At 40.3% G+C, this 57,671-nt stretch carries 57 protein-coding genes and 2 pseudogenes (2 of these 59 running past the window's edge); 27 read left to right on the top strand and 32 right to left on the bottom strand.

Going from position 1 to position 57,671, the window contains the following annotated elements; all coding sequences use genetic code 11:
* The 3 genes in view from FNT16_RS17535 to FNT16_RS17525 are tightly spaced (each overlapping or abutting the next) and all read left to right on the top strand, a layout consistent with a single transcriptional unit that may run on beyond the window.
* On the top strand, nucleotides 1-66 hold the 3' end of the coding sequence (locus FNT16_RS17535; RefSeq protein WP_143872804.1) for a biopolymer transporter ExbD. It extends 438 nt beyond the left edge of the window; the window shows 66 of its 504 coding nt (coding positions 439-504); its start codon lies beyond the left edge, outside the window; the stop codon is at nucleotides 64-66.
* A complete protein-coding gene (locus tag FNT16_RS17530) occupies nucleotides 63-566 on the top strand; it encodes an ExbD/TolR family protein (protein ID WP_143872803.1) in 504 nt (167 codons plus the stop codon). Before FNT16_RS17535 ends, FNT16_RS17530 begins: the two co-directional genes overlap by 4 nt.
* Nucleotides 566-1,531, top strand: coding sequence for an AgmX/PglI C-terminal domain-containing protein (locus FNT16_RS17525; protein WP_143872802.1), 966 nt, complete (start codon nucleotides 566-568; stop codon nucleotides 1,529-1,531). Before FNT16_RS17530 ends, FNT16_RS17525 begins: the two co-directional genes overlap by 1 nt.
* A 108-nt stretch (nucleotides 1,532-1,639) precedes the next feature.
* Here FNT16_RS17525 and FNT16_RS17520 read toward each other — a convergent pair whose 3' ends face one another.
* The gene (locus tag FNT16_RS17520; RefSeq protein WP_143872801.1) at nucleotides 1,640-1,984 is read right to left on the bottom strand and encodes a hypothetical protein; all 345 of its coding nucleotides are present in this window, start codon (nucleotides 1,982-1,984) and stop codon (nucleotides 1,640-1,642) included.
* 192 nt (nucleotides 1,985-2,176) lie between these two features.
* On the opposite strand from FNT16_RS17520, the pseudogene FNT16_RS20445 reads away from it, so the two are divergent.
* The 3 genes and pseudogenes from FNT16_RS20445 to FNT16_RS20440 form a co-directional block, all read left to right on the top strand.
* A pseudogene (locus tag FNT16_RS20445) lies at nucleotides 2,177-2,392 on the top strand (IS91 family transposase); the annotation flags it as partial.
* Between the two features lie 323 nt (nucleotides 2,393-2,715).
* Nucleotides 2,716-3,441, top strand: coding sequence for a hypothetical protein (locus tag FNT16_RS17515; protein WP_143872800.1), 726 nt, complete (start codon nucleotides 2,716-2,718; stop codon nucleotides 3,439-3,441).
* A 123-nt stretch (nucleotides 3,442-3,564) separates the two neighbouring features.
* Complete coding sequence (locus FNT16_RS20440) at nucleotides 3,565-3,978, top strand: hypothetical protein (protein ID WP_185976640.1); 414 nt, start codon at nucleotides 3,565-3,567, stop codon at nucleotides 3,976-3,978.
* 60 nt (nucleotides 3,979-4,038) lie between these two features.
* On the opposite strand, the pseudogene FNT16_RS17510 reads toward FNT16_RS20440, so the two are convergent.
* Nucleotides 4,039-4,395: pseudogene (locus FNT16_RS17510) on the bottom strand (group II intron maturase-specific domain-containing protein); the annotation flags it as partial.
* Between FNT16_RS17510 and FNT16_RS17505 the strand changes: the two are divergent.
* The 9 genes from FNT16_RS17505 (at nucleotide 4,396) to FNT16_RS17450 (ending at nucleotide 10,851) form a co-directional block, all read left to right on the top strand.
* On the top strand, nucleotides 4,396-5,040 hold the full coding sequence (locus FNT16_RS17505) for a reverse transcriptase domain-containing protein (protein ID WP_143872798.1): 645 nt from the start codon (nucleotides 4,396-4,398) through the stop codon (nucleotides 5,038-5,040).
* Nucleotides 5,041-6,060: 1,020 nt separating this feature from the next.
* On the top strand, nucleotides 6,061-6,714 hold the full coding sequence (locus tag FNT16_RS17495; RefSeq protein ID WP_143872797.1) for a hypothetical protein: 654 nt from the start codon (nucleotides 6,061-6,063) through the stop codon (nucleotides 6,712-6,714).
* Nucleotides 6,715-7,155: 441 nt separating this feature from the next.
* Nucleotides 7,156-7,509 (top strand): hypothetical protein, encoded by a 354-nt coding sequence (locus FNT16_RS17485; RefSeq protein ID WP_185976639.1) that lies wholly within the window; start codon nucleotides 7,156-7,158, stop codon nucleotides 7,507-7,509.
* Between the two features lie 103 nt (nucleotides 7,510-7,612).
* Nucleotides 7,613-8,308: an HNH endonuclease gene (locus FNT16_RS17480; protein WP_143872795.1), complete on the top strand. Its 696-nt coding sequence runs from the start codon at nucleotides 7,613-7,615 to the stop codon at nucleotides 8,306-8,308.
* A gap of 407 nt (nucleotides 8,309-8,715) precedes the next feature.
* Nucleotides 8,716-9,123 (top strand): DUF6794 domain-containing protein, encoded by a 408-nt coding sequence (locus tag FNT16_RS17470; RefSeq protein ID WP_143872794.1) that lies wholly within the window; start codon nucleotides 8,716-8,718, stop codon nucleotides 9,121-9,123.
* 274 nt (nucleotides 9,124-9,397) lie between these two features.
* Complete coding sequence (locus FNT16_RS17465) at nucleotides 9,398-9,676, top strand: type II toxin-antitoxin system RelE/ParE family toxin (RefSeq protein WP_143872793.1); 279 nt, start codon at nucleotides 9,398-9,400, stop codon at nucleotides 9,674-9,676.
* Nucleotides 9,676-9,990 carry a HigA family addiction module antitoxin gene (locus FNT16_RS17460; protein WP_143872792.1) on the top strand — a complete coding sequence of 105 codons (315 nt, stop codon included), beginning with the start codon at nucleotides 9,676-9,678 and terminating at the stop codon, nucleotides 9,988-9,990. The genes FNT16_RS17465 and FNT16_RS17460 overlap by 1 nt, the downstream gene beginning before the upstream one ends.
* Before the next feature lie 144 nt (nucleotides 9,991-10,134).
* Complete coding sequence (locus FNT16_RS17455; protein WP_185976638.1) at nucleotides 10,135-10,284, top strand: hypothetical protein; 150 nt, start codon at nucleotides 10,135-10,137, stop codon at nucleotides 10,282-10,284.
* Nucleotides 10,285-10,419: 135 nt separating this feature from the next.
* Entirely contained in the window at nucleotides 10,420-10,851 is a 432-nt protein-coding gene (locus FNT16_RS17450) for an NUDIX hydrolase (protein WP_143872791.1), read from the top strand.
* Between the two features lie 231 nt (nucleotides 10,852-11,082).
* On the opposite strand, the gene FNT16_RS17445 is transcribed toward FNT16_RS17450, so the two are convergent.
* The 4 genes from FNT16_RS17445 to FNT16_RS20435 form a co-directional block, all read right to left on the bottom strand.
* Entirely contained in the window at nucleotides 11,083-11,424 is a 342-nt protein-coding gene (locus FNT16_RS17445) for a DoxX-like family protein (RefSeq protein ID WP_342779173.1), read from the bottom strand.
* A gap of 355 nt (nucleotides 11,425-11,779) precedes the next feature.
* Nucleotides 11,780-12,868: an IS91 family transposase gene (locus tag FNT16_RS17440; RefSeq protein ID WP_425456708.1), complete on the bottom strand. Its 1,089-nt coding sequence runs from the start codon at nucleotides 12,866-12,868 to the stop codon at nucleotides 11,780-11,782.
* The gene (locus FNT16_RS17435; protein WP_143872788.1) at nucleotides 12,869-13,699 is read right to left on the bottom strand and encodes a tyrosine-type recombinase/integrase; all 831 of its coding nucleotides are present in this window, start codon (nucleotides 13,697-13,699) and stop codon (nucleotides 12,869-12,871) included.
* Nucleotides 13,700-13,884: 185 nt separating this feature from the next.
* Nucleotides 13,885-14,115, bottom strand: coding sequence for a helix-turn-helix domain-containing protein (locus FNT16_RS20435; protein WP_185976764.1), 231 nt, complete (start codon nucleotides 14,113-14,115; stop codon nucleotides 13,885-13,887).
* Between the two features lie 22 nt (nucleotides 14,116-14,137).
* Between FNT16_RS20435 and FNT16_RS17430 the strand changes: the two genes are divergently transcribed.
* Together FNT16_RS17430 and FNT16_RS17425 are read left to right on the top strand one after the other, a co-directional pair.
* Nucleotides 14,138-14,284: an SIP domain-containing protein gene (locus FNT16_RS17430; RefSeq protein ID WP_246072275.1), complete on the top strand. Its 147-nt coding sequence runs from the start codon at nucleotides 14,138-14,140 to the stop codon at nucleotides 14,282-14,284.
* A 99-nt stretch (nucleotides 14,285-14,383) separates the two neighbouring features.
* Complete coding sequence (locus FNT16_RS17425) at nucleotides 14,384-14,779, top strand: hypothetical protein (RefSeq protein ID WP_221935039.1); 396 nt, start codon at nucleotides 14,384-14,386, stop codon at nucleotides 14,777-14,779.
* Nucleotides 14,780-14,781: 2 nt separating this feature from the next.
* Here FNT16_RS17425 and FNT16_RS17420 read toward each other — a convergent pair whose 3' ends face one another.
* From FNT16_RS17420 to pheA, 4 genes are all read right to left on the bottom strand, one after another.
* Nucleotides 14,782-15,831, bottom strand: a complete 1,050-nt coding sequence (locus tag FNT16_RS17420; protein WP_185976637.1) for a porin — start codon at nucleotides 15,829-15,831, stop codon at nucleotides 14,782-14,784.
* A gap of 144 nt (nucleotides 15,832-15,975) precedes the next feature.
* Complete coding sequence (locus FNT16_RS17415) at nucleotides 15,976-19,032, bottom strand: efflux RND transporter permease subunit (protein ID WP_143872785.1); 3,057 nt, start codon at nucleotides 19,030-19,032, stop codon at nucleotides 15,976-15,978.
* Between the two features lie 15 nt (nucleotides 19,033-19,047).
* Nucleotides 19,048-20,160: an efflux RND transporter periplasmic adaptor subunit gene (locus FNT16_RS17410; RefSeq protein ID WP_143872784.1), complete on the bottom strand. Its 1,113-nt coding sequence runs from the start codon at nucleotides 20,158-20,160 to the stop codon at nucleotides 19,048-19,050.
* Between the two features lie 14 nt (nucleotides 20,161-20,174).
* Nucleotides 20,175-21,335: a prephenate dehydratase gene (gene pheA, locus FNT16_RS17405; RefSeq protein WP_143872783.1), complete on the bottom strand. Its 1,161-nt coding sequence runs from the start codon at nucleotides 21,333-21,335 to the stop codon at nucleotides 20,175-20,177.
* Nucleotides 21,336-21,690: 355 nt separating this feature from the next.
* Between pheA and FNT16_RS17400 the strand changes: the two genes are divergently transcribed.
* Nucleotides 21,691-24,321, top strand: coding sequence for an EAL domain-containing protein (locus FNT16_RS17400; protein ID WP_143872782.1), 2,631 nt, complete (start codon nucleotides 21,691-21,693; stop codon nucleotides 24,319-24,321).
* Nucleotides 24,322-24,347: 26 nt separating this feature from the next.
* Here the strand turns inward: FNT16_RS17400 and FNT16_RS21045 are convergent, their stop codons facing one another.
* On the bottom strand, nucleotides 24,348-25,718 hold the full coding sequence (locus FNT16_RS21045; protein ID WP_281281914.1) for a GGDEF domain-containing protein: 1,371 nt from the start codon (nucleotides 25,716-25,718) through the stop codon (nucleotides 24,348-24,350).
* A 53-nt stretch (nucleotides 25,719-25,771) separates the two neighbouring features.
* On the bottom strand, nucleotides 25,772-25,993 hold the full coding sequence (locus tag FNT16_RS21040; RefSeq protein WP_143872780.1) for an ABC transporter substrate-binding protein: 222 nt from the start codon (nucleotides 25,991-25,993) through the stop codon (nucleotides 25,772-25,774).
* Nucleotides 25,994-26,483: 490 nt separating this feature from the next.
* On the opposite strand from FNT16_RS21040, the gene FNT16_RS17385 reads away from it, so the two are divergent.
* From FNT16_RS17385 to FNT16_RS17370, 4 genes are read left to right on the top strand one after another with little or no spacing between them, the layout of a single operon-like run.
* Nucleotides 26,484-28,139 (top strand): alanine/glycine:cation symporter family protein, encoded by a 1,656-nt coding sequence (locus tag FNT16_RS17385; RefSeq protein WP_143872779.1) that lies wholly within the window; start codon nucleotides 26,484-26,486, stop codon nucleotides 28,137-28,139.
* Nucleotides 28,140-28,152: 13 nt separating this feature from the next.
* A complete protein-coding gene (locus tag FNT16_RS17380) occupies nucleotides 28,153-28,482 on the top strand; it encodes a zinc ribbon domain-containing protein (RefSeq protein WP_143872778.1) in 330 nt (109 codons plus the stop codon).
* The gene (locus FNT16_RS17375) at nucleotides 28,479-28,757 is read left to right on the top strand and encodes a YeaC family protein (protein WP_143872777.1); all 279 of its coding nucleotides are present in this window, start codon (nucleotides 28,479-28,481) and stop codon (nucleotides 28,755-28,757) included. Before FNT16_RS17380 ends, FNT16_RS17375 begins: the two co-directional genes overlap by 4 nt.
* Nucleotides 28,747-31,518, top strand: a complete 2,772-nt coding sequence (locus FNT16_RS17370) for a DUF349 domain-containing protein (protein WP_143872776.1) — start codon at nucleotides 28,747-28,749, stop codon at nucleotides 31,516-31,518. The genes FNT16_RS17375 and FNT16_RS17370 overlap by 11 nt, the downstream gene beginning before the upstream one ends.
* A gap of 207 nt (nucleotides 31,519-31,725) precedes the next feature.
* On the opposite strand, the gene nadK is transcribed toward FNT16_RS17370, so the two are convergent.
* Nucleotides 31,726-32,607 carry an NAD(+) kinase gene (gene nadK, locus FNT16_RS17365; protein ID WP_143872775.1) on the bottom strand — a complete coding sequence of 294 codons (882 nt, stop codon included), beginning with the start codon at nucleotides 32,605-32,607 and terminating at the stop codon, nucleotides 31,726-31,728.
* A 214-nt stretch (nucleotides 32,608-32,821) separates the two neighbouring features.
* Between nadK and hrcA the strand changes: the two genes are divergently transcribed.
* Together hrcA and grpE are read left to right on the top strand one after the other, a co-directional pair.
* Nucleotides 32,822-33,853, top strand: coding sequence for a heat-inducible transcriptional repressor HrcA (hrcA, locus tag FNT16_RS17360; protein WP_143872774.1), 1,032 nt, complete (start codon nucleotides 32,822-32,824; stop codon nucleotides 33,851-33,853).
* 55 nt (nucleotides 33,854-33,908) lie between these two features.
* Nucleotides 33,909-34,565 (top strand): nucleotide exchange factor GrpE, encoded by a 657-nt coding sequence (gene grpE / locus FNT16_RS17355; RefSeq protein WP_143872773.1) that lies wholly within the window; start codon nucleotides 33,909-33,911, stop codon nucleotides 34,563-34,565.
* Between the two features lie 46 nt (nucleotides 34,566-34,611).
* On the opposite strand, the gene FNT16_RS17350 is transcribed toward grpE, so the two are convergent.
* Nucleotides 34,612-34,983 (bottom strand): PilZ domain-containing protein, encoded by a 372-nt coding sequence (locus tag FNT16_RS17350; protein ID WP_143872772.1) that lies wholly within the window; start codon nucleotides 34,981-34,983, stop codon nucleotides 34,612-34,614.
* Between the two features lie 119 nt (nucleotides 34,984-35,102).
* Entirely contained in the window at nucleotides 35,103-36,770 is a 1,668-nt protein-coding gene (gene ettA, locus FNT16_RS17345) for an energy-dependent translational throttle protein EttA (protein WP_143872771.1), read from the bottom strand.
* Between the two features lie 257 nt (nucleotides 36,771-37,027).
* On the opposite strand from ettA, the gene FNT16_RS17340 reads away from it, so the two are divergent.
* Nucleotides 37,028-40,048 carry a bifunctional diguanylate cyclase/phosphodiesterase gene (locus FNT16_RS17340; protein WP_185976636.1) on the top strand — a complete coding sequence of 1,007 codons (3,021 nt, stop codon included), beginning with the start codon at nucleotides 37,028-37,030 and terminating at the stop codon, nucleotides 40,046-40,048.
* A gap of 2 nt (nucleotides 40,049-40,050) precedes the next feature.
* Here the strand turns inward: FNT16_RS17340 and FNT16_RS17335 are convergent, their stop codons facing one another.
* From FNT16_RS17335 to doeB2, 10 genes are all read right to left on the bottom strand, one after another.
* Nucleotides 40,051-40,476, bottom strand: coding sequence for an FKBP-type peptidyl-prolyl cis-trans isomerase (locus FNT16_RS17335; RefSeq protein ID WP_143872769.1), 426 nt, complete (start codon nucleotides 40,474-40,476; stop codon nucleotides 40,051-40,053).
* A gap of 81 nt (nucleotides 40,477-40,557) precedes the next feature.
* A complete protein-coding gene (locus FNT16_RS17330; protein ID WP_143872768.1) occupies nucleotides 40,558-41,385 on the bottom strand; it encodes an SDR family NAD(P)-dependent oxidoreductase in 828 nt (275 codons plus the stop codon).
* 37 nt (nucleotides 41,386-41,422) lie between these two features.
* Nucleotides 41,423-41,836: a hypothetical protein gene (locus FNT16_RS17325; protein ID WP_143872767.1), complete on the bottom strand. Its 414-nt coding sequence runs from the start codon at nucleotides 41,834-41,836 to the stop codon at nucleotides 41,423-41,425.
* A 51-nt stretch (nucleotides 41,837-41,887) separates the two neighbouring features.
* Nucleotides 41,888-42,493: a protein-methionine-sulfoxide reductase heme-binding subunit MsrQ gene (gene msrQ / locus FNT16_RS17320; protein ID WP_185976635.1), complete on the bottom strand. Its 606-nt coding sequence runs from the start codon at nucleotides 42,491-42,493 to the stop codon at nucleotides 41,888-41,890.
* Between the two features lie 14 nt (nucleotides 42,494-42,507).
* A complete protein-coding gene (gene msrP / locus FNT16_RS17315) occupies nucleotides 42,508-43,518 on the bottom strand; it encodes a protein-methionine-sulfoxide reductase catalytic subunit MsrP (RefSeq protein WP_143872765.1) in 1,011 nt (336 codons plus the stop codon).
* A gap of 74 nt (nucleotides 43,519-43,592) precedes the next feature.
* On the bottom strand, nucleotides 43,593-44,411 hold the full coding sequence (locus FNT16_RS17310; protein ID WP_143872764.1) for a mechanosensitive ion channel family protein: 819 nt from the start codon (nucleotides 44,409-44,411) through the stop codon (nucleotides 43,593-43,595).
* A gap of 157 nt (nucleotides 44,412-44,568) precedes the next feature.
* Nucleotides 44,569-45,930 carry an NAD-dependent succinate-semialdehyde dehydrogenase gene (locus FNT16_RS17305; protein WP_143872763.1) on the bottom strand — a complete coding sequence of 454 codons (1,362 nt, stop codon included), beginning with the start codon at nucleotides 45,928-45,930 and terminating at the stop codon, nucleotides 44,569-44,571.
* A gap of 9 nt (nucleotides 45,931-45,939) precedes the next feature.
* A complete protein-coding gene (doeA, locus tag FNT16_RS17300) occupies nucleotides 45,940-47,214 on the bottom strand; it encodes an ectoine hydrolase (RefSeq protein ID WP_143872762.1) in 1,275 nt (424 codons plus the stop codon).
* A complete protein-coding gene (locus tag FNT16_RS17295; RefSeq protein ID WP_143872761.1) occupies nucleotides 47,211-48,482 on the bottom strand; it encodes an aspartate aminotransferase family protein in 1,272 nt (423 codons plus the stop codon). Before FNT16_RS17295 ends, doeA begins: the two co-directional genes overlap by 4 nt.
* A gap of 84 nt (nucleotides 48,483-48,566) precedes the next feature.
* Nucleotides 48,567-49,739, bottom strand: coding sequence for a N(2)-acetyl-L-2,4-diaminobutanoate deacetylase DoeB2 (gene doeB2 / locus FNT16_RS17290; protein ID WP_143872760.1), 1,173 nt, complete (start codon nucleotides 49,737-49,739; stop codon nucleotides 48,567-48,569).
* A 219-nt stretch (nucleotides 49,740-49,958) separates the two neighbouring features.
* Between doeB2 and FNT16_RS17285 the strand changes: the two genes are divergently transcribed.
* Complete coding sequence (locus tag FNT16_RS17285) at nucleotides 49,959-50,471, top strand: WbuC family cupin fold metalloprotein (protein ID WP_185976634.1); 513 nt, start codon at nucleotides 49,959-49,961, stop codon at nucleotides 50,469-50,471.
* Here the strand turns inward: FNT16_RS17285 and FNT16_RS17280 are convergent.
* From FNT16_RS17280 to FNT16_RS17270, 3 genes are all read right to left on the bottom strand, one after another.
* Nucleotides 50,464-51,147: a ceramidase domain-containing protein gene (locus tag FNT16_RS17280; RefSeq protein WP_143872758.1), complete on the bottom strand. Its 684-nt coding sequence runs from the start codon at nucleotides 51,145-51,147 to the stop codon at nucleotides 50,464-50,466. The genes FNT16_RS17285 and FNT16_RS17280 overlap by 8 nt on opposite strands.
* 60 nt (nucleotides 51,148-51,207) lie before the next feature.
* Nucleotides 51,208-52,077 carry a type 2 periplasmic-binding domain-containing protein gene (locus FNT16_RS17275; protein ID WP_143872757.1) on the bottom strand — a complete coding sequence of 290 codons (870 nt, stop codon included), beginning with the start codon at nucleotides 52,075-52,077 and terminating at the stop codon, nucleotides 51,208-51,210.
* A 309-nt stretch (nucleotides 52,078-52,386) separates the two neighbouring features.
* On the bottom strand, nucleotides 52,387-53,691 hold the full coding sequence (locus FNT16_RS17270) for an alkaline phosphatase (protein ID WP_246072273.1): 1,305 nt from the start codon (nucleotides 53,689-53,691) through the stop codon (nucleotides 52,387-52,389).
* Between the two features lie 343 nt (nucleotides 53,692-54,034).
* On the opposite strand from FNT16_RS17270, the gene FNT16_RS20430 reads away from it, so the two are divergent.
* Entirely contained in the window at nucleotides 54,035-54,175 is a 141-nt protein-coding gene (locus FNT16_RS20430; RefSeq protein ID WP_185976633.1) for a hypothetical protein, read from the top strand.
* A 343-nt stretch (nucleotides 54,176-54,518) separates the two neighbouring features.
* On the opposite strand, the gene FNT16_RS17265 is transcribed toward FNT16_RS20430, so the two are convergent.
* The 4 genes from FNT16_RS17265 to FNT16_RS17250 all read right to left on the bottom strand — a co-directional run.
* Nucleotides 54,519-56,147: an AmpG family muropeptide MFS transporter gene (locus tag FNT16_RS17265; RefSeq protein WP_221935038.1), complete on the bottom strand. Its 1,629-nt coding sequence runs from the start codon at nucleotides 56,145-56,147 to the stop codon at nucleotides 54,519-54,521.
* Between the two features lie 92 nt (nucleotides 56,148-56,239).
* On the bottom strand, nucleotides 56,240-56,563 hold the full coding sequence (locus FNT16_RS17260) for a hypothetical protein (RefSeq protein WP_143872755.1): 324 nt from the start codon (nucleotides 56,561-56,563) through the stop codon (nucleotides 56,240-56,242).
* Between the two features lie 47 nt (nucleotides 56,564-56,610).
* Complete coding sequence (locus FNT16_RS17255) at nucleotides 56,611-57,201, bottom strand: peptidylprolyl isomerase (RefSeq protein ID WP_143872754.1); 591 nt, start codon at nucleotides 57,199-57,201, stop codon at nucleotides 56,611-56,613.
* A 22-nt stretch (nucleotides 57,202-57,223) separates the two neighbouring features.
* Nucleotides 57,224-57,671: the final stretch of a methyltransferase gene (locus FNT16_RS17250; protein ID WP_185976632.1), read on the bottom strand. Its footprint extends 677 nt past the window's final position; 448 of the gene's 1,125 nt are visible here — the last part of the coding sequence; its start codon lies off the right edge, out of view — the gene reads right to left on this strand; it ends in the stop codon at nucleotides 57,224-57,226.

Below are 57,671 nucleotides of genomic sequence, written 5' to 3'. Positions count from 1 at the left end.
GTTGCTGCCAATTTGGTCGACGCGGAACTTTTCCCAAATATTTCGCTGGGAGATGCACCAGAATGAAAAAATCAATGCGCGCAAAACGCTTGGCAAAACATCACAAACGTATAGCAACGAGCAGTAAATTAAACCTGGTTTCGCTCATGGATATATTTACGATTTTGGTATTTTTCCTGATTGTCAATCAATCTGAAGTGCGGGTATTACAAAATAATAAAGAAATAAATTTACCCGCCTCTGTCGCACAGACCTTACCCAAAGAAAATTTAGTGATCAGTATTTTCTCTGGCAAGGTAATAGTGCAAGAAAAATTGATCTGGCAGCAAACAGCATCGCCGGACTTAACGAGTGCATTAAAAAGTGAGCTGCAGTATCAAGCCAACAGAAGCAAACCATTAACAGAAACTCAAACTGAAAAAGGTCGGTCTGTGACCATCATTGGCGATGCCAGCTTACCTTATAGCTTGTTAAAACAGATCATGGCGGTATGTGCTGAAACAGGCTATCGGGATATGTCATTGGCCGTTGAGCAAGTTGTGCAAAACCAACAAGGAGCCACTTAATGACAAGTGCAGCGTTTGGAACGCAGTGGGATGAAAGACAAGCTTGGGGTGAAAGCAGTAAACAAGACAAATTCTTTACCAAGATTTGTTTGTTTTTACTGCTTGTATATTTATGTTTTGCCCTGATTGTACCTTTTATCGAAACAGCCGAATTAACGCGCGAAGCGAAACAAAGTTTGCCGCCGCAACTGGCAAAAATTGTGCTACAAAAAAAACAACTTGAACAACCGGAACCCGAGCCTGAACCTGTCCCGACTGAAGTTGAAAAAACAAAGCCAGAGCCGCCCACAGCATCTGAAAAACGACAAGCGGCCAAACAAAAAGCACGCTCAACAGGCCTAGCCGCAATGAAAAACGAATTATTTGCAATGCGCCAGGCTGTTGATATTAAACCGATACAGAAAGAAAAATTAAAAGAAAGTAAAAGTGAAGCTCAGGTCATAGAGCGCAATAAATTGCAAGCGGTGACAGACCGCAAAAGTAGACAAGTTAACAAGGCACAGAGTGCAAAAATTGAAGAGGCGAACACCGCAGAACTTGGCGAGCGCACCATAAAACAAATTCGCTTAGCCGAACAAGAACAAATTGGCAGTGATAATTACCTTGCTAATCGTTCGGATAACACAGGCAATGCAACCGATAGCGAAGACGCTGCTAATATACAAGACGCACAAGGACAGCGCTCAGAAGCCAGTATACGGCAAGTGCTAGAAAATAATAAAACCAGTTTATACACACTTTACAGTAAAGCTTTACGTAAAAATCCATTATTAGCGGGTAAAGTTGTATTTGAACTTGAAATTGCAGCCAGTGGTGAAATTGTAAAAGCGGCAATACTCTCAAGTGAACTGAATGATAAAAAACTCGAACGGCGATTATTATTAAAACTTAAAAGCATACAATTTGCCGCACAACAAGTTGCCAGCATTAATACTCAATGGACCATAGAATTTTTACCCGGATAGCACGAAAGACTAAGTGAAAATAAGGCATTCCGGCCAAGGACAATTCACGAAGTGGAAAACACGCTTATTTAGCAGGTAATCGCTTTGCACTGTGACGGTGTTGCTTGTTCACCATTTTACCTCTTGGTTATTTTCAACAACCAAACCAGACTCAATAATGCTTGTAGTAACAAAAACCTGCTTAGAGGGTAGTGAATAATAATCTGACAATGCGCTTGCCAAACCCAACTGTAGGGCTGATATATTTTCTTTAGACCACAGTGAAGGCAATAACAAAGACGCCATAACGGCATAACCTTTGCCAATTTGAATATTGCTATGGGTAATGTTAACCGTCATTTCGGATTCGGCCTGGGGGATGCCAGAGTGCAAAACCCACAAGTTTATTAAATCCGTTGTGTTGTCCACTTTTTTTTGAAGCGCAGGCGCAATTAAACAGTGAGCTATTGGCATAATAAACTTTACCCTGTGTGCTTTAAATGCATCAATACCCGCCAATTGGGTAAGTAAATCAGATATTTCATTTGAAAACCCCCAAACTTGCCGTCAAAAATCGCTCAAGTGGTGCGATGTGAATCAGTTTAGGAAATATTCCATGGTAAAACCAGCTAAATGTAGGCGAACAATAAAGATTGAAAATGCTGCCATTATGGGTTTTTAGCGAATGCTTGCCGCAGGCTTAAAGTGAAGCTAATTAAAGCTCAAAGCAAAACAGAGAAAACAGAGAAAACCAGCACAGTAAAACCAAAGCCAGACAAAGAAAAGTATTGGCCCTGCACTAATTGCAAATTAGGCGAACTTAAACTGGTCAGTATTTTATTGCCAAGCCGAAAGTTTATAGAGCCGGTATTAACAGGCTGAAATTTTTAAGGCAATAAAACCAATAAAAAACAAAGCCCGTCGAGTTAGGTTAGACCTTACTGAGCCTAAAAAATAAAGTTGCAAATAATGGCTAAATTGGCTTAAATTACCGTTAATTCAAAGCTCAAACTCAAGTTAAATGGATTGATGAAATGCTAACAACAAGGAGATTACCTGTCATGCCAACTGAGCTTAAAAAAGCAAATTCCTATAGCATAAATCAAACCAGACAACCGTGTTGTTTGCCCGTTCAACAAATGATTCATTCACACAAACTACGTGTGCATGAATACTAAAATGTTATACGTAAATAAGGAGTGCGTGTGAAACATCTAATATTTTTATCTTTATCTCTAATCTTAGTGGGTTGTGGTGTTACTGGGACAGCAAGTAAAACAGAATTCCCTTTATTAACAAACGCTCCTGCATTTAGCGCCAACGTAAACTCAGTTTCACTCATCGTTGATAAAAATACAGCTGACAATGAATCATATGGGGCTTTTAATTGGGGTAGCTTTGATGAAGCTGACAAAAATAATATTCAACAATCAATCTTGAATACCCTTAACAAAAATACTTCAAACGTATCTAAAAAAGCTAAAGTACACGCTAAAATCCATCGCTATTCACAAGTAATTACAAATGCAAGTTACGCAAGCTTTGTTATTGTTGATTGGTGTTTAGAAGTAAATGGTCAAATTATTCGAGATGAGGTGTTTTATGCTGGTCATAGCGATGAACTAAATATCTTTACTGGTAAATCTTTAGGTTGGGCGAAAGGTCAAACTCACAAAGCAATTTCAAGCCGCATTATTAACCAGTCCATACAATTATTGTCCGAGCCTACTCTTCAAGACGCCTATCCTGAAAATAACGTATTTTTAAATGCTAAAGACGCGGTAGCTGCTTTGCCAAAACAACTTACTTCAGTTGGTGGTGCAGGTTTCTCTGGTGGCATGTATTACTATGTAGGTCCTACGACTGGTAACACTAACTTTAATCAAAAATCAGTTTATCAAAAGGTAAACTGGCAACAAGAAATTCAGTAAGCGCAAGTTACGTATAACAAGCGCCTCAACCAAGGACGTAAAAAGCTTGGCTTGCGTCACTTCGTTCCTAATTTAGCCAAGCATTTTACGTTTGTTAGGCGGGGCGTTAGAGCTATAGCTACCATGAACTATGGTAACGAAATGCGATCGGGTTATTTATTTAGCTTTCTTTCTCCGATGTTGGTGAGCGGGGTGGTAGCTATCTGGGCGGCTATTGAGGAATTTAGTCACAACGGCTTCGGCGCTATATTTAGTACGTTTATTGGATCTTACCTGCTATTTGGAATTTTCAGTTTTCTATATATGGCAGTTTTCTGTGCAATCATTGGTTTGCCTATCTATTATGTGCTACGAAAGCTGGATTGGGTCAACCCGGTATTAATAATCACGATTGGTGGCACTGCGGGTTTTCTTTACGCTTTAATAGATACTGCCAACTTATACTTTCGTGGTTTGTTTGTAGCGTACGGGGCCGCGGGCGCGTTATTCTTTTGGTTGGGCAGCAATCGTGTTCGCAAAAAGCTCATAATCGGGTAGCCGGAGGTTTCTAATCTCCAGCCCCCACACCACCCATCGTGCGGCTCCGCAATGGGCGGTTCATCTCCCGTAATGAATATTAATCCAAATATCTCTCAGTGACACTAAACCTTGTGAAGCCAAATAGTCATTGCCTAGCGCAATGTTAATTCCTTTTGTTTTCGAACTTCTACAAGGGCCTTTACTGGTGATACCACATGCAATGGCGAGGGGCTCGCTAACCCCCAGTTTCATTAAACTGCGTACTTTAGTGCGAGGTTTTCTCCATTGCCGCCAGTAGCGCATTCTTATCCTACGACGGATCCAGTGATCTAAATCCACCGTTAATTGATAAGCATTGGCTATTAGGTAATAGTATCCCCATCCGCGTAAGTATTGCGTCAGTTTATGAATTTGTAGGGTCATTGAGATCCCCCAATACTGGCAAATATCTACCTGCACTACGCACTAGACCGCTGGTTTGAAAAGAAAGTAAAACCGCGAATGAAGGGCAGAGCCATGTTTATAAGATATGCGGATGACTTTGTCACCGCATTTCAATATCGACAAGATGCACAAACGTTTTCTCGGATACTGGGCAATAGATTAAGAAAATTTAATCTAGAACTGGCAAAAGACAAAACGCACCTCAAGAGATTCAGCCGTTTTCATCCAAGCGGTCATCCAGATAAAAGCATTAATTTTCTGGGATTTGAATGTTACTGGGGTAAAGACCATCAAGGCGAGCCAAGATTAAAACGGGTCACGAGTCGGAAAAAGCATAAAACTATGCTGAATGAACTTTATCAATGGGTAGAGCAAAACCGCTCTAAGCGACTGAATATAATCATGCCGATGTTAAAACGAAAACTGGTTGGCATTCAAAATCATTTTGGTCTACCAGACAATAGTAAAAGCATCAGCAGGATATATAACTTTGTGCTGCACACCTTATACAAATGGTTAAATAGACGCCCCCAAAGGCAGAGTTTTAATTGGCATGGGTTTAAAGATATGCTAGGATATTTTCAAATTAAACCACTACGGGTCAGCAAGCGGCTGATTACAGTAGATTGGTATTAGGGGGCTTTGTGTATTACACGGGCAATGATATTAATGAAGAGCCGGATGCGGTGCTGTTTTCAACATTAGGGTACGTCCGGATCTGTATGGGGGCGGCCCAGCAATGGGTCGTTCTGCCATGGCAATCTTTGCTCATTATCTAAGCGTTAGGTTTCAATGAAGAGTATGTGTTTGAGTTACGTGAAGTCGATCTTCCAGAAATTATTTGGCAAACGGAAATACAACTTATCTCCATTTAATTATGATTTGGAATACGTAGATGCCAATTATTTCAAGTTAACTGCTGACGAGACTAATAATTACATAGTCGCTCACATCCTATGCGAGCAAAGTGCCTTTCAATATTACACATGGGTTCACTTAAAACAGAAAGACTACGACTTATTTTTAAAGGATAATGATTCTTTTAATGAGTGGATTAATAACATTCGGTTAACGGGAAGAAGAACTGAGTCGGACCAGATAGTAAAATATGACCCTGATAAAAAACAAAATTATTTGCTCTCTAAGCCTGAGAGCATTGTCGGAATTGATTTTAGCGTCTTCAAAAAGATAAAGCTACAGCAAACCTAATAAATAAGGATATGTTGCGCGCAGCCGTATATCCTTATTTGTTGGACCATTTCTCTGCATCCTGCAGTCACGGCATTAGTGCATCCTTGCACGTCACAAGCCCGGTGTTGAGTTCTGCTTATATAAGGAAATAAATAGGTTTGTCGTTATGGTTGACTTTTTCAAGGTGAGCCTAAGTTAAATAGACGCCCCCAAACGCAGAGTTTTAACTGGCATGGGTTTAAAGATATGCTAGGATATTTTCAAATTAAACCACTACGGGTCAGCAAGCGGCTGATTACAGCAGATTGGTATTAGGGGGCTTTGTGTTTTACACGGGCAATGATATTAATGAAGAGCCGGATGCGGTGCTATTTTCAACATTAGGGCACGTCCGGATCTGTATGGGGGCGGCTCAGTAATGGGTCGTTCTACCATGACTATTGCAAAGCTAGTATGGAGTGTTAATTGGATATCAGTGAATGGAAAAATAAGACCCTCACAGAGTTATCTCTTTTAGAGTTAGCATACGCACATCTAGGCGGAGCTTCTTTTTACCAACTTAAAGACGGCCACCTGAAATCAATCTTACCGATTACTCTGCAAGAAATTAATCACGCTAAACATATGGAGTATTCTAAAAACTTCGTAGCTGTTGTTGGTGCTTTTGCAGCAATAGAACAAATCGGATTTTGTTACGCGCGTACAGATATGAATGAGTTTTCTAATTCAGCGTCTAGTCCAATTTTAAAAGCCTTATACTATTTTGCTGATTACCCCGAAGGCCACATGGATACAAAAGCAGTATATGCATTACGTAATTCATTTCTTCATAACGCAAGTTTAATGGCAATTGCACAGCATAGTAACAAGCCCAGCTTTAATTTTAGATTTGATAGAGAAATACAAACTTTAGTTGAATATTCATCTGTGAGTTGGGATGGAAATATTGAGAACTATAAACCAGAGATGACTACTTTAATAAATCCAAATAAAATTATAGATCTCGCCTCGTCGGTCGCACAGAAAGCTCTGGAATGCTTAGAAGCTGGCACTTTAAATGTATCTCTTTCAGGTGGTGAAAAAGAATTGTATTACAGGTACTTAAAGCATTTCAGTTAATGCAATATAATAAATAAGGATATGTTGCGCGCAGCCGCAACTTAATCCTTATTTGTTGGACCATTTCTCTGCATCCTGCAGTCACGGCATTAGTGCATCCTTGCACGTCACAAGCCCGGTGTTGAGTTCTGCTTATATAAGGAAATAAATAGGTTTGTCGTTATGGTTGACTTTTTCAAGGTGAGCCTAAGTTAAATAGGAGCCCCCAAACGCAGAGTTTTAACTGGCATGGGTTTAAAGATATGCTAGGATATTTTCAAATTAAACCACTACGGGTCAGCAAGCGGCTGATTACAGTAGATTGGTATTTGGCGGCTTTGTGTATTACACGGGCAATGATATTAATGAAGAGCCGGATGCGGTGCTATTTTCAACATCAGGGTACGTCCGGATCTGTATGGGGGCGGTTCAGTAATGGGTCGTTCTACCATGACTATGCCTATGAATAAACTCTTAACATTTGCAATACTGTTTATCTCTTTTAGTACTGTTGCTGAAGTATCAGATAAAATGGCAACAATTCCTGAGTTGTGGCTTCAAGGGTTTCTATTTGGCGTTCCTGTTTATTTTTTAACAATATGGCGTAAAGGATTTGTAGTTCTTGGTATATCGTTTACGGTGTTTTTTGCTTACGCTGCATATGAGACTCTTAGTGATCCTTATATTGGCGTTGGGATAATCCAAGAACAAGGAACACCTTATATAATTGCGTCTTACGGTGCAGCTGTAATAATTGCTTTATGTTCAGCTTTAGGTTTGATTAAAAATAAAGCCAAATTTAAAGCCGACATATAACAGGGCCATGAAGTAACGGACATATAACAGTTGGCTGTGTTCGTTCCTCACAATTTTAGCCAACTATTATCTGGCCGCTTATGGCGGCGTTCAAGGAGAAATTATGAGCCTCGAGCAAGATTTTGAAACCCATATTCTAGAGCAACATAGAATTTCTAGAGAAGAGACTGGTTACAAGGCTCCATTATTTCGATCGATGGTTAGTGAGCGAGGAGCACTGCAAACAGCAAGGGATTTATTGGTAGGCCCAAATAGAATATCCGAAGGGTTAACTAGATTAGTTCTCCACAATCGATTAGATCTTTCACTCGAGGCAAATGTCATTAAGCCTGAGTGGAGGGTGCTTTTTACTACCGATGAGTTAAGAACTGCCGTACGTAGATTGAGGGAGCTTAACTATTCAATAGACCCCGAGATAGAAAGCTACTTACTGCAAGATTCCAAACCAAAAAGAAAAAGTTACGAAACCAACAAGATAATAAGAGATCAAGGGCTTCCTTTAAAAATTAAGGAATTGTATGAGTACAAGTGCCAAATGTGTGGTATTCGATTGGAGGCTGGTGACTATTGGTATGCTGAAGCGGCTCACATTAAAGCTTTAGGTGAGCCTCATAATGGTGTAGATACAATTGAAAACATCTTATGTTTGTGTCCAAACCACCATAAGCTTTTCGATATCGGTGGTGTATATATAGAAAATGATCTAACTGTGCCCCAATTGGGTAGGCAGCTTATTGTAAAGGAAAGTCACAATTTGGATGTTTCGGCTATCGAGTATCACAGGCAGTGGTGCAAGTGAAGCTAATAAATAAGGATATGTTGCGCGAAGCCGCAACTTAATCCTATTGTTGGACCGTTTCTCTGCATCCTGCAGTCACGGCATTAGCGCATCCTTGCACGTCACAAGCCCGGTGTTGAGTTCTGCTTATATAAGGAAATAAATAGGTTTGTCGTTATGGTTGACTTTTTCAAGGTGAGCCTAAGTTAAATAGACGCCCCAAACGCAGAGTTTTAACTGGCATGGGTTTAAAGATATGCTAGGGTATTTTCAAATTAAACCACTACGGGTCAGCAAACGGTTGATAGCGGTAGATTGGTATTAGGGGGCTTTGTGTTTTACACGGGCAATGATATTAATGAAGAGCCGGATGCGGTGCTATTTTCAAAATCAGGGCACGTCCGGATCTGTATGGAGGCTGCTCAGTAATGGGTCGTTCTATCATGACCATGCCTAAGGGAATTGAGATGTATAAACTACTTATAACTGTATTTATTTGTTTGGTATTGTCCAGTTGTAGTTCCGTTCCAGAAAGTAGCAAGGAAAGCGAAACTGACACAATGACACCACTTACTTGCAAAGAAGCAGCGTTGGATATCTATAAAAGCCTAGATCAAGAAAGCATCAATACGCTACAAGAAACAGAAAAAGAAGATCTCATACAGTTTCATTTAGGTTGGGGAATGGGAATCAGGAATAGTTACGGGTTATGGAGTGAAGGTTCACCCATCAGGAAATCATGCGCAGCTATGTCTGGAGAACAAGATATGCATCCCGATAGCGCCTCATCTGTAATCATGGAGCTCGTTTGGGATTTGGTTCATGAAAGCATGTAACAATGCCAAGCACTTCGCCCCAGCGAAGCTGGGGCAGGACCTCGCTACGCTCGGCCTGTGTTGGCGGCGTTGAGGCTGTAGAATTATTCATTTTTAAGAAAAACAGCCTGTGTTATGGGTTCCAAATGCATTACCTAATGCTTTAAAAACGCTTAGAGTTAATTACAGGAACTCGTTTTTTAATTCAATTTGGCTGTAGGAGTTATTCTACAGTCTCGTTATACGTCTTAGCAATTTACTGGCTTTTTGACACCTGTAGGGTTACACTTTCTTTATGATTAAAAGTTTCATTCATAAAGGCCTAGAAAAGTTTTACGCAACTGGCAAAACCGCCGGAATACAAAAAAAGCATGAAAAGAAAATTCGTTTGATTTTAGCTAATTTAGATCAGGCTGAAGTTCCTGACGATATGGACTTACCGGGCTTATTTATGCATAAACTTAAAGGCGATAGAAAAGAAATATGGTCTGTTCGAGTAAGCGGTAATTGGCGAATCACCTACCGTTTCACCGGACGGGATGTTGAAATAGTAAATTATGAGGATTATCACTAATGTCTATGCATAATCCAGCACACCCAGGCGAAATTCTAAAAGAATTAGTAATTGAGCCTATGGGAGTCACGATAACAGATGTAGCGAAACATTTAGATGTAAGTCGCAAGACACTTTCAAAAGTTTTAAATGCAAAAGGCTCAATTACTCCAGAGATGGCGGTAAGGTTGGAGCTTGCTTTTGGAAAGCCTTCTGCCGATCATTGGTTAAAGCTTCAGAATGCATTTGACCTTTGGCAAATGAGGCAAACCCAAAGCACCTTACATGTGTCTCCATATAACTTACAATTAGCGTATTCGACGTATAATAAATAAGGATATGTTGCGCGCAGCCGCAACTTAATCCTATTGTTGGACCGTTTCTCTGCATCCTGCAGTTCACGGCATTAGTGCATCCTTGCACGTCACAAGCCCGGTGTTGAGTTCTGCTTATATAAGGAAATAAATAGGTTTGTCGTCATGGCTGACTTTTTTCAAGGTGAGTCTAAGTTAAATAGACGCCCCCAAACGCAGAGTTTTAACTGGCATGGGTTTAAAGATATGCTAGGATATTTTCAAATTAAACCACTACGGGTCAGCAAACGGCTGATCTCGGTAAATTGGTATTAGGGGGCTTTGTGTTTTACACGGGCAATGATATTAATGAAGAGCCGGATGCGGTGCTATTTTTAACATCAGAGCACGTCCGGATCTGTATCGGGGCGGCTCAGTAATGGGCCGTTCTACCATGACCAAGTAGGAAGTATGAGAGCACCATTCCAAGTTATTGTTTTCCCCTATCGACGAGCTGGTAACGAGATTGAAGTGCTTATTGGTCAGCGGTCCGACGATGGGTCATGGCAGGCAATATCAGGCGGCGGTGAAGATCAAGAAAGTCCGATTGAAGCTGCTAAGCGTGAACTAAGTGAAGAATCTGGCATGATCGGTACTAATTGGTTGCAGTTAGATAGTAAAGTTATGCTGCCTAAAATTTTCTATAAGGGACATGAGCATTGGGGTGGAAACGTTTATGTCATCCCTGAATTTGCTTTCGCCACTGAAGTAACTGGAACTGCCGTTAATTCTGAAGAGCATTCTGAGCTGCGATGGGTTTCCACCGTAACTGCGGATACATTGCTGAGATATGATTCAAATAAAATCGCTCTTTGGGAACTGTGCCAAAGGGTAAACTTGTAACAAGTATGGCACGGGGCTCGTTCCTCGCCCGTGCCATAAGCGTTAAATTTTTTTGCGCATCTTTTGCTTGAGTCAGCTAAATATCCGATAGCCGACATTAAATAACCCACGCTTGAGCTTCCACTTTTAGCACAGAAAAGACTAAACAAAATTCGAAGCCAATGTCCGCTTTGTTAGATCACTTGCCGTTAAATAAGCCAAGGCCAATGTCTGTTATTGGCATGATAAACTTTACCCGGTGTGCTTTAAATTATTCAGTAAAATAATGCTCAACCCGATTATTGGAATATTAGTTGTCACGGGGTTAAATGTTTCAACTAATAACTGAGGCTGTAACATAGCGACGAATAATATTAAACCAACTAAAGCTGCAATATTTAAAATTAAAATAGCTTTAGAACGATAAAAAATAAAGAGAACAACACCAAATACAACTTCTCCAACACCTGCCAATTGGGTAAGTAAATCCGATATTTCATTTGAAAACCCCAAACTTGCCGTCAAAAATCGCTCAAGTGGTGCAATGTGGATCAGCTTAGGAAATATTCCATGGTAAAGCCAGCTAAAACTAATAATAAAGCGCGATATCTGAACGGATGACAGCTGAAAATTTCCTTATATATAAAACGCTTTAGTATTCATGCACACGTAGTTTGTGTGAATGAATCATTTGTTGAACGGGCAAACAACACGGTTGTCTGGTTTGATTTATGCTATAGGAATTTGCTTTTTTAAGCTCAGTTGGCATGACAGGTAATCTCCTTGTTGTTAGCATTTTTCAATCCATTAAACTTGAGTTTGCGCATTGAATTAACGGTAATTTAAGCTAATTTGGTCATTTTTTGCAACTTTATTTTTAATATGCACAGAAAGGTCTAACCCAACCCAATGGGCTTTGTTTTTTATGGGCTTTATTGCCTTAAAAGTTTCAGCCAGTTAGTACCGGCTCTATTAACTTTCGACTTGGTAATAAAATACTCACCAGCTTTAGCTCACCTACCTGACACTCTGTGCACGGCCAATGCATTTTTTTGTCTGATTTTGGCTTTGTTGTACAGGGTTTGCCTGTTTTACATTGTGCTTTGATTAGCTTCACTTTACGCCTGCGACAAGCATTGGCTAAAAATCCATAATGGCGTACTCGCATTAAGCCTTTAGGCAGTATGTGTTGTAAATACCGCCGGATAAATTCCTCTGTATCAAGCGTCATGACTTTATTTTGGTTATTATCCCGATAGTCTTTGTATTTAAAACTCACTGAGTGGGTTGTATGTTTAACCAACCTTGATTCTGACATCACGCCTTTTCGGGTATACCTCGCCAGATAACTTAGCAATTGCTGGCTGTGGCTTAAGCAGGGTTTGGCGTACACACACCATTTTTGTGGAATGTTTAAGCTGTTTAAATTCACATTCTGAGCTTTTAGCTCTGCCAACATTTTGCCTTTAAAGACTGTGGATAATGCTTTCACTGGGTAAAGGTAATTTTTATTAACGCTTTGCCATTGTTGCTTTGTACTTAAACTCCCAGCTGGTATTAAACAGTGCAAGTGAATATGCTGACTTAAGTTTTGGCCCCAAGTGTGTAACACACAGGTCATACCCAATTGCCCGTGCTGCCGGTTGTTGGCAAATTTGTTTAAGGTTTGCCACACGGCTTTAAATAGACTTTGATACAGAGGCTTGGCGTTATATTGTGCAATCAGGTTGAGCTCATGTGGCAAGGTAAAGACTAAATGAAAATAGCTGCACGGCAATAAATTTTCGCTTTGCTTGTCGACCCAGTCTTCAGTGGTTGTACCCTGACATCTTGGGCAATGTCTATCGCGGCAGCTACAGCCAATTTCAGTTTGATGCCCACATTGGTCACATTGCCACTTTTGATATCCAAGCTCGCCCGTTCGGCACGATTGAATATGGTCGCATACCCGCTTTTGCTGCACACTCATTTTATGCGTTTGCTGATAGTCCGCTAAGCCTTGATTAAGGATGTCAGCTAGATGAAGTGGTTTCATAATTCACCTCATACTCGCCAGTAAATCAACGCCACCGTGACCTAATTCTGGTAACCAGTGTAAATATGTTTGTGTGGTCTTTATATCACTGTGTCCAAGTTGATGTTGTAGCTGGTGCAATGGCATGCCTGATTCTAGTTGGTGTGTAGCGTAGGCATGACGCAGTTTATGGGCACTTAATCTATTTTCCATGCCCAATTCTTTTGCCACTCTACGTAGCGCTTTCGAGAAGGTTGTTTTGCCTATCGGTGTTGTAAAATCACGTAACGAATAAAACAACCATGTACTGGGATGATACATTTTCCAGTATATCCTGAGTTGTTGTAAGGCACTTTCAGGCACGACGACGTACCTTGATTTACCGCCTTTTCCACGCTCTATTAGTATGGTTTTTCTTTGGCCATCAATATTCTGTACTTTTACTTGGGTCAACTCACTTAATCTCAGACCACAAGCATAGGTCAATATCACCATGGTTTTAATGCGCAAGTCGGTGCACTGTTGTATGACGCACTTTATTTCTTCTCTTGTTAAGTATATAGGTAGCTTCGGGCGTTGTTTAGGCACCACAACATCAATGGTAAAGGATTTATGAAGAACATATTTAAACAAGAAGTTTAAACTGTTCACTTTAATGAGCACACTTGAGCGCGATAATCTGTGGACTTCAGGGCTAGCAAAATAACAATTTAAATCTTGCTCTGTTGTTTGGTCTAACGGCTTACCTAAATAATTTTCAATTTGCTGCAAATGCTGACAATAGGTTTCTCGGGTTTTATCTGCATACCCTCGATATTCTATTTCTAAGGCGACTTGTTGGATTAATTTATTCATGGTGACTTACCTCCAGATTGGTTGTTAATCCATAGGTAAGTGTGGCTCAAATGGTGAGGTTTACGACTCCGCGCAGCGGCTTAGTTCAACATGATTATGTGCGGCAAAAGCTGCAACACTAACTAACAAGGCACGAGTTTCGTCAATTTAACAACGAATTCTCAGGCATTCATCTTCTACTGATATTAAGTGTGACTTTCTTCTAGATTTTTAGCCATTTTTTGAGCAACTGCATAGAAGGTCTGCATGTCTGCTTCAGTTATTCCGTCCATCATAACTTGCTCAGCGCGTTTTGTGAGTTTAGCCAAACTTGCCTGTATTCTTTCACCGTCTTGCGTTAATAACAATAACTGACTTCGGTTGTCACCAGGGTTTGGTATTTTTGTTATCAAATGGATAATTAACTCTGACGTCACAAAAAATGAACTGCTGCAGGCGGTGCAAAATACATCTTGGTTAGAAGGTCAACCAGCGATATTTATTGCAGGAGAAATCAGACAAGTAAGAGCAATTAATCAATATGTAAAAGGGATACCTGGTTATTCGGAAAAGCAAACTTATGCATCAGGCTACTGGAAAGCCTGATGTTTAATAATGGCTAATGATTAAAACGCTTTATGTTGAACAGGGTCACATTATTTATTAATGCTTTATCGGTTGTACAGGCTTATTATGTCTGCCCGTATGCGCACAACTGAAGATGTATTTATGATTCAAATTGCCACGCTTGCATATCTGATAATCATTGCCGGCTTGATATTCTTTCAGTTTTGTCTAATTGCTGGTGCCCCCTGGGGACGAATCACTCAAGGTGGACAACATGAACGTACACTGCCGCTTACTGGACGATTAGCTGCCGCGTTGTCCGTGCTGTTGCTGCTTTGTATGGGGGCGGGGATAGCCTCGGCAGCAGGAATGACACCATTCTGGCCGGTGTGGACCGCTTATGCCGCACTTGTGGTGCAAGTGTTAAGCACGATTCTAAATTGGATCACCCCATCCAGAATAGAACGACTCATCTGGGCCCCGGTAACTTCTGTAATGCTGGTATTAGCGTCTTATGTGGTATTTGCCAAATGATACTAAAACACAAACTGCCCACGCAAGCGTAACTCTTGGCCGTCATGTTCCGGCTGTTGAGTTTGTTCGGCGGACATATAACTTGACATAAACGACGCTTGCGACGTTAAGTACCAATTTAAACCCAGTGAATATGCACGCGCTTCGACAGCATTACCGAGCTCAACCTGATTAAAGTTGCCATCCCCTTGCTCTATGCGAGCAATAAGTTGAAGTGTGCCGTATTTTGCTTTTGGTTTAAAGCGTCCGTATTTTCCATTTTTATATGGCCGCGACGATGTGCCATCTAGAAAATAGCCACCCTCAATATAAACACCGTGCGTATTGTCTAGGTTTGCGTCATCGTAAGTTGCGGTAAAATATTCTGACTGCAAATGAAATGCATTGAAACCATAGCTAAATTCAAGATTGGCGAGATTTTTTTCGCCCGTTACAGCAATGCCACCCCCCAAGTGCACATATTGCGCAGGCTGTATTTGATACGAATAGCTCATTCGGCCTACAGTCGCAATACCGTTAAAGTCGGATTTGTCGTAAACCCCAAGCCAATAATTTATCTTACCGCCAAACTTTAGCTCAGCTAAAGACGATTGATACGTCATACCTTCCATACGGCCAAGTTTATGAAAATTCGCAACGCCACTTCGCTCAGCAAAGGTCAGTGCGGTATTTCCAGTCACCCAGTTCATGCCAAATTGCGTTTTTTGTCGGCCTAAGGTGAGCTTACGCCCATTACCCAAACCTGAATAACTGACCACTAAATCGACAACCGCGTCATCATCAAATTCGTCTGCTCGCAAATCAAAGCGAGCGAGGTAACTCCAGTTGCTAAGTTTGACCTTTCCCTTGTCATCACCGCTGCCATAAAAACTTAACCAGACACGGCGGTACGCTGATTTGTCTGTCACTTCTTCACTATTCAACTGGGTATTATCATAATCCAGTTGTACCCGGCCTTTGTAGTTAAACCACTCTGATTGTGCAGTGTGGCTAAATAAGAACAATATTAAAACCAGCCAAGTTTTTGTATAGTTTGAATGGGAAAGTGTCATAGTAATCATTGCGCCGTTGTAATTGATTTAAGACTGGTAAGAATACAGGCGAATTATGATGAAATTTTGAAACTGTTGTTGTCTAACATGTATTGCCCTTCAGGTGTATGTTCGCCACCTTGCGTATGCTTTTGGGTTATCCATTTAGTTGTATCGTTTTTTATCAGCTTCGTCATTAAACAGCATGGCATATAAAACCGGTACAATGCCCAGTGTTAAAACTGTACCTACCGCTAAACCAAATGCCAGTACCACGGCAAGGCCATAAAATAATGGGTCTTTACTGAGTATCAGCGGCATTAAACCCAGTATCGTTGTAACGGTTGTCATGGTTATAGGGCGCAGGCGATTTTTACAGGCGTTATGTATTGCTTGCTCAACTGATTGGTCTTGTTTGCGTAGGGTGTCTATTTTATCTATTAACACAATCGCGTTATTAATAATAATACCCGCCAGACTATACAAACCTAAAGACACCATAAAACCAAATGGCGCTTGCATTATTAACAAACCGGTGACTGCACCAATAAATGAAAGCGGAATTGTGATGATAATAATTAAAGGCCGCCTAAATGAGTTAAATTGCAGTACCAATAAAATAATGACACCGGCTAAAACCAAAGGCATATTGGCCGCTAGTGCCTGTTGTGCTTCGCTAGATTCTTTAATAACGCCATCATATTCTATTTGATGATTGAGCGGTAAATCGTCTTTTAGTTGTTGTAGTGCTTGATCAATTTGTTTTTTTAAATCCTCGGCAGTCATTTGGCTGTGACGTGCTTCTATCGATATCGTTTTAAAGAGGTTTTCACGTTGAATGCGCGAAAAATAACTTTTGGGTGAAAATTCGGCGATTTGAAACAGAGGCACATAACGGTTGGTTTTGGTCGAATAAACGTTCATGGTGCGCAACCTGTCTAAATTGTTGCGCTCATCGGTTTGTGCCCGGTAAATAATCGGAATAATGGTATCGCCGTCTCTAAATTCTGTAATTTCTGCGCCGCTAAAATAAGCTTGCAGGGTTTGTGCGATATCTTGTGAGGTAATACCCGCACGCCTTGCTCTTTGTTGATCAATCTCAACTTGGATTGAGGTAATGCGGCTTTCCCAGTCATCCCGTATATCTATCGTGCCTTTAACGCTGGCTAGAAGTTGTTTAATTTGCTGTGCTTTATCATAGATAACTTCTGCGTCTGGCCCTTTAACCTGAATTTTTATCTCGGATGAATCAGAAGGGCCTAAAAACATTCGGCTTACGCGCGCTTGTAAAACAGGATAACGTGCTAAAAAGCCATCTCTGAGTTTTTCAATCAGCGCATCAATTTTCTCTGCATCATTCACGTTTAATACGATAAAACCCCGATGTTGAGCCGGATCCATCGGAGTTAACGACAGCACAAATCGAGGACCACCAAAACCGCCATACGCAGCGTAGGAGTCAATTTCCGGGAAGCTTTGTTTGTCATCTAACCACACAAAAATATCTTGCAGTGTCTGGTTGGTCGCACGGCTCGAACTGGATGCTTCCAGTTCAAAATTAATCAATACCTGAGCGCGGTCGGAATCCGGAAAAAACTGTTGTTCAACTATTTGCATGGCCGCTATCGCTACGACAAGTAAAGCCAGCGCGGAGCATAAAGCCGACTTACGGTAATTTAATGTTTGTTTTAAAACGCGTGGGTATACATTTTGTAATTTAGAAATTGTTTTGCTGCGATTTGCGCTACCCGCTTTTAAAAAATGAAAACACAACAGCGGTGTAACTGTAAGTGCTAATAACCAACTGGTCATTAAGGTAATTAAGATCACCAATGAAATTGAGCGCGTATATTCACCCGCAACGTGCTGCGCTAACATCAGGGGAAGAAAAAATAAGATGGTGCTGGCGGACGAGCTCAACAATGGAATTGCAAGTTCTGATGGGCCTTCTTTTAATGCACTTAAACGATCGGTGCCGTTTTCGATACGGCTTTTAAAATCTTCTGCGATGACAATGCCGTTATCCACCAGCAAACCCAGTGCAATTATCAGGGTTGCTAGGCTCATGCGCTCTAAATTTAATCCGTACAAATTCATCACGGCAAGAGTGATTAACATTACGCAGGGGACGATGCTACCAACGATCAAACCTGTTCTTACACCTAAAAATAGCATCACTACAACCAGCACAATGACCAGTGTTTGTATCACGTTTATGGATACACCATAAACAGTTTTTTCTACCTGATCTGCTTGGTAGGTTGCAATGTCTAACGATAATCCAATTGGAAGTGATTGCTGAATCTGCTCAATTTGCTTTTTTATTTTGGGGCTATACTCGGTTACGTTGTAACCAGACAGCATTGAAATCGCAAATATCAGTGCCGGTTCACCATTGTAATAGGCTGTTTTATCGGGCGGGTCGATATAGGCTCTTGTAACTTCAGCAATATCTCGTAGCAATATAGGTTGTTCAAGTTGAGGTAGTGAAATTAACGTATTTTCAATGGCTTCTATTGAATCAAAATTGCCACTGGGCTCCACTGTTAGCGAACGCAAGCCAGTGTCGATTGAACCGCCAGGGCGAATGATGTTTTGATTTTGTAATGCACTGGCTAATTGTGCCTGCGATACGCCCAGTTGTGCCAGTTTTACATTCGCAACTTCAATAAAAATTTGTTCTTGCTGAACGCCTAAAATTTCTATTTTTTTGGTGCCTTCAACTGCGTAAAGGGTATCTCTGATATGTTCGGCGGTATCTTTCATTTGGCCCATTGAAAAGCCATCAGATGTGAGTGCTAAGGTGATGATGGCAACATCACCAAAATCATCATTTACCTGGCTGGGTAAGGTGCCTTCGGGCAACTGAGCTTGTGCCGCATTTACTTTGTTGCGTAAATCTTGCCAGATATTTTCTAGCGCAAAATAGCGGTCTGCTATTTCTACATGAATAACCGAGCTGCCCGTAGAAGAGGTTGAACGAATGCGCTCAAGTTGCGGAATTTGACGAATGTTTTCTTCCAGTTTTTTGGTGATTAGGTTTTCAACCCTTTGTGCAGACATACCCGGATATTGGGTTACCACTAAGGCTTCGCGAATGGTAATTTCAGGATCTTCTCGGGCAGGTATGGTGAAATAACTAAACAAGCCGTACAAGATTAAAACCAGCATTATAAGGATAAGTGGTTTTTGATATTTAAGCGCTGCGTGTGCAATATTCATCAAAAATAACTGGCCTTAATTAAAGATTTTAACGTCGTTTTTAAACAAGTTTACTTGTTGACCGTCTTGTAAAAACGATACCCCCGCCGTTGCGATGATTTCGCCGGATGTTAAACCTTGTGTGATGAGTACCTGATTACCCAGAATATTTTCGGCGACAACCTGACGTTTTTCTAATAAGCTGGTTTGTGGGTTATAGACGAATACGAAAGTTTGTTTATCTTTGCCGGCAAGTAGTGCGGAAACGGGGATGTTAAACGCGCTACCTTGATAGTTGTTGCGCTCAGATCCGCGATAGACAAAATCAACCTCTACTGACATCCCTGCGCGTAAGTCTGGGTGCTCTTCGCTAAAGTTTAAAACCACTCTAAAGGCATTGGCATTTTCTGCGCGGCTGGAAATTTCGCTGACATAAGCACTCAGTTCTTTGTCTTTTACAACAGGTGCTCTAACTTTGTATGTTTGTCCGTTTTTAACTTCTTTTATCAAGGTTTCGGGGACAAGGACGGCAATTTCTAAACCGTGCTGACCTTCTATTTCAAAAACAGTTTGTCCACTGGCGACTTGTTGCGAGGGTTCGGCTAGTTGATTGGTTATTCGCCCATCGTATGGGGCATACAAGGTTGCATCGTTGAGGTTTTTTTGTGCAATTTCTAGTTGTGTATGCGCAACATCAACTGAGGATGCAGCGCTTTGCGCTTGTGATTTTGCATTATCATAAACCGAGCGGGAGACGAGTTGTTGTTCTAATAATTGCTCGTAACGTGCAAATTCAGCTTCTCTTTCGCGTTGAAAGGCTTTGGCTTTTTCAAGTTCGCCTTGTGCAGCCTGCAGCGCAAGTTTGTAGTTGCTGAGTTGCAATTGAGCGAGTTTTTGTCCACTTGAAACACTATCGCCTAAATGCACATAAATGGCTTCAATTTTACCGCTGACCTGAAAACTTAAAGGGGCTGACTCAACCGGATTTAAGATACCTGGCAATCGCCGCATTTGCGTCAGCGGTTGACTATTTACGGTTTGCCAGGCAATTGAGCGAATTGGCTGCTTTGGTGGCTCGGTTTGTTTATCGCAGCTTAACAGCAGTAGTGAACTGATAAGGGTCATTGCGGATAGTCCAAATCGTGCCATTGTTAAAACTCCTGTTAACTTGCCTCTTCGCTAAAAATAGTTCGATTGATGTAACAGCCTAGTTCTGAAAAATCAGACACGCTGGCTTTTAATTCTTTGATCGCCAACTGCATTGCTTCTGATTTTAGGTTTTCAGTGACATCAATATAAAACATTTCTTCCCACGGCCGACCTTTAATCGGGCGTGACTCAATTTTACACATATTGACACTGTGTTTTTTAAATATCATCAAAGCATCTACTAATGCACCGGGGCGTTGCCCAACGGATAAAATAAGTGATGTTTTTGCCGCACACGCAAAGGGTACATTGACGGCTTCGCGCGCCACCACAATAAAGCGTGTCTGGTTATCTTTTTGGTTTGCAACATCGGCTCTGATAGATTGCAAACCATAATGTTTACCGGCCTCTGCACTGCCTAAAACGGCGATTTTCGGATCTTTTAAGGCTTGCACTTCTGACAAAGCACTGGAAGTACTGTCCATCACTTTGACTTCGATATCATCTAACTCATTTAAAAAATCACTACATTGAGCGATTGGCTGATGGTGCCCGTATATGGTTGTAATTTCAGATAAATCTGTTTCGCATGAGACTAAAAGGTTGTGCTTAACCGGTATATATAATTCGTCGATTATTTTTAAACGGGTTGTTTGCAGTAAATCATAAACTTCATTAATACTGCCAGAGGAGGTATTTTCAATTGGCAGCACGCCTAAGTCTGCTTCTTTATTTTCAACTGCTGCAAAAATGGCATCAAAGCTGGTACAACCAAAATCAATTAAACCACCATTTACGCTGGCCAAGTATTTTTCAACGGCTGCATGACTATACGAGCCTTTGCTGCCTAAATAGGCAATTTTGTATTCAGCACTTTTTAAGCTTGGATTATCCAATTGCATTAAAAAGTCTTGTTGTAATTCAACAGAATCTTCGATTATTGAGCGGTATACACGGTTTATGTATTCACTTTTTAAATCCAGTTTTTTACCTTTTTCAGCCAGATTTTCTAACAACAGTGTTTCCCGATAGCTGTCTCTGATTGGTTTTTGATCCTGAATTTTGCTTTTGACAACCTGAATACTTAAAGCGCGGCGGTCTGCTAATAATTGGAGTAACTGTTCGTCAAGCGCAGTTATTTGCGTTCTTATTTGGTTTAAATCTATTTTTTCCATTGTCTTCACTGAAAATATACTATGAGGCGGGCGTTATATTTGCCTGAATGTCGCTAACTATAGCGAATATGAAGGGGTTTATAAAATATAAATTGTGATTTATCAAAAGTAGAGAAGAAAAAGAGCAGATAAACAAGCTTTTGAGAATGGCAGAAAGATAAATTGAGTTAGATGCGCTTTGTAAGAGATCACGCACAGACGGTGAAATTTATAAAAGAATACAAAAATTCAAACAATTGGTTGATTTTTGCACAGTTATTGTGAAAAACTGCTTGACTAATAGTTGGTAAAAAGCGGTAATGACCATGTATGCATTAATTCAAATAATAATTATTACTAAATCGGTTGCTAAAGTATGAAACGTATGCAAAGAGCCATTATCTTTGCCTCATCAGGCGTATTGCTTTTATTTGTGCTGCTGGGGTTGGCATCAGAGCAAGCATTAGAAAAATGGAAGCAGACGCACCAATCTCAATTGGTTAATAGTCAATTGCAGTCCGTAGACTATCTTTTTCAGCAACATTATGCCTTGAGCCAACTTAAAGTAGAGCAACTTAAACAAACTTCTGATAAGTCTTTATGGTTAGACGAAAATCCGTCTTTTGCTATGGCGGTTGACAGTGATCTTCAAGTACTTTGGCAGATATATCTTACACAAGATAATGTGCTTGCCACTTCGCTTCCGACTTCTTTCAATAAAAATATATTAGAATTTTTAATCAGCGAGCATGATTCAAGTACCGGTATTACGCAATTAAATAAAAATGACTGGGCTTTGGTTTCGATAGTAGAGTCAAATGGTGGCCAATACATTTACGGTACTTTATTACCATCAGATAGCTTACTCGCCACACCAAGCTACGTTGTTGCAGAAACATCAACACCCTTTAATCTAACACATCATATCTTGCTGGAAGATTTGCTAACACAGCAAAATGTTGCCATTCCTTTAAAAATAGATACCAACCGAGCGTTTTATAACCAACCTATAATCGTGTTGGCAGCACTTATTTTTATCTTGTCGTTGGCCAGTGTCGTGATGTCGCTTTACAGCCGAAAAATCAGCGCACAGCAGCATTTAAATCGTCTGCAACAGGAAGTATCCCGAATTAAACCTAATAGCGAATCTGAGCGTAGAGTCGGGGATTATCAAACAGGTGAAATAGGTGCGTTAGCGGGCTCGATAAACGATATGTTGGACGAGTTATTTGCCGCAAAAGAGTTTAACAAAGTGACACTAAACTCAATAGGTGATGCGGTTATCACAACGGATTTGCATGGTATTGTGACTTTCTGTAACGCCGCTACATTTAAAATAATAAAAACCACTGAACAAGAGATATTAGGAAAACATATTGCAGATGTGTTGCCATTTAGCGATGCGGAAGATTCAAAGCGGTTACGTCGGGTATTAAAAGACGTCATACGCAACGGGCATGATTCGGTTAGTGCTGGCGAACGCTATATGCATCGTTTAAATCGTGAACTGGAAATCTTATATATCGAAAAGCATATTACGCTGCTGTGTAATCCGGAAAAAGAACTGGTAGGCACCGTTATGGTGCTACGTGACATGACACAATCAGAGCGCTTGCGCAAAAAACTAAATTTCCAAGCCAGCTACGATATCGTCACTAAATTGTTAAATCGCCATAAATACGAAGAAATGTTAAATGAGGCGGTACATAACGCAAAAATGGAAAGACGTGAGCATGTATTGTGTCAAATTGATTTAGATCGTTTTAAGTTAATTAACGACAGTGCAGGGCATGCGGCTGGCGACCAATTATTATATGAAATTGGTGGCATCCTTAAATCATTTTTGCGCAAAACGGACGTTTGTGCCCGAATTGGTGGGGACGAATATGGCATTATTTTATTTGACGCGCACCTTGAACATGGTTTGGCGATTTTTGACAAAATTTTAAGCCAAATTAAAGAATACCGTTTTATTTGGGGCGGAAAAATACATTCGATTGGTGCAAGTGTTGGTGTCACAATCGTCAATAGTGATACGCATAATGCAGCTGAAGCCAGACGGGAAGCGGACGCCGCCTGTTATATGGCTAAAAACGTGGGAATGAATAACATACGAGTATTTGACCCGAATAATGAGAAGTTGAATTCGCACCATCAGGCACCGCGTTGGGCTGCACGCATTAACGATGCGTTAGTTAATGATAAATTCGAGCTGTTTTTTCAGCGTATTAACCCAACAATTGGTGTCAGCGAACGGGAGCACATCGAAATTCTATTACGTATGATAGATGATGACGGAATATTGTTGGCGCCGGGCATGTTTTTACCGGCAGCAGAGCGGTTTAGACTGACCCCTAAAATTGATCGCTGGGTGATTAAAACGGTATTTCGTTGGATCTCATCTAGACCACAGTTGTGGAAAAAAGTGACGCTCTCGATTAACTTGTCTGGCGAGTCGCTAAACGATGAAAAATTGTTTTCATATATTATCGATTTGCACGAAAAAATTGGTTTTCCACCCGAAACGATATGTTTTGAAGTCACAGAAACGGCCGCTGTGGCAAATTTGGTGGTTGGACGCGAGTTAATCATGAAACTGAAGTCGCATGGTTTTACTTTTGCTTTGGATGACTTTGGCAAAGGCTTTTCTTCTTATAGCTATTTGCAAAACCTGCCTGCTGAATATGTCAAAATTGACGGCGGTTTTGTCAAAGAAATGACGATGAATGACCGAGATCGTGAAATCGTTCGTTCAATTCATCAAATCAGCAACGTTATGGGCATGAAGACGATTGCCGAATATGTAGAAGACGACAATATTTTGGACGCGTTGCGTGAAATTGGCGTTGATTATGCGCAAGGGTTTGGTATTCAAAAGCCCGCTTCTTTGTCTGGATTTGTATCTTTAGATGAAGCTTTAAATGCTGAAAGTTCGGCTATAAATGAAGAGTTGCGAGAAAGCTTAAACGCGACTCCAGATGCATTTATAGTGGAAGAGGAAAGGTGAAGAGCGGTAAAGTAACATTGTGTATTTTAAACAACATCTTTCTCATCTTCATCTATGTAGGTGAAATGACAGTTACGTCCATTTTGTTTCGCCCTATAAAGCGCAATATCAGCCTGCGTAAGGCTTTCACTCAATTCATTGGTGACCGGGGCGATACCGATACTCACCGTTAAGGTAAAAGATTGACTGTTTTTCCAAGGAATGTGCAGTTCCTGTATTCGTTTATGAATACGGTCGGCAACATTTTCAGAGGCCTTTAAATCACAATCAACCATTAATATTGCAAATTCTTCGCCTCCTATTCGGGCAAAAATATCATGGCTTCGGATAACTTCTGCTTTAATACAGTCGCAAACTTTTTGTAGCGCCAAATCTCCGGCCGCATGGCCATATTGGTCGTTAATCTTTTTAAAATAGTCAATATCTATCATTAATAATGACATCGGATAGTTTTTACGAGTGGCAAAACGCACTATCGACTGACCTTTGTCAAAAAATGCTCTGCGGTTATAAATTTGGGTAAGCGGGTCGCTTGAAGCTTGTGCCTTTAACTCATTGTTCGCTTTAATTAGCTTTCTTTCTGCGTATTGGCGGCGAGAAATTTCACGCTTTAAAGTGGAAGATAGATAGGCAAATCGCCAAGTGATAACCAGTAATACTAAAATGATAACCAGTGATAAAACAATGGCGTGAATAAACCAGGTAAGGTCTGCCTTAGGCCGTGTGTATATCAAACCTTCAATGCTGTTATCACCTTGTGTTAAGTTCAATTCTTTGTAGGTATCCGCAATGAATTGCCAACGTCCTGGGTTCATATGCCCGAGTTGTACAAGCTCGGGCATAATTAATGACTGAATCACTTTAGCTTCATATAGTAAATGCTCTAAGCTTTTATTAGGGGCATATTTATTACGAATAATAGAAATTGTTTCATCGATATTCTCCAAAGCGTACTGCCAGCCTTGCAGAGACGCAGCAGTAAAGTTTTCGATTATTTCAGGGTTGTTTTTAGCAAATTTTTCGTGCGTGACTAAAACATCATTGTAAAAATTAACACCGTAGTTCTTAGGCCGGATCAAGTTATATTGATGGCCTAGTTGATCTAATAAAAATGGCTCGTTGGCAATGTAACCATTGATTGCATCTACCTTGTTATTGATTAAGTCATCGACAGTCGCGCGGTGATTAATAAAATTTATCTGTTTAAGGTCTAAACCTTCCATGCGAAATACAGTTAATAATTCAGCACTTTCATTTGGCGTTAAAACAGGAAGCTTTCGTCCAATTAATTCATGTGGTGTCGCAAAGTCTTTATCTTTAAGTGTAATCCAGACCAAAGGAGAAGTTTGCATGATTGCAGCTAAGGCGACTAATGGATAACCTTCCATTCGATAAATTGCAACAGAGGAACTACTAATAGCAAAGTCAGCTTCATTATTTAAAATAGCATCTAGCGGGGGGAGGCAGTCTTATTCCCTTCTAAAATTTCAACGTTTAGATTTTTTTGTTGGTAAAATCCTTTTTCAAGCGCCATGTAGTATCCGGCAAATTGAAACTGGTGATTCCATTTCAACTGTAAACGCACTGTGTCTTGTGCAAATAGCTTAACACAAAAACATAAGCTAAAAGCTAACCCTAATGCCAATCTACGTGTCTTGAATAGATGTATCATAATGAATACCACGTACGTCCTTTTATCTGATTCTATGCTAGTCCATTTTTCTAACGTCGACAAATATAAATATCGGCCAAAAAATGTAAAGCTAGACTGAATTGTAGTTGATATTTCCGATATACTATAAGTTATTAGGGCGTGTTTATCTTTGTATTATTTTTGAGCAATAGGCTATTTTAATCATTAACAAAGCAGAATGAGTGGGGTTTAGTCATTCTAAATAAACGAATTCTAATGCCGTTAAGGGTTAAAATAGCCATTGCCCTTCGGGCTGAGGCCAAAATGGTCTTATGCAGTGTTAGAAATAACTTATTTAGATGACTAAACTTCATTATTTCTGCCTTGCCTAAGACCATTTTTTCTCTCAGCTCAAATTATAAACAAAGATAAACACGCCCTATAGAATTATTGAGCATTATTGCGTATTGTTGCGCAATTTGTAGAAAATTGTTTAACCGTAACAATCGCGATAAGTAGGTTTAAAAACATGGATTCGATCAATCAATTTTTACTTTCTCTTGATCAATATTTGGGCAGCGCCGTTTATTTTCCGTATTTATTATTGGCTGTTGGAGTGTTTTTCACATTCTACTTAGGGTTTCCGCAAATTCGATTTTTTAAAGCAGGTTGGGCGCATTTATTTGAGAAAAAATCACAGCCGGGCGCACAGGGCGATACCAGTCACTTTCAGGCATTGACAACTGCTTTGTCTGGTACCGTAGGGACCGGAAATATCGGGGGCGTCGGTTTAGCTATCTTTTTGGGCGGTCCGGCTGCACTGTTTTGGATGTGGATGACGGCATTTTTAGGTATGGCAACAAAATATGTAGAGGTCACATTATCGCACAAATATCGGGTGCAAACGTCTGATGGTAGCTTTTCTGGCGGCCCAATGTACTATATGGATCGCAAGCTGAATGCCCGTTGGTTAGCAATATTGTTTGCTGTTGCCGTTGTGATCAGTTCATTTGGAACTGGGTCTATGCCACAAATTAATAATATTGCGCTCGCAATGGAAACCAGTTTTGATATTCAACCTATGGTTACCGGTGCTGTATTGTCAATTCTACTGGCTTTGGTGATTATTGGTGGTATCAAACGTATCGCTAAGGTGACAGCCCGACTCGTGCCTATGATGGCAGTTGTGTATTTTGTCAGCGCTATCAGTGTTGCTGTATATAATTACGACAATATTTTACCGTCTTTAACTGCAATATTTACGGGAGTGTTCACTGGCAGCGCAGCAACCGGTGGATTTTTGGGTGCCAGTTTTGCTTATGCTTTTAGCCGTGGTGTTAATCGCGGTTTATTTTCTAATGAAGCGGGTGCAGGCTCCGCGGCTATAGCCCACGCAAGTGCTAGAACGAAAGATCCGGTTAATGAAGGTAAGGTCGCAATATTAGAGCCTTTTATCGATACCCTAGTGTTATGTACGTTAACTGGCTTGGTTATTTTGTCATCTGGGGTTTGGTATAAAAAACATCTTAATCAATTTGATGCGGCAGACATGTATGTTATACAAGGTGAATATCACGAAAGTTCGAAAGAAAATAGGCAGCAACTCTACGCTTGGTTAAACGCAAAAGAAACACATGAGGTTAAATTTTATCAAGGAGAGCTATTAATTCGAGCGGGTAAAATTACCACTGAAGGGGTAACTTTAATAAATGCCAGATCAATTGCCGAGCAGGTTGAGGTGCTCAACGCAGACGGCGAAAAATATAGAGGTTTTTTAACAGTGGATAACGGTCGCATTGTTAATTCAAACATACAAATTCAAGGCTATTCATTAATTCACTCTACCGCCTTGACGGCTGTTGCTTTTAGTCAAGGGTGGTTTGGCCAGTATGGCGAGTATTTAGTTGCAATCTCCATCTTGTTATTTGCTTTTTCAACCGCTATATCATGGAGCTACTACGGCGATAGAGCGATGACTTATTTGTTTGGCAGTCGTTCAGTTGTCTATTTCCGTATTAGTTACGTACTGGGTTTTTTTATAGCGGCAATAACAGATACCACAATTATTTGGAATTTAGCGGCCGTCACCGTAGTATTAATGACCTTGCCGAATTTGGCGGCTATTGTTTTGTTGCACAAAGATATGAAAGCAACGCAAGAGCGACATTTAGAAAACAAAAGTTGAGTTAGGAAATTTTATGGCTTTAACGCAGTGCCCAGAGTGTAATAAACGTATTTCAGACAAAGCGGATCAATGTCCATATTGTCAATGTGCTTTGGTTGATGATCCGGAAAAACTGGAAACACAGCGGCGAATTAATCGCATTAAAAAAAGTTCATCTTTAATGACACATTCATTTTTGGCGCTAATCTTGTTTATCAGCGGTTTAGCATATTCGAGCTGGTATGCAGAAGATGGTATGACATATGATAAAATTGCATCGCAAGCAGTCGCTTTAATTGGATTAATATGGTATTTAACCACTCGCATTAGAATAATGTTATTCAAACGTAATAAAAAACAATGAATTATTTAGACATGATCGAAAACATGCCAGAAAGCGTTTATCAATCGCTCGTTCAGGCTGTTGAATTAGGGCGATGGGCAAATGGTGACCTTTTGTCTGTCGAACAAAAAGAAACGACTCTTCAAGCTGTTTTGGCGTGGCAAGCAAAACATCTTGATTCCGATCAACACTTGACTGTTGGAAAAGATGGTCAGTTAGTTGAAAAATCACGTGAAGCACTTAAAAAAAGTTTTGCTGACAACTCAATTATCCGGTTTAAACACGATGATATTTAAACAATTATTTAAGCCTAAATGGCAACATGATGATCCAAATGTGCGGATGGAAGCACTCAAAAAATTAGAAGATCAAGATATTCTGCAACAATTGGCCAGTCGAGATGCCGCGCCGGATGTACGTAAAACCGCACTTGAAAAACTAGCGAGTTTTGACGCGTGGGCCAAAGCCTTGTCGGAAGAGCAAGATAGCCGACTGCAAAAATTAGCTTTTGAAAAAGTTAAACTCGCTTTACTGGCGAAAGAAAATGAATTGCCTGTTGTTGATAAGAAAGCGTTTTTAGAAAACTGTAAAAACACCAATTTACTGGAAGATTTTGTGCGCGTTAGCCAAGAGCAAAGTTTACGTTTGCTTTGTTTGACTAAACTACATAAAAATCACTTGTACTATGATTTAGCAGTGCGAGACAGTGATGAAAAAATAGCGCTGTTTTGTGTCGAAAAAATTGAAGATAAAAAACAGCTGGAAAAAATTGTACAAAAAACACCTCACCCTTCGGTAAAAGCCTTAGCTCAGCAATCACTTGATAAAATTAAAGAATTAGAAGAAAAACCAGTATTTATTCGCAAAAGTACGCGCTTGATATTAAGTAAATTGCTGGCGTTAAAAGATAAAGATGATTACCAGCGTGTGCAAACTGAAAGCACAGAACTCCAGCAAGAATGGTCAGCATTAGAGCAAGATTTTATTTTATTAGATGATGAAGAGCGGCAAGTATTAACGGACAAATATCAACAGATAAGCCAGAAGCTGAATCTAGCATTGGCAGAGTTGGAAGCTGCTTACAATGAAGAGCAAGCAAAATTAGCTGCCCAGAAAAAACAGCAGGAAATCATAAATTCTGTTGAGCAGGGCATTGCACAAATTCAGGAACAAGTAAGTCTTGCAATTGAAAGCGAAGGGGATGCTCAATTATCTGCCATTCAACAAGCGATCGCGGATAACAAGGCTTTGTTGCAGGAGGATCATTTAGGTGGTGAAAAAACAGAAGCTTTGTTTAATCGATTAAACGAAATTGAAGTGAATGCTGCACATATCCCTGAATTTGCTGAACAGGTATCTAAGATCACCCGAGCGATAACGCAGTTATCGCAATATCAACTACCTAAATCTATTGAGCAGCTTGACGATGCGCAAAACCAATTTGATCAGTGGATGAAAGATTGGAAACAGAATAAGCGTGCAATGTTGTTTGATTTACCTTCTTCATTGCAAGAAAGTGCCGATAGTTTGATCAAAACTTGGAACTTAAAATTAAAAGAGATAAATGCTCAGCAAAATAGCACGGTTAAGCAAGTTAGAGGTCAATTAAGAGAGCTTGAACGTTTGATTAGAGCGGGCCGTTTTAACGTAGCATTTGGATTGTTTCGCAAAATAGGCGAAGGTTATGAAAGCCTAAGTGAAAATTATCAACAAAAAGTTGATAGAGAGTATCAACGTTTAAACGAACAAATAGCAGAGCTAGAAGATTGGAAAGCATATATTGGTTTGCCGCGTAAACGTGAATTATTAGCTGAAATTCAACAGTTAGCTGAGCAAAACGTTGAGGATGCATTTGCACGAGCAAAACAAATTAAATTGGCGCGGCATACTTGGCGTTTGTTGGGCAATGTCAGCAGCGAAGAAAATACAGCATTGAACGAAGCGTTTGATGTTGCTGCTGAGCAAGCTTTTGCGCCATGTCGTGAGAAATTTGCCGAATTGGAAGCGCAGCGAGCAGAAAACTTAGTTGCACGACAAAAATTGTGTGAACAGGCGGCAGAATTAGAAGGTCAATTTAATCAGCAGCAAAATTACCAGCAACTCTCTAAATCGCTAACGTCTTTACAAAATGAGTGGAATAAGGCAGGTTCGGTTGAAAGAGCCGAGTACGTAGCCATTAGTGACCGCTTTTTTTCAATTATTAAGCCGTTGCGCCAGGTATTAAATGCGTTTTATGCAAGTAATGCTGAAAGCAAAAGAGCGTTAATAGAAAAAGCAGAGCAAATAGCGCAACAAGGAGCTACTGCGGAAACGGTTGATGCTCTGAAAGCTTTGCAACAACAGTGGAAAGAGACGGGTTATGCTGGCGCAAGTAAAGAAAATAAGCTGTGGAGTAAATTCAGAGCAGTCAACGACAAAGTATTTGCGGCGCGACAGGCTGAATATGAACAGAATAAACAACAACAGCAAGCTGCCGTTGAGCAGTTAAAGTCAGAACTCGATGGATTGTTTGCTCAAGTGAATGAAGCGCAAGAAACTGCAACAATTAAACAGATTCAAGAGCAGGTTAAAGCGCTTGATTTTAATATAGGCACACCCGCGCAAAATAAAAAGTTAGAGAAACAAAGCAATGGCATATTACAAACCATAGAGAAGAAACTAACTGCGATAAACAATGCAAAAAATGATGCGGTAAAAGAAGCATTTTTTACGCAAATTGAAAGCTTAATTCACGGTCAGGAAATTTCACTGAGCACGGAAAATAAGCTAACGGCTAGCTGGCAACAGGCGCTTGAAGCCGCGCAGCAAGCCAGTGACAAAGATAGCCAGCAAAGGCGCGACCTAACCATTCAAATTGAAATACTGTGTGGTGTGGATACCCCAGCGCAAGATACGCAACGTCGAATGGAAATACAGGTGCAAATGTTGTCAGATAAGCTAAATGCTGGTGAAACGAAAGATCCCATGGATATGTTATTATTATGGTTAGCTTGTGGTTCGCTCGACACAGACGATGGCGAGTTGTTTAACCGAGTTAAAAAAGCACTCAGTCAATAGTTAATAATGAGTCAATAACGATTCAATAATGATTAAATAATGAGTTAATAGCAAGGGCCGGTTAAAAAAGGGCGCAGGCAGTATGAACGCCCTACAAAAAGCTCAGTTAGAAAACAAAGCCTAAAAAGTCGCACTGATTATTAGATCGGTCGCGGCTTTTTTGTGCTTGTCAGAAAGTTAATCTCAGGACTTTGGATGATGTCAAGCTTAGTAAAGTTTACTACCCCAATTGAGCTTGCGACGCAGCACATTAAAATAATTATAGTCTTTTGGGTGAATCAGCTTTAATGTGTTTGGATGTTTATGGATATGAATCTCATCACCGGGTAAAACCTGCAAGGTGACATGACCATCGCATGTAACACCTAATTGTGCTTGTGATTTAATTGGCATGACTAATCTAAGCTGTGAATCTGCATCAACCACTATCGGACGATTTGCCAATGAATGCGGAAACATAGGTAACAAACAAATTGCATTTAAATTAGAGGTTAAAATAGGGCCACCACCGGAAAGCGAATAGGCGGTAGAGCCAGTTGGTGTCGACATAATTAAGCCATCAGCCCGCTGGCTAAAGACAAATTTATCGTTAATATACACTTCAAACTCAATCATATGTGCGACTTTATCCGAGTGTAAAACGGCCTCATTAACGGCGCTATTGGTACTTTTGACTTCATTATGACGATGTACTTCAACTTGCAACAAAAATCTTTCTTCGGTTGAAAAGTCACCTTTTAACACTTGTGTTAAAACATTTTCGTATGCTTCTGGGTGAATATCGGTTAAAAAACCCAAGTTACCCCGGTTGATACCAATAACGGCTGTACCATATTTGGATAACACGCGAGCCGCGCCAAGCATATTACCGTCTCCACCGACAACAATGGCTAAATCACAAGTTTGTCCCAGTTCTACTAAACTAATTTCTTTTACCTGTATGTCCGCTAAGCTACAAGCAACTTTTTGTTCAACAAATACTTCGCAGCCCAGTTTAGACAAAAATGCAATTAACCCTTTAACTGTCGTTTGAGTGTCTGGGTGGTTAGGTTTACCCACTAATCCAATTTTTTTAAAAACTAAAGGCATAATATTTCCGTAGTGAGTTTAATTTAATAATGGTTTAATTTTATGGGTCAGGTGATTAATTCTGTATACCTTTGAAGGTTAACAAATTTGACTAAAAAAGGAAGTAGATTTAATGATTGCAATTCTCAATTAAAGTTAATTTAATGTGAAAACATTGATTTTAAACTTTAGAACCCAATAAATGTAGTAACTGGCAACTGATCAATTAAGTATTATGGCAAATAAACAATTAAATGATAAAGCGCTGAAAGTACTCAACCATTTAGTTGAATATTATTTGAATGAAGGTCATCCGGTTTCATCTAAGTGCATAGCGCAGCAAAAAGACGTGTCGGCATCTGCGGCAACGGTGCGCAATATTATGATGACACTCGAGCGTGAGGGGCTGTTAAAATCACCGCATACATCAGCAGGCAGAATTCCAACAGTGAGCGGCTTAAGATTATTTGTTGATAAGTTGATGACGGTAAAAAACTTTCACCAGCATATTGAGTTGCCTCAGTTTGAGCAGTTAAGAGTGAAGGCACCTGCTAGTGAACTCTGTCAGAAAGCGTCTATGCTGCTGGCAGATTTAACTCAATTCGCCGGCTTTGTTACCGTGCCAGAAAAACGCAAGGTGACAGTCGATAAGTTGGAATTTATTCAATTAACGGCACAGAAACTATTGGCTGTCATTGTGATGCATGACGGTGATGTGCAAAATCGCGTCATTGAGCTGCCACAGGCAATAGAGCAAGGACAGCTACAAAAAATAACGTCATTAATGAATATGGTGTTTTGTGGAAACTCATTTATTGAGGGGTGTCGAAAGCTGAAAGCGTTGGCCGAGTCGGACAAAGCGCTGTTATGCATTAGTGAAGCCGCATTTGATGAAAAAACGATGCGCTCGGATGTATTACAAGACAAATTAATGATTGCCGGTCAAAATCATTTATTAAGTGAAAATATTAGCCAAGAACTCAATAAAATAAGAGCCTTGTTTGACGCGATTTCGAACAAGAAACTCATTTTGGATATGCTTAAATCTTGTCAGCGTTCGGATGGGGTGAAAATTTTTATTGGCGAAGAGACAGGGATCGAATTATTTTCTGATTGCGCATTGGTAAGTGCTCCTTATCATTTAGATGGCAAGGTTGTGGGGTCGCTCGCAGTTATTGGATCAACTCGTATGGACTACCGCAAAGTGATCCCTATTGTCGATATGACTTCGCGATTATTAACTTCGGCCTTGAATCATTCAAAATAGACCTTATATTGCATGCAAACACTTTTTTATGAAGACTGGTTTGGAGTTTTAAAAGATGAGTAATGAACAACAAGATGTTCAAGTTGAAGAGGTTTCTAAAGCCGTAGAAGGGGAAGTTGAGACTACCCAAGCTGAACAAGCAGAGGTAGAGCAGGCTAAAGTACAAGATGAAGTACAAGATGAAGTGCAAGATGAAGTGCAAGATGAGGTGCAAGCTAAACTAAGTGATTTAGAAGCTAAACTAGCTGCGTCAGAAGCCAAAGTAAAAGAACAACAGGATTCGGTTATTCGTGCTAAAGCTGAGGTCGATAATATGCGTCGACGTACTGCTCAAGACATAGAAAAAGCACATAAATTTGCATTGGAAAAGTTTGCGGGTGAATTGTTGCCAGTTGCTGATAACCTAGAACGCGCTTTACAAGCTGCAGATAAAGAAAATGAAGCTTTGGTACCTATGATTGAAGGTGTTGAGTTAACTTTAAAGAGTTTCGAAGCGAGTCTTTCAAAGTTTGGTATCGAAGTGGTTTCACCTGAGCAAGGTGAGCCGTTGAATCCAGAATTACATCAGGCGATGTCTATGTTACCTAACCCTGATGTTGCACCCAATGCAATTATTGACTGTTTACAGAAAGGTTACACTTTAAATGGCCGTTTATTACGTCCGGCTATGGTAATTGTATCTGCTGCGGGTGGCGTGGATACTCAAGCATAATTTTATCCGTGATAATAGCCAAATGACCTCGCGACATTTGGCTTTTTTAATGTTCGCTAGAAAGGTGTTCTAACTCTCGACTCAAAAGCGCTTCGTCTCCCATATTCAGTTCTACCAAGCGTTTTAAATGTGCCGCACTGTCAATATCAATTTGTGTACAGACCAAACCTATTTGGTTATTTCTCAGGTATGCAATATCAACCTGCATTTCCAAAACCACATCTGAATTGGGTAATTCAAACATTAGCTGATAATTTTTCTTATCCTCAAAATTTGGTAGACGATCGCTTTCAGGCAAAGTGACGAGTGCCCCTTTCAAAGACAGGTCGACCAGATTCACATCCCAGCATTGGTTTTTTTTGTTAAGTTGGGCCGGTATTGAGAAAAAAATTCGGGTAAAACTTCTTCTGTCATCCATAAGTGGACTCGTTATTACTCTATATTTGTTACACAACTTTTAAAATATAGCGCATATTATAAAATGAGCCAGATAAATTAGCGGGTAGGTCAGTTTAAATAACTAACCTACCACATTTATTAGCCTATCTTTTTGTATTTAATTCTATGCGGGTTAAGCACGGCGTCTTCACCTAAGGTTTGTTTTAACCAAGCTTCATAATCCGTGTAATTACCTTCATAGAAATTGACCTGACCTTCATCTCGGTAATCTAGAATGTGCGTCGCGATTCTGTCTAAGAACCAACGGTCATGCGATATCACCATGGCACAGCCTGGAAAATCCAGTAATGCATTTTCTAAAGCTCGTAAGGTTTCTACATCAAGATCATTGGTTGGCTCATCGAGTAATAACAAGTTGCCACCAGCTTTAAGCAGTTTGGCCAAGTGTACTCGGTTTCGCTCACCACCAGATAATTCACCAATACGTTTTTGCTGATCGGTACCTTTAAAGTTAAAGCGACTGACGTATGCTCGACTGTTTATTTCAAAACTACCAATCGTGATAATATCCTGACCTTCTGAAATCTCCTGCCAAACAGTGTTGTTGTCATTCATTGAATCACGGAACTGCTCTACACTTGCAATTTTTACTGTATCACCTAAAGCGATGTTGCCAGAATCAGGTTGTTCTGTACCGCTTAACATTCTAAAGAGTGTTGACTTACCGGCACCATTTGGCCCGATAATACCGACAATCGCCCCTTTAGGAATTTTAAAGCTTAAGTTATCAATTAATACTCTATCGCCATACGATTTAGTTAGATTTTCAACTTCAATTACTTTGTCGCCTAGACGCTCTCCGGGTGGAATAAACAGTTCGTTGGTTTCATTACGTTTTTGAAAATCTTGGTTGTTCAGTTCTTCAAATCGAGCCATACGCGCTTTGCTTTTAGCCTGGCGACCTTTAGGATTGCTGCGCACCCATTCTAATTCTTGTTTGATTGAACGTTTGCGTGCATTTTCAGAACGCTCTTCCTGCTCTAGACGTGCATCTTTTTGTTCTAACCAAGAGGAATAATTTCCTTCCCATGGAATACCATGGCCGCGGTCTAGCTCTAAAATCCAACCTGCTACATTATCAAGGAAGTATCTATCGTGCGTGATAGCCACTACAGTTCCTTCGTAGTCATGCAAGAAGCGCTCTAACCAAGCAACAGATTCAGCGTCCAAGTGGTTAGTAGGTTCATCGAGCAATAACATGTCTGGTTTTTCTAATAACAATCGGCATAAAGCAACTCGACGACGTTCACCACCGGATAACTTGTTGACATCAGCATCCCAAGGTGGAAGTCTTAAAGCATCGGCTGCGCGCTCAAGCATATTTTCAATGTTGTGACCATCGTGACTTTGAATAATGTTTTCAAGTTCGCCTTGTTCTTGTGCCAAAGCATCAAAGTCTGCGTCTGGCTCAGCATACGCGGCGTAAACTTCATCCAAACGGGCAATGGCATTTTTAACTTCAGAAATTGCTTCTTCGATGTTTTCACGGACATTTTTAGTTGGATCTAATTGTGGTTCCTGTGGCAGATAACCAATTTTAATACCCGGCTGTGGACGTGCTTCACCTTCAATTTCAGTATCTAAGCCAGCCATAATTCTAAGTAATGTTGATTTACCCGCACCATTTAAGCCTAAAACACCGATTTTTGCGCCTGGGAAAAAACATAAGTTAATGTTTTTTAGAATTTCCCTTTTAGGTGGAACAATTTTACTCACCTGATTCATCGTATAGACATATTGAGCCATTAATCTTTCCTGTTGGTTTTGAGGTTTTTTTCAAGATGATGCAATTCTAACTTTGCTCGTGCTTTAGCTCAAACAAGAGTTGCATTAAATTTAACGATCCGCCTTATTTTATATGACAGCAGCGTATAAAAATGTTAAAAATTAAGGTTATAATTAAGAATTTGAACATTGCTCGTATGGGAGTGTTTAGCGAAAGCTTAAGCACAGGGCACATTCTGGGTGACGGAGTACTCTTTTCCAGAGGTAATAATGCTGCTATGCAGTGGTTTAATTCCCGACTTATTCATTCACTATCGATAAAAGCAAGTGTACTTGTATTATGTGTATCCAGTGTGATTGGTTTAGTGGCTGGTTTTGCTCTGATGAACAGCCAAAACAAACTCACTTCAGATGCAGCTATCCAAGATGTCCAACAACTCTCATCATTGCAAGCTAATATCATTAGTCAGCATTTAAGCAGTTTAGCACGTTTGGGTGAAGTGTCTCACAGACAGTTAGTTGCCAGACTAAATAGCCGATATACAGAGCAATCAGCGAGCGAGTTGCACTTTAATAAACTTGAAAATGGTGCGTACCGAGCTCGTAGCGGTGAAGTCGGTGTCTTTGTTGGTGCTTCTGGCAAACTGACCACTGCAGAAATACAAATGGCGAACAAGTTGGTTAGTGTGTGGCATGATATTGCAAATGCCGTGATTCCGTCATTTAGCAGTTACTTTTTTATCAGCTCTGAACAGTTGTCTGTGACCTATCCAGCTAAGCTTGCGGAGCAATTACCGGCAACACACAATTTTGAGGAAGATATTTTTTATCGCATTGGGACACCCAAATATAATCCGACACGTCAGCCAATCTGGACACCTGTTTATTTTGATGACATTCAAAATCAGTGGTTAACTAGTCTCATAATACCGGTTTATATCCAAGGCGAGTTTGTTGGTGTTGTGGGTGGTGATTTTATTTTGCAGCAACTAAACGAATTAATCATTAGCGAAGTTGATGTTTTAACTGGGCGGCAGATTTTTGTTTTCGATAACTCAGGGAACCTTATCTATTATCCAGACTTTAAACATGTATTAAGTCATCAGGATGCTAAATTAAATACTGAATTGAATAACTTTCAAAGTGCGCCAAGTTTTTTGCAAGAAATTATTCGAGAAGCCTTGATTAAAGGTCGGTTTGAATCAGAAAGCACTTTTGTTGTGATGGGGGATAAAACGGTATCGGTTAGTCCAATTTCAGATTTAAACTGGTACGTTGGTGCTTATGATAAATTTGAACCTTTTGCAGAATACACATCCAAGCTGAAACTCTCTATTTTCTTTGCTATTGCAGCTGCAGCCTTATTATTGTCTCTTTTGGTTTTTTGGTTTTTGAATCAATTTGTATTAGCCCGCTTGCGAATTATGTTTGATGCCTTTAAAGAGCATCAACAGGGACAGTTTGAGTTAAAGGGGCTAGTAAAGGATAACGATGAGATTGGACAGGTCGCGCGCTCAATGATGGCAATGTCGAGTGAAATATCCGGTTTAATTGAAGGATTAAACGAAAAAATTATTGAAAAAGAAATAGCAGAGCTAGCGGCACTAAAGCTTTCTAATGCGGTAAAGCATAGCGAAACTGCGATAGCAATAACAGATGAAAATTTTATTATTGAATTTGTAAACCCTAAGTTTATCGAGCTTTGTGGTCGGGAAGAGGATGAATTAATTGGGGCCACATTGAAAACGGTTATTGATAACCAAATGGCGTGGATGTTGGATGCCGCTTACGAGCAACTCAATATGGGACACACATGGAAAGGCGATCTGTTGTTGACGCATTCCAACGGGGAAAGTATCTGGGTTTCACAAACTGTTTCTCCGATGACAGAGGACATTAATGGCGGGCGTCATTTTGTCGCTGCGACACAAGATATTAGTCAGATTAAAAAGAATCAAAAGAAAATGGAAAAGCTGGCGTATCATGATCCGCTAACCAACTTGTACAATCGCACTTTCTTTAAAGCTCAGTTAACAAAGTCGCTTGAAATGACGAAACGTGGCCATTTTTCGTTTGCATTATTTTATTTCGACTTAGATCAGTTTAAACGTGTAAATGACACATTAGGGCATGAAGCCGGTGACGAATTGTTAATTGAAATCGCTAAGCGCTTAGTTCGCCGTTTACGTGCGGAGGATACCATTGCACGTCTAGGGGGCGATGAATTTGCTGTTATATTAAGTGGTGTCGCGACGGTAGAACGCGCTACAGCTATGGCGATTGATATTCAGAATGTCATTCGAGAGCCAGTGCAATTGTCTGGTGCTGAAGTTTTAGTCAGTGCCAGTATTGGTATTACCATGTCGCCTAAAGACGCAATGAGCATTGAAACCTTGTTGCGTAACGCAGATTTGGCCATGTATAGAGCGAAAGCGGCGGGTCGCAATACCCATTATTTCTTTACCGATGACTTGGACAAAGCCGTCAAAGAAAGTTTGCTGATTGAAAGTGAGCTTAGGGTCGCTTTGCGAGAGTTACAATTTGAATTGTATTATCAGCCGCAGGTTGATTTAAAAACCGGCAAACTTTTTGGCTTTGAAGCTTTAATACGCTGGAACCACCCTGAACGAGGTATGGTTTCGCCTGCAATTTTTATTTCAGTGGCTGAACAATCCGGCTTGATAGTGGAGTTAGGTGAGTGGGTGCTTGCTGAAGCAAGTATGTTTATTGCCCGGCTGAACGAAAAGTATAATGAAAACTATACAGTTGCAGTCAATTTATCTGCTCGTCAGTTCAAAGATAAAGGGGTGGCGAGTGTTATTCGCAGCAGTATTATTAATGCCAGAATCAAACCCGAATGGTTGGATATAGAGTTAACTGAATCTATGTTGATGGGCGATATATCCGAAGCTTTACATCAACTAGACGATATCAAAGCTTTGGGGGTACAGATGTCGATAGATGATTTTGGCACAGGCTATTCTTCATTAAGTTATTTGAAAAAATTTCCAGTTGATACGCTTAAAGTGGACAGGGCATTTATCAAAGATATTCCTGAAGATACGGACGATATGGCAATTTCAGATGCCATTATCGCAATGGCACACAAACTTAAAATGAAAGTGATTGCTGAAGGGGTAGAAACACCTGAGCATGTTGAATTTTTGATTAAGAATAATTGCCAGATTGGACAAGGGTATTTGTTTAGCCCGCCATTGCCTGAAGAAAAGCTTCACCAATTTATTGAAACAGAGCAAAAAAATTACGAAGCTTTATTTTGTCGTATAGAGCAAAAATAAAATCAAATCACGCGGATTAATCTGACATCAAAGTGCAGAACTGCATTTGGGCCAATTTTTCCGCTGTTGCCTTTTTTACCCCAAGCTAATGCAGGCGGTATGATAAATTCAAACCGCTCTCCAATCTTCATTAAACTCAAACCTTGCTGAAGACCTTCAATGGCTTCTCGCATCGCAAATTCTTCTGGTAAACCCGCTTTATAGCTGTCAGCAATCACACTGCCATCGGCTAGCATAATTCTTTGATGTATGACGACTGTATCCAGCATGCTAGGCGAGATGTTTTTGTTTTCTGAGGTTTCTATAACTCGATAAATGAGCCCGCTATCTGTTATTTGTGAGTCGGGTTTGTTTTGATACTTTTCTAGCAATGCTTCTCCACTTTTTTTATTCAGGCCTGCCGAGCCTTTTGCTTTCTTTTTTGCCAAAATCTTTACCTCAGTATTTGAATTTACTTATTGATGAATTTATTTAAATGTTATCGTATTTACAGCTAGACATATCTTAACTTAAGCATTTTTTACGACGGCATCTAACCAGGTGCTTGGTAACAGGCGTTTTAAAAAGCCCAATAAATACGTTGGTTTAGTCACATAGTATCGAGCTTTGGGGTTAGCACTTTCAATGGCGTGTAAGAGGCGTTTATAAACCATTTCGGGGCCTTGGGTAAACGGAATGGCGGGTCCTTCGGTTTCTAATCGTTCTAACATTTTTCGATAGGTCGTTTTATAGCGACTGTTTTGCATATCGATATTTAAACTAAATTGTTGTAATGCGTTTGCTCTGAACTGACTTAAAATTGGACCCGGTTCAATCAGAGAAACAAAAATGTTTGTCCCTTTTAGTTCTAATCTCAAGGTATCTGAAAGGCCTTCAATTGCATATTTTGATGCGTTATAGCTGCCGCGGTATTTCATGGCGACAAAGCCTAAAACAGAGCTGTTTTGAATAATGCGTCCTTCACCGAATTTGTGCATATGTTCAAGGCACAGGTTGGTCAGTTGGTGCCAGCCAAATACATTGGTTTCAAACTGTTGTTTAAGTAATGAGCGGCTAATATCTTCTAATGCACCCGGCTGTGCATATGCGCCGTTATTAAATAGCGCAAATATATTCTTGTCGGCTGTTTTTGTTGCCCATTCAAATGCGTCTTTTACACTTTGACTGTCTGCTAAATCAAGCTGGTGGCTTGTTAATCCGAGCGATCTTAGATGTTCAACATCTTTTGTTTGTCGAGCCGTTGCCAGCACCTGATAGCCAGCTTGATGCAGAGCATGAGCTGAATATAAACCAATGCCAGATGAGCAGCCTGTAATAAGTATTGTTTTGCGAGCCATAAAATTGATTAACGAGTGAATTATGGCTCAAGTTTACTTAAATATGCGGGTTAGTGCACTGTGCATATACACCATATTTTTTATCATGAGTGTATAAGTGAACCCAGATCGGGTAGTCACGCGTGGTCAACCACATTTGTGCTTTATCTTGCGATGGGCAAATAACCATTTGAATATACTGTTTTTGTTGTTTTTCAGATAACTCTAGTTTGTCTGGAATTTGGATATAGGCATTAATTGAATTATTAATAACTTGGGTGCCTTGGAAACGCCAGTCACCGTATACAAAGTTGCTTTGAAATGTTTGGTTGACTAACGTCAGTACATCACTTGGAATTTTTGCGGTTGAGTCAGAAGAGTAGGCCGAAGCCTGATTGCATGCTGTAAGCAGAGACTGTGCAGCGACCATTAGCGCCGCTAGAGCTGAAGTTCTAATCATTTTTGTTAACATATAGCACCCGATACAAGCTGTTTGCAATAATCTGTTATCGGGTGGTTGCGGCTAAACTTTAGATAGAGCCAGCCATTTTTTTATTTTTGTTTTACGAAGCAGCAATACAAAGGCAATGACGGTTATATAAATAATTGTTTCGCCAATATCTGCTTTACGGGACCAATAAAAGTGTATCCAAACCAGAATGACTGCGAGGTAGACCCAGTTGTGTAGTTGCTGCCAGTGCGCGCCCATTTTTCTTCTAACAAACAGTGGTGAAGTCATCGCCATGCATAAAAGTATCAAGAAAGCGAGTAGTCCCAGCCAAATGTATGGTCGCTGCGCCAACTCTGATAAAAACAGTGAGACATCAAATGCTAATTCAAACCACCAAAAGTTTAAAATGTGCAATGTGGCGTAACAAAAACTATAGAGACCGACTAGTCTTCTGCACTGCATCAGCCAAGGCTGTTTCAGTTGTTTTGCAATGGGTGAAAATAGCAGACTCATGAGCAAAAGATTAAGTGCGCCAATTCCAGTAAAGTGGATGATTGCTTTAACCGGATCGGCTCCATTTTGGTCGGTAATCGAAGCATAATAATTAATGCTTAATAAACCAAAAGCAATTAGGTGAATAATTGTTTTAAAAAATATAACTTTTACACGTGTCGTCAAAAGATTAACACACCTTAATAATATTTTCTTAGATCCATCCCTTGATACAGTCCCGCCACTTCATCAGCATAACCATTAAACATCTGTGTTTTAATCCGTTTCTGATCCAACAGTCCGCCTGATGTGATGATGCGTTCACTTGCCTGACTCCACCTTGGATGATCAACGTTTGGGTTTACATTGGCATAAAAACCATATTCTTGTGGCGCAGATAAATTCCAAGTGGTCGCCGGTTCTTGCGCGGTTAGGCGGATATTGACTATAGATTTGATACTCTTAAATCCATATTTCCAGGGCACAATTAACCTAACAGGCGCCCCATTTTGTTTGGGTAAGCTTTTACCATAAAGCCCGACAGCGAGAATTGTTAGCGGGTGCATGGCTTCATCTAGCCTGAGTCCTTCAGTATAAGGATAGGGGATGTTACCGCCAATGAAGCGGCTTGATTGCCCACGCATTTCATCTGGTCTGTGTAATGTTTCAAACGCCACATATTTTGCAGAGTTTTGTATATCTGCATTTTTTAATAGTGCAGATAGAGGAAAACCAATCCAAGGGACAACCATTGACCAAGCTTCAACACATCTTAAGCGGTATATTCGCTCTTCTAATGGAAATTGATTAAATAAATCTTCGTATCCCAGCTCAAAAGGGGTATTTACTAAACCATTGACCTTGATCTTCCATGGATCAATCGTCAGTGCATGAGCGTATTCAGCTGGATCGCTTTTTCCAGTTCCAAATTCATAAAAGTTGTTATAACTGGTCACTTTACTTTCTGGTGTCAGTTTTAAATCTGAGTTTGTGGGCGTGTATTTGAGTGTTTTAAGTGTTTGTGGTTTGTCGTTGGTTTCTTTGTTATCCGTAAACCAGTCTAGAATATTCGCGTTTGCCGGCTGACTGATTAAACTTGCACTAGCCAATAAACCTAAACTTTTTAATATGGTTCGTTTGTTATGATAGACAGATTCATCGGTAATTTGATGATCTTTGAATAACTTTCGATTCGATTTTACAATTTTCATGCAGGACTGGTCCGAATTTATTTAGCTATAGCTTATATGACCTGATAAACGAAAAAGTTTATTCAGGCGAAGCTTTATAAAATACGCACTTCACGCTGTGGAAACGGTATATGAATATTATTGGCTTTTAACGCGTCAAAAATTGCCATATTTACCTGATACTTTACTTCGTAAAAGCCTTGTGTTGGTGCCCAATAGCGTAATCCTATATTAATACTACTATCACCAAATTCGTTGATCCCGACTTGGGCAGGCTGGCTACTGTCAACTTGCTCAAATGACTGCAAAATATCTGTAATAAGTTTTATCGCTAACTTTGGATCGGAGTCGTAACTAATTCCAACACTACTTTCGACCAGTTTATTCTGATAAGAGTTGTGTAAGATATCTCCAATTAAAAATTTGTTTGGAATAATGATATCTTCTTCTTCTTCGTTGACTAAAATCGTACAAGCTAAGCGTACTTCTTTAACAATCCCTGTAATGTTTTGAATGGTAATTGTATTGCCAAGAACAAAAGGGCGGGTCAGTATTATGGCCAAGCCTGCGCCGTAGTTGCTCAACATGCCTTGCAAAGCTAAGCCGACCCCTAATGAGGCAGCACCTATAGCGGCAACAAAAGGTGTGATACTAATACCGATTTTACTTAACGAGATGACAATGCCGGCGGCTAGAATGATAAATTTGACAAAGTTGGCTAAAAATTGGCTTAAGGTAATATCAAGTTTTTTCTTTAGTAATAGCTCATTGATAAAGCGACCTATCCGATTGGCAAGCCATAAAAAAATTAAAAATACAATGAGGGCGCCCAGTAATTGGAAGCTATAAGTGACCAAAAATTCTATGGCCATGTCATAATATTTTTCTAAACGTTGGATATCAGATTCAAACATATAAAACTTCTACATAACTATTTGTTTTCACTTTAGTAAGTAAACAAATGCTAGGCAAGCTTAATTGGTAGATAATGGTATTTTTGCGAGAAAAAATAATACCAATGGTAGGCGCAAGCTTAAAACGGCAGTGTATCAGGACACACTGCCCATTATATTATTTAATCCAGACCTGTTTGCAATTTACAAACTCTTTGATGCCGTGTGGTCCAAGTTCGCGGCCGATACCCGAGCGTTTAATGCCGCCACTAGGTAGTCTAGGATCTGTTTTCACGATGCCATTCACCGCGACTTGACCTGACTCTAATTGTTCAATAAACATGTTTATTAAGGTTTCGTTGTTAGTCCAAATAGCGGCGCCTAAACCATATACAGTTTGATTTGCCAACTGTAACGCATGTTCAGGATCATCTGCTTTAGAGACACACATGACAGGTCCAAAAGTTTCTTCGTTAAACACGGTCATGTTACTTTTGACATCTACAAGTAAAGTGACTGGGTAAAAATAACCCGCTTCGTCAGGTAACGAGCCGCCAAGACGACAGTGTGCACCTTGTTCTAGGCTTTCACATACTTGCCGGTGTAAATTTGATTGTAAATCTTTTCTTGCCAACGGGCCAACGTCGGTGGAAGGGTCCAGCGGATCCCCTAACTTTAATTTGGCCAACCGTTTTTCGAGCATCTGACAAAATTGATCATAAACCTGACTTTCAACAATGATACGTTTTGCCGCAATGCAAGATTGTCCCGCGTTTATAATTCTGGATAAAGTGGCGGTGTCCGCCGCAGCTTCCAGATCGGCATCTTTTAGCACAATACAGGGGTCAGAGCCACCAAGTTCTAGTACACAAGGTTTAATAACTGAACTGGCTGTTGAAGCAACGGTTGCACCGGTTGCGCTTGAGCCGGTAAATGATACCCCTGATACCCGTCTGTCTCTGATTACATCCGCTACTTCTTTGTTAGCCAGTGGCAGGTTGACGACGATATTGTCTGGCGCGCCGGCGCTTTTAAAAGCATCCATAATGGCTTTGGCACACCCTGAGACGCCGGGATCGTGCTTCATTAAACAGGTATTACCAGCCATTAAGGTTGGTGCCATAAATCGAAAAGCCAGCCATAAAGGTGCATTCCAAGGTAAAATACCCAATATACTGCCCAGCGGCTGGTAATTTACATAACTACTAGACGCATCAGACTCGATTGTTTCAGAGGCTAAGTAGGCTTGTGCATGCTCCGCATAGTGCTCTGCGCACCAAGCTGCTTTTTCTACTTCTGGCCCACCTTCTTTTATTGGTTTGCCCATTTCTTCAGCCATTAATTTGGCAAGCTCTGCTTTTCTTGAGCGTAGCACTGCCGCAACCGCCTTTAGCACTTCTCCCCGTTGCTCAAAACTTGTCGTTCGCCATTTTAAAAAAGCTCTATTACTGGCATTTAAAGAAGCATCTACTTCAGCTTTATTGAGCGTTGGATATTCAGCTAAAGGCTGACCGTTTAACGGATTTTGTGTATATAGCATATTGTCACCTCACGCTTGTTTTGCTGGGTTGTCAGGCTTTTTTTGCCCATCATTTTTTTTGTTTGCGCGTTTAATGTTTAGATCTTGAATGTCTTTTACTGATTCAGGCGCTTTGTGTTTTTCGGGTTTAACAACAAAATCCTGATCCATATTGAAGAAGGATTTTGCGCCATCAGATGTGATATATATCGTATCCGAAATACCACAGGTTTTATTGCCATCAACGCCCCACATCCAAGGTATAACGTGAAATGTCATGCCTTCGCGAAGGACTGTGGATTCACCTTGTTTTAAACTAACGATATAACCTTCGTCCCAACTAGGGGGGAAAGCGATACCAATTGAATAACCAGAGCGTGTTATCAGGCGAGCACCTACATCGTTATGTGAAATGATATTGCGGATCAAATTGTCGACGTCGCTGACCGTCATTCCCGGCTGAATGTAGTTGTGCATGCTGGTTAATGCGAGTTTCATACATTCTTGTGCTTTATACATAGAGTCGGTCATTTCGCTTAACAATACCGTTCTCATCATGGCGGTATGATATCTGCGATAACAACCACCTACTTCTAAAAACACGTGTTCACCCGGTTCAACTTTTCGTCCTTCCCAAGTGGCATGGCCGATCATGGTTCTTGGACCGGACGTGACATATGGCATCACTGCCGGTGGCTCGCCACCGGCTTTAAACATAGCTGCACTAATAGCTGCGCCAATTTCATTTTCTGTCACCCCCGCATGACAGGCATCAATTCCAGCCAACATACCGGCTTCAGTGGCAATAGCGGCCTTGCGCATGATTTCTATTTCGGCTGCTGATTTACAGATTCTGCCTTCTTCGACAATACCAAAACAGTCCAGTAACTTACCTTCACGCAAGCTGGTGTGTATGACATCTTGCTGATAAGCGGGGAAAAAATAGCTGTTTCTTTCATAGCCGATGCGTTTATTTGATAGGTTGAATTCACGCAGGGCATCTACCAGCATTTGCACCGCATCGCCTGTGTCAGGATAGGGGCGCGTTCTTTCAACCCAAGTTCTGGCTATTATGTTCGATTCTTCCATAGCCCGCGTGATCATAAAGGGTTCGTCATCTAATGGGACAACCAGTGCTTGAAAAAACGAATACCCTGTTGTTTGATAGTCGGTCAGGTACATGATGTTCTCAGGATCGGTGATGACCACTGCATCTAAATGCCTGTCGGCAATTCGACTTCTCAATTCGTTTATGCGTCGCTCATACTCAGCAAACGGAAACGTCATATCGTCTCGTTGAATCATGCGGCCTCCAATACATCGTTCGTTGCAGTGACTAAAATATCTAATCCTTTCGTTAGATCTTCAACCGGTATGGTTAATGGTGGGATCAATTTGATCACTCTACCACCGGTTCCACAAGCTGACACCAATAAGCCATTGGCAAAACATTTTTCGACAATTTGTTTGGCCAAGGCACCATCACCCACATCCAAGCCCATAATCATGCCTTTTTCGCGCAATTGAATGGAATTATATTGTTTGAGGAGTGGATCAAGTTTTTCTAGCATTAATGTATTTTTCTGATCAACTTCAGCCATTAATACATCGTCTGCGAAATAACTTAAGGCTTCTTTACCGGCGACAAAACTTAAACATTGGCCTCTAAAAGTACCGGTATGTTCGCCTGGAGACCAGTGGTCATCATGTTCGGGTTTGACTAAGTTCATTGCCATTGGTGTACCAAAACCGCCAATCCCTTTAGCTAAACATACAATATCAGGATCTAAACCTAAATCATCAAAACTAAAATAACTCCCAGTACGGCCGCAGCCAACTTGTATTTCATCTATGATTAATAGTGAACCGAAGTCTTTGGCTAATTTTTGTAGGGCTTGTAACCATTCTTTTGAAGCGATGTTGACGCCACCTTCTGCTTGAATTGTCTCGACCAAAAATGCGGCCGGCGGATCGATGGCACTGGAACTATCTGCATACAAAGCTCGTAATTTATTTAAATTATCGACCCCACAAGATAACTCGCAATTTAAACAGGTTTTTTCGCAACCGAAAACTTGGTGATTGACATGGTTTAGCGGGACACCCGCTGCACCTCTAAAGTATTCATTTGCTGTACAGGCCAGTGCGCCAAGTGTCATGCCATGAAAACCATGTGAAAATGCAACTATTTCAGATCGTCCAGTCACTCGCCGTGCGAGTTTGAGTGCCGTTTCAACTGCGTTTGTACCTGTCGGTCCCATAAATTGCAGGCGGTGGGGCATATTTCGTGGTTCCAGAATCGTTTTGACAAAGGTTTCCATAAAATCTCGTTTGATGCTGGTATGCATGTCTAAACTATGGGTTACACCATTACGTTCAATATAATTTATAATGGCTTTTTTCATCCTTGGGTTATTGTGGCCAAAATTGAGTACGCCCGCTCCGGCAAAAAAATCAATATATTGATTACCATTTTCGTCTGTTTGTCGTGCATTTTCTGCTGTATCAAATACAACAGGGTAAACACGGCAGTAGGCTCTTATCGCAGATTCTCTTTCTTCAAATATACTCATAGGTACACTCCTTGCGGTGTTGAGACAAACACGAGCAACGTTGCCTGTGTTTATGGGTGATTACTTAGTTTTTTGTGGCTAAGTTCAGGGAATTGCAACGCCACAGAGGCGTGCAAACAAACGACAAACTAGAGGAATTAGTTTGTCGTTAAAGTCGTAAAAAGGGCTATGACATGGCGCTGAGTGCTGCTTAGCGCCATCGTTGGCGCCAATTAACGCAAATGCTCCGGGAATTTCACGTAAATAATAACTGAAATCTTCTGATGCCATGATAGGCACCCGTGTTGAATTATCTAGCGCTTGCTCACCAAACTCTTGCTGCCATGCACTGCGCATTAATCGCGCACATTCAGCGTGGTTTACGGTCGCGTTGTATCTTGGGTATATGTCTACAGTGCACTCTACGCCATAAGCTTTGGCGGTACTTTTACTAATGTCGGTAATTGAGTGATTTAAAATCTCTCGAGTGTCATCGTCTGGTACTCGAATACTGCCTTGTAATACGGCTTGCTGAGGGATCACAGTCGGCGAGTTAGAATCACAGGTGATAGAGGTAATACTGACTACTGCGGCTGCTTGCGGCGCGACTTTTCGGCTGACGATTTGTTGTAATGAAAGATTAATTGCGCTCGCGGCTAATAAAGGATCTGCGCATAATTCTGGTTGACTGGCATGCCCACCTTTGCCGTTTATGGTAATTTTGAAGGTACCATTACCACACATTACGATGCCGTCAGGACAAACCATTTGGCCAAATGAAATTGCAGGCCAGTTATGCCAGCCAAAGATATAATCTATGCCTTCTAATGCACCATTTTCAATCATTCGTTTAGCACCATGCCCCCCTTCTTCAGCTGGCTGAAAGAGCAGTGTAACGGGCGCGGGTAATTTATCTTGATTCGTTTTAAGCCAGTGCGCAGCACCCATTAAAGTGGCTGTATGTCCATCATGTCCACAGGCATGCATACAGCCTGAGTTATTTGAACTCCATTCACGACCACTTTGTTCTGTTATCGGAAGTGCATCGATGTCTGCCCGTAGGGCAATATGTGGGGTGTTTTCTGTTCTGTTGGGTGCATCGATAGTTGCTATGGTGCCAGTCTCAGCACATTCTCGCCAGGTTAAACCAAGTGCATCTAATTCACGACGAACACGCTCTGCAGTTTCAATCTCGTGCCAGCTTAGCTCTGGGTTTTGATGTAAACTTCTTCGCAATTTTTGTGCGAAATCAGTAATCTCTGTAAAGTTTTGGCTCATGAGTCTCCAGTTGTTGAAAAACGATTCGGAGAAAATGCAAGTGCTCTGCAACTTGCAACCAAGGTAACCTGCAATCAAGCAAATTGCTTAGAATGTAATTTAACCAACTTTTCCAGTGTAGAAGAGTTATTCGGGGTATTCAAATGACTCTATATACCGTTATAGTCTATCGGTAGATCGTAAACATATGAATTAAGTAAAGAAAGGATGGTAAAAACAATGCAACGTCAGAATATTAAACAAATTGACAACAACCTAATTCAGGCACTCGCTCAACAAGCACGGGACAGTGAAAGACGAAGAAGCAATTTTAATTTACATACTGACTACAACTCACCAGTACAAAGGCTATTCATTTGTATGCAGCCTGATAGCTATGTTTGCCCGCACAAACATGTTGAAAATAACAAATGGGAATTTTTTATGGTGGTCAAAGGACGACTATTATTTGTTTTATATAATGATTCTGGTTGTATTGTGGATAAGATAATGCTTGGACCAGATGAAGAGGTAGTATCACTTGAAATACCCCCCAACACTTGGCATTCAACGGTTGCGCTGCATGAGGATACGGTATTCTTTGAAGTTAAAGAGGGCCCTTACCAGCAAATTACCGATAAGGGGTTTGCTCATTGGGCACCCAAAGAAGGAGAAGCCGAATGTCAGGATTATATCCAGTGGCTAATCAAAGCTGAAATTGGTGCAAAATATCCATGCCCTGCGGCTAATTAACCTTTTGCACAATGGGTATTTTATAACAAGCACTATAAATTGCATACCAGCACAAATAAAGCACACAGGCATTTATTAAATGCCAGGCGAAATGGGTGCCTAATGGCAGGATGCTACAGATCGCATTATCGATACTTCTAAGCGTCAGCGATAGTGCAAACAGAGTACTTGCGTAGGCCAAATAGTTTTGGCTATCTTTGTTTTTGCGTTTTGCCAAAGCATTAAAAATGAGTAATGCTAAGATCGTCGGCAAGTACATTTCAGAACCGTTAATATCAAAAGGAAGATATTTACTGGCAAACACGGCAACGATAAAGAGTATAAAACTAAACACTGTTTGTGTTTTTGAAAATTGTAAAACTAATCTCGGGTAAGCAAGTAAAAACAACACCTGAAAGATATATATTGGCACGATATCGGCAAATAACGACCATTGGTTCGCAAACGTATGAAATAAAAAGCTACCAATACCGATAATAGAAATTAGTATCGCCAGCACGCTTAAAATAAGTTGATGATGTTTGCGGGCAGGGGACTGAAAAGTTTGCGCTTGTGGGCTTTTATACAAAATAAACAGGGCAATTAAACCCGCTATAATAAAGCCAAAATTAGATAGTGCATTAATGGGTTCAGCCCAAAAGTCAGCACTATTTCGTTCACAGTAGTAATCAAACATTTTTTTATTGAGTGGATGAATTGTTAGCCTAATAATACAGGCTAACAATCAAGTGTAAAATTATAATGCACTTAACAAAGTTTGACCGCTGGGGTTTGTCCAAAACTCGGGCCGATTGAGCGGTGTTAAAGACGATAACTGCGGATTATCTACCGTTATAACCTTGTCTATATGCCGTTGTTGGATACTATTCAACAGCGCTTCGGAATAGGTATGGGTCGCAAGATAGTTATCCAGCTCTCCATTTATCACCATTTCTTCCAGACCTTCTTCCAGTGATTTAGCAAATTCGCTTTTATCTGGGCTGACAAAAAAGTAAATAGGCCGTGTATAGCTGAGCATCAAATTAGGTACGATGGTCAGGTCTAATTCTGGATGCATTGCTAACATATTTTTTGCTTGGTTTAAGGGTAAAAGCAAAAAGTCAAAACGTTGAGCTTCGAGCATAAAAGGCAGGCCTTGTTTTTTTGATGCTTCGACCAATTGAAAACCGTTTTCTTTAAAGGTCATGCTATCTGCGCTGTTTCTCTCAACACCCATTTTTAAGTTTAGTAAATCCGCTTTATTGCGCAGATTACTGAATTCAATTAGACGCTGTTTTTTAACCACCAATACTTGGTATCCTGTAAGACCTTTTAATATTGGAATACGGATAGGAATTAGATCTTGCTCGAGTTGCATCTGGGTTGATTGCCAGCTTATATTTATTTCACCGGTTTTTAGCATATAAGTGGCTCGTGTAGTCGGGATTTGATAACGATTTTCTTCGAGTTGGACTGCTGAATGATGCTTTGCTATTACAGCTTGCAATAAACCGTATGCGTATTTATCCAACTCAGCGGTCAATTGATTGTGCTTTATTGTCTGTGCATAACTTGCCGATGTCATAAGACATAAAGTTAGTATTATGAATTTATTCCAATTTTTCATATAGCGACTCCTATTTGTCGATAGCTTGCACGAAATTTGGGATTAAATTAATTTTGCTCGGATTGCCTTTTGCTTTGGGTTGCCAAAAAATATTTAATACCAATATAAGTTAGGAATGTGACGGTATTAATTTCGCTCAATAATTAAATTTAACTGAGGGAAGTTCACTTTTTATAGGGAAGAAAATAAACTCGTTTAATGAGTGGCTTAGGGCTTTTAACGGGTTATAAATAGATATTGTTTATCACAACGGCAGACATAAAATTGGTTTAATTTTGCACGCGTATGTGCGATTTCTCGCACATACATCTAACGGCTAAGCAAATAAAACAATTTTTCGGCGATCTGTGTATTGTCTTGAAAACCATAAAATAACCTTGCATCAGCACCCGCTGCGAGTACTGGGACATCAGCGGCGGTGTGCCCACCTGAAGTCCAGCCAGTTAAACTATACTGATTGATTACTTTACGAGCAAAATTTACATATTTGTTTTGCTCACCGGATTGTATTGATGTTAACTCAGCGCGCGCTTCTTCACTTAACTCTATTTGAGTTAACGCATACCAAGTGTTAATAGGTGATTCACTACTTGCCAATTTTTTGCCCAGTGTAGGTAAACTGTGGCGCACATTATTTATGACTTGTGGGTTCCAATTATATTCGCCATCAGCCCCTATACTGAGCCCTCCGGTTTCATGGTCAGCGGTCACCACCAATAAGGTATCTGGATTTGAAAGTACAAACTGATGTGCAATTTCTATAGCGCGGGCAAAATCGTGCATTTCTGCTAGTGCACAGGCAATATCATTGGCATGCCCACACCAGTCTATTTGACTGGCTTCAATAAGCATAAAAAAACCATTTTGCTTTGTTGTTGGATTTGCCAGCAAATTTAGCGCGTGCCGTGTCATTAAGGCCAAACGGTTTTGTTGAGAATCTAATGCATACTCGAAGCCTTTGTCGTGAAAAACCCCGAGCGCGGGCAATTTATTCAAGTTTTGCAATTTATTAAAGTCAGTTTCGAGCTGATAACCTAATTTGGTGAATTCTTGTAGTAAGTTTCTGTCCTGACGTTGTAAATATGTTAGGCCTCCGGCTAATACCAGATCAGCTAAGGGCTTATTTTGCCACTGATTATCGTAAAGTTGATCGGCAATTTGATTATATTCGTTACGCTGTTTCTGATGTGCATAAAAGCTCGCTGGTGTTGCATGGGTAATATCTGAAGTTGCCAGCAAAGCAGTACTTTTGTTGCGCTTTTTTGCTTCTATTAGCAAGGTATGCAAAGGTTGGTGCTGATGATCAACCGCTATAGCGCCATTGTAGGTTTTTATTGTTGTGGCTAATGCAGTTGCGCCAGCAGCAGAGTCTGTTACGAAAGTATCATCATCTGGGTATGTCATTGCATTTCCAACCCATAGCTTATCCAAAATGGTGCTATTAATGGTGTGGTTTGGTTGTTGCGCAATCCAATAGCGGTAAGCTGTTAAGTAATTTGCGCCCATGCCATCACCAATCATATATATGATGTTTTTGGAGGAGTTTTCCTTCGCATTGATAGATGCAATAAAACTGAGTAAAGAGCAAACCACTATAAGTATTGTTTTAATCACAAATTGTCCTAGTACCTGTTAAAGTAACTGCATTATTCAGAAAAAAAGGCTGATAAACAAGCGAAAACCGGCTTGATGATAAAGAAGTGAGCATTCTCTGTTACCCTTGTAGGACATTGGCTATTTAAAGATACGGATATAAAATCCCGACTTTAACCATGTGGATGATTTATGGATAAAATAACCAAGTAAAAAACTGATATTTATGAGTTGATTAACCTTGAGGTTGTTCAAATATTAAGCTAATATGAGTCTCGTTCATTTGTTGATTGTTCGATCGGCTGTGGATAAAGTTGTAACTTAACAATAATAATAAGCGTTAACTAAATTTTGGTGTGAAGTGATGAGTTCTAATGCACGTGGAATAAAATTAACTACAGTAGCTTTTGCCGTTTTAATTATGGCTGTTTCAGCTATGTTTAATTCAGCGACTGCGGATAATAGTCATGGCCAACAAGTTGTGGATGAACAACCTGCTAAATAGCTACTAAATAGCTACTAATTAGCTTCTAATTAGCTACTGAATCGTTAAGTATTGCAAATAGGCGAATAATATAAAAACCCACTGCATATTAATGTATGCGTGGGTTTTTTGTCTTTTATTCGATGCGGGTTAGAAAGTACATTAGGCTGAAAAAACCGAGCACTACAAAGTTTAACCAGAAAATGATGATAAACCCTTTTTTTCCCTGTTCTAACGTCCAATTGTTTTTTCTTAAATATAGCCAATATAAGCCGAATGTAATTAACGGCAATAGTGCAAAAAGTCTAATCATATTTATACTCTGTCGAATCTGAATAAGGTAAATATTATTAACTTATTTCGATTAATGTTTTAGTTCAGAATTCTGAATCAAACGGTTAATTGGTTTACGTATCGCATACAAAAACAACAAACTTGGGACGACCATAACTGAAGTTAGAATAAAAAACAGCGCCCAGTTGCCATCTAACCAATCAACCAATACACCTGAATACGAGCCTAGCATAACTCTGCCAAAAGTGCCTAATGAGGCCATTAGCGCATATTGACTTGCAGTGAAAGACTTATTACATAGTACAGACAGCAAAGCCACAAAAGCGACAGAGCCCCATGCAGACGTAAAACCGTCTATCAGTACGGTAAACGCAAACAGCGCTTTATTAGGACCGACCACCGCCATTAACGCAAACAATAAATTACTGGCTGACATAGCAATGCCACCAATAAATAAACCTTTGAGTATGCCATACCGGATAGTGAAGATACTGCCTATCAGTGAAAAAACAATGGTTACGCCCCAATTAATGAGCTTAGAATAATAGGCGATGTCGGTATTGCTAAATCCAACTTCACGATAGAAGACAATCGACATGCGACCTAAATACGCTTCGCCCAGCTTAAACAAAAATATAAACAGCAAAATAGATATTGCAAGTTTGCTACCATTTCGCTCAAAAAACTCTTGGATTGGAGCAACCATAGTGGTTAATAACCAAGCTAATAAGCGATTGAGGGGGGAATGAGAGGGCGCTTTAAAAACCGTACTTGGGGAACCATAGAGCGTGTTTTCTATTTCGCTATTCCGAGTTATTTTACGATTTAAATCAACTAATAATTTTACAAATACACTCAGAAGAATGAAACAAAGTAGGCTAACAGATGTAAATTGGTACCCTTGGCTGATTTCAGCTGGCCAATATGGATAACCAATATTGGCATATAGAATGAGCAAAATAATGGCCGGCAATAATAACAGGATGAATAATCGACGTGGGCCATAACCCGTTAAACCTTGCAAGTATTGACTTTCTATTTGGGCGTGGACCGCTTGGCGTTCGGCTTGCGGTTCTTTAGCCAATAAAACGGTTATCATAAGTGCAATCATAACGATGCTCAGTACTAAATACACAGCGGGCCAATTCCATTCCGGGCGGTCAACTAAAATAAAAGGGATACTGCCAAGCCCGGCATAACCAGTCCACCAACCCGATGTTGCCATTGCAGAACCCGCAGTCATATAATTACTGTCATGGTTTTGCAATAGGTCAATTCGATATGCATCTATTGCAATATCTTGTGTTGCACCTGCTATCGCAATCAGCAATCCAAACAATGCCATGGTTGCCAAGTCTTGATTGGCATTAAGGTGAGAAACCAGATAAGTTAATAAAACAATGCATAGTTGGGTGGTCAATATCCAGCTTCGTCGCTGGCCGAAAAATCGACCTAAAACTGCTATCCTGATTCGATCAACGAAGGGTGACCATAAAAAATTGATGCTATATGCTACGAAGATCAGGCCAAATAAACCAATACTGGAGCGTGATAAGCCGTCATCTTTAAGCCAGCCACTCATCGCAGAGCCAATCAAAACCCAAGGAAACCCGCTGGCAACTCCGAGAAAAAATACTGTTAATAACCGAGGATCTTTGAAATAGGAGAGGGTGTTCTTAAAAGAATGCGTAGAAACCATATTGATAGACTTTGAATTTGTTATTTTCTAAGCCTATCAAACTCATGGCGTAAGGAGAAGAAATGCTTACGATTGAATTAACATAAATAGGGTTAAGGACGGATGCCAATGCAATCCATTGGAAAACCGCCTTGATCACAAATAAAATTAGCGCAAATGTTCAATTCGTCTATTAATAACGAGTCAGTTTGCAGAGTGTCCTGAGGCCAAAAGCTCACTTGGTGAATCAAATGCCAGAATACTCGTTCTTTTTCTGAGTACGCCTCATTTTTTTGAATAGTGACTTGTCCCCATTCTTCTAATGTATCCCAGACAAACATATCTAGCTCGCTGTACTCGACTTGGCGAGCGAGAAAAGCTCGCACATAGTGTGCAAGTTGTTTCGATTTTAACTCAACAAATTGATTTACTCTCACAGGCTACTGCTCAAATATACTTATCATTTTTTCAGTATAGACGGCAATTAGCTTCTCGGTAACAAAGTTGCAGTTTTTATTAAAATGGCGTTAATTGGCACATCTGCCGAACCAAAATCAGTACTATAGTGGGTTTCGACTTGCGCTATCTTTTCTAACACCTCTTCACCCGATTCAACATAGCCAAATACTGTGTAACCCCAGTCCCGGCCTGGGTTTAAGTTGTTATTATCTTGCATATTAAAAAAGAATTGACGTACAGCCGAGTGTGGGTCACTCATGCGTGCCATCGCAATTGTCATCCGGTCATTTGTTAGCCCATTACCACTTTCATTAAAAATAGCTTCTCCCACCATTTTTTCATTATATTCAGCGTCATATCCACCGCCTTGGACAACAAAATTTGGGATGACACGGTGAAATACTGTGTCGTTATACTCGCCTTTTACAACATAAGTTAAAAAGTTGGCAACGGTTATAGGGGCTTTTCTTCGGTTTAATTCAACAATAATATCGCCCATCGTGGTTTCAAACTTTACTCGGGGATATAAGTTAGATTCTTGCGTATCTAACTTGTTAGCCAGTGCTGGCTGGCAAATCAACAAAGAAAATAAAAATAAAGAAAGTAACTTTTGCATTGTTCAGCTCCTGAGGTCTCAATTACTTGATGGTGCTTAATATAACAAATTTGTCATTTTGGTTGATAAAATTCACATCACCGAAAATAGATTGCAATTGATTTTTATATCCAAGGTGAGCATTACCCACGATACGCAATTCACCGCCATTTTTTAGTACGCGCTTTGCGTCACTAAACATTTGCATAGCAATATGTGTCGTAATGGCTTTTTGTTGGTGGAAAGGTGGGTTGCATACAATAATATCCGCGCTGTTGTCTGCAAATCCTGTTAAACAATCATTCAAATAGAATTCGGATTTAGCGCTGATTGTATCATTTAGCAGGTTTTTTTTGGCTGATTCTATCGCCATGTAAGATTCGTCTACTAAAATAATATTCGCTGGTTTTTGCTGTGCAATGGCTGTGCTAATAACGCCATTACCACACGCTAAATCAATCACGTTTTTGCCGTTACAATCCGGTAAATTG

The organism is Catenovulum sediminis (assembly GCF_007289895.1).
GTDB classification, from domain to species: domain Bacteria; phylum Pseudomonadota; class Gammaproteobacteria; order Enterobacterales; family Alteromonadaceae; genus Catenovulum; species Catenovulum sediminis.
This window is presented reverse-complemented; position numbering and strand designations above follow the sequence as displayed.

Excerpts from the sequence above, each read along its gene's own strand:
- FNT16_RS17350 (WP_143872772.1), bottom strand. The coding sequence starts at position 34,983 with ATGGATGACAGAAGAAGTTTTACCCGAATTTTTTTCTCAATACCGGCC.
- pheA (WP_143872783.1), bottom strand. The coding sequence starts at position 21,335 with ATGGAAAAAATAGATTTAAACCAAATAAGAACGCAAATAACTGCGCTT.
- FNT16_RS17340 (WP_185976636.1), top strand. The coding sequence starts at position 37,028 with ATGCAGTGGTTTAATTCCCGACTTATTCATTCACTATCGATAAAAGCA.
- doeA (WP_143872762.1), bottom strand. The coding sequence starts at position 47,214 with ATGATTCAACGAGACGATATGACGTTTCCGTTTGCTGAGTATGAGCGA.
- FNT16_RS17285 (WP_185976634.1), top strand. The coding sequence starts at position 49,959 with ATGCAACGTCAGAATATTAAACAAATTGACAACAACCTAATTCAGGCA.
- FNT16_RS17465 (WP_143872793.1), top strand. The coding sequence starts at position 9,398 with ATGATTAAAAGTTTCATTCATAAAGGCCTAGAAAAGTTTTACGCAACT.
- FNT16_RS17525 (WP_143872802.1), top strand. The coding sequence starts at position 566 with ATGACAAGTGCAGCGTTTGGAACGCAGTGGGATGAAAGACAAGCTTGG.
- FNT16_RS17450 (WP_143872791.1), top strand. The coding sequence starts at position 10,420 with ATGAGAGCACCATTCCAAGTTATTGTTTTCCCCTATCGACGAGCTGGT.
- hrcA (WP_143872774.1), top strand. The coding sequence starts at position 32,822 with ATGGCAAATAAACAATTAAATGATAAAGCGCTGAAAGTACTCAACCAT.
- FNT16_RS17415 (WP_143872785.1), bottom strand. The coding sequence starts at position 19,032 with ATGAATATTGCACACGCAGCGCTTAAATATCAAAAACCACTTATCCTT.
- FNT16_RS17305 (WP_143872763.1), bottom strand. The coding sequence starts at position 45,930 with ATGCTATATACACAAAATCCGTTAAACGGTCAGCCTTTAGCTGAATAT.
- FNT16_RS17325 (WP_143872767.1), bottom strand. The coding sequence starts at position 41,836 with ATGTTAACAAAAATGATTAGAACTTCAGCTCTAGCGGCGCTAATGGTC.
- FNT16_RS17420 (WP_185976637.1), bottom strand. The coding sequence starts at position 15,831 with ATGACACTTTCCCATTCAAACTATACAAAAACTTGGCTGGTTTTAATA.
- FNT16_RS17375 (WP_143872777.1), top strand. The coding sequence starts at position 28,479 with ATGAATTATTTAGACATGATCGAAAACATGCCAGAAAGCGTTTATCAA.
- FNT16_RS17370 (WP_143872776.1), top strand. The coding sequence starts at position 28,747 with ATGATATTTAAACAATTATTTAAGCCTAAATGGCAACATGATGATCCA.
- FNT16_RS17295 (WP_143872761.1), bottom strand. The coding sequence starts at position 48,482 with ATGAGTATATTTGAAGAAAGAGAATCTGCGATAAGAGCCTACTGCCGT.
- FNT16_RS17275 (WP_143872757.1), bottom strand. The coding sequence starts at position 52,077 with ATGAAAAATTGGAATAAATTCATAATACTAACTTTATGTCTTATGACA.
- nadK (WP_143872775.1), bottom strand. The coding sequence starts at position 32,607 with ATGCCTTTAGTTTTTAAAAAAATTGGATTAGTGGGTAAACCTAACCAC.
- FNT16_RS20440 (WP_185976640.1), top strand. The coding sequence starts at position 3,565 with ATGAACTATGGTAACGAAATGCGATCGGGTTATTTATTTAGCTTTCTT.
- msrP (WP_143872765.1), bottom strand. The coding sequence starts at position 43,518 with ATGAAAATTGTAAAATCGAATCGAAAGTTATTCAAAGATCATCAAATT.
- FNT16_RS21040 (WP_143872780.1), bottom strand. The coding sequence starts at position 25,993 with ATGATACATCTATTCAAGACACGTAGATTGGCATTAGGGTTAGCTTTT.
- FNT16_RS17435 (WP_143872788.1), bottom strand. The coding sequence starts at position 13,699 with ATGAATAAATTAATCCAACAAGTCGCCTTAGAAATAGAATATCGAGGG.
- FNT16_RS17410 (WP_143872784.1), bottom strand. The coding sequence starts at position 20,160 with ATGGCACGATTTGGACTATCCGCAATGACCCTTATCAGTTCACTACTG.
- FNT16_RS17265 (WP_221935038.1), bottom strand. The coding sequence starts at position 56,147 with ATGGTTTCTACGCATTCTTTTAAGAACACCCTCTCCTATTTCAAAGAT.
- FNT16_RS17425 (WP_221935039.1), top strand. The coding sequence starts at position 14,384 with ATGCGCACAACTGAAGATGTATTTATGATTCAAATTGCCACGCTTGCA.
- FNT16_RS17280 (WP_143872758.1), bottom strand. The coding sequence starts at position 51,147 with ATGTTTGATTACTACTGTGAACGAAATAGTGCTGACTTTTGGGCTGAA.
- FNT16_RS17310 (WP_143872764.1), bottom strand. The coding sequence starts at position 44,411 with ATGTTTGAATCTGATATCCAACGTTTAGAAAAATATTATGACATGGCC.
- FNT16_RS17380 (WP_143872778.1), top strand. The coding sequence starts at position 28,153 with ATGGCTTTAACGCAGTGCCCAGAGTGTAATAAACGTATTTCAGACAAA.
- FNT16_RS17455 (WP_185976638.1), top strand. The coding sequence starts at position 10,135 with ATGGCTGACTTTTTTCAAGGTGAGTCTAAGTTAAATAGACGCCCCCAA.
- ettA (WP_143872771.1), bottom strand. The coding sequence starts at position 36,770 with ATGGCTCAATATGTCTATACGATGAATCAGGTGAGTAAAATTGTTCCA.
- FNT16_RS17530 (WP_143872803.1), top strand. The coding sequence starts at position 63 with ATGAAAAAATCAATGCGCGCAAAACGCTTGGCAAAACATCACAAACGT.
- FNT16_RS20430 (WP_185976633.1), top strand. The coding sequence starts at position 54,035 with ATGAGTTCTAATGCACGTGGAATAAAATTAACTACAGTAGCTTTTGCC.
- FNT16_RS17480 (WP_143872795.1), top strand. The coding sequence starts at position 7,613 with ATGAGCCTCGAGCAAGATTTTGAAACCCATATTCTAGAGCAACATAGA.
- FNT16_RS17385 (WP_143872779.1), top strand. The coding sequence starts at position 26,484 with ATGGATTCGATCAATCAATTTTTACTTTCTCTTGATCAATATTTGGGC.
- FNT16_RS17400 (WP_143872782.1), top strand. The coding sequence starts at position 21,691 with ATGAAACGTATGCAAAGAGCCATTATCTTTGCCTCATCAGGCGTATTG.
- FNT16_RS17460 (WP_143872792.1), top strand. The coding sequence starts at position 9,676 with ATGTCTATGCATAATCCAGCACACCCAGGCGAAATTCTAAAAGAATTA.
- FNT16_RS17470 (WP_143872794.1), top strand. The coding sequence starts at position 8,716 with ATGGGTCGTTCTATCATGACCATGCCTAAGGGAATTGAGATGTATAAA.
- FNT16_RS17520 (WP_143872801.1), bottom strand. The coding sequence starts at position 1,984 with ATGCCAATAGCTCACTGTTTAATTGCGCCTGCGCTTCAAAAAAAAGTG.
- FNT16_RS17330 (WP_143872768.1), bottom strand. The coding sequence starts at position 41,385 with ATGGCTCGCAAAACAATACTTATTACAGGCTGCTCATCTGGCATTGGT.
- FNT16_RS17485 (WP_185976639.1), top strand. The coding sequence starts at position 7,156 with ATGAATAAACTCTTAACATTTGCAATACTGTTTATCTCTTTTAGTACT.
- FNT16_RS17255 (WP_143872754.1), bottom strand. The coding sequence starts at position 57,201 with ATGCAAAAGTTACTTTCTTTATTTTTATTTTCTTTGTTGATTTGCCAG.
- doeB2 (WP_143872760.1), bottom strand. The coding sequence starts at position 49,739 with ATGAGCCAAAACTTTACAGAGATTACTGATTTCGCACAAAAATTGCGA.
- grpE (WP_143872773.1), top strand. The coding sequence starts at position 33,909 with ATGAGTAATGAACAACAAGATGTTCAAGTTGAAGAGGTTTCTAAAGCC.